The sequence below is a fragment of the Nonomuraea sp. NPDC051191 genome, assembly GCF_044455665.1.
GTDB lineage: Bacteria > Actinomycetota > Actinomycetes > Streptosporangiales > Streptosporangiaceae > Nonomuraea.
Genome location: NZ_JBITEZ010000005.1, coordinates 166664 through 221879 on the forward strand (window position 1 = coordinate 166664; position 55216 = coordinate 221879).

Sequence of the window (55216 nt, forward strand, 5' to 3'; positions counted from 1 at the left end):
CCTTGCGCCGGGCCTCCTGGGCCAGCAGCGCGCCGGCCCGCCGGACGAGGCCCACGTCCCAGGTGGCCGCGAGCGCGGTCGGGCTCGGCAGCGCGATCGACGGGTCGGCGGAGGTCCACTGCTCGCCGCGGACGCCGATCGGGCCGTCGCTCATCACGAGCCGGTCCAGGCCGATCTCGGGGATCGCCGGAAGGGACCACATGCCGGCGCCGGTGAGCAGGCGGATCTTGGTGGGGAGGTCGAGCCGGTCGATCAGTTCGTCGAGTTCCACGGCATCAGTGTTTCCCAGGAAACCGAGTACTCGATAGGTTTGTGACCTTTACGTTACGCAAAGCCTGTCATCGGGCGAAGAACTCCAGCAACTCGGGCACCAGCGCCTCCGGCGTCACGGCGTGGGCCTGATCCTCCAGCACCCGGTGCCGCGCCTCCGGCACGGCCGCCGCGACCGCCCGCGCCGCGGCCGCCATCCACCGGGGGCTGCGCTCGCCGCTCAGGACGAGCAGCGGCTGCGCGATCGCGGCCAGCGCGGCGGCCGGCAGCCGGTTGCCCGGCCCGAGGACGGCGGCCTCGTAGACCAGCGTGCGGGCCACGCCCTTGAGGTGCGCCCACGACGCGTCGGCCCGCATCGCGGCCACGGCCTCGGCCGGCACCTCGGCCGCCTCCACCATGAACCGCTCGACCGCCTCCTCCCACCGGCCGGCGTCGACCAGCGACTCAAGCTGCGCGGCGAAGTCGTCCGGCAGCGGGGGAGCGTCGTCGTCCACGTGGTAGGGCGGCTCCCACACCGCCACCCGGGTGATCCCGAGGCCCCGCGCGGCGGCCTCCAGCACGAGCGCCGCGCCGGACGAGCCCCCGAACACCATGGCCGTCCCGCCCGCCGCGCCGATCACCGCCGCCAGGTCCTCGATCTCCCGCTCGACCGCGTACGGACGGGTGTCGCCGCTGCCGCCCCGGCCCCTGCGGTCGTAGTCGAGGACCCTGAACCAGGGCGACAGGGCGGCGGCCACGCCCGCCAGTGTCGGGTGCGACCGGTCGCCGAACGCGCCGTTGACCAGCACGACCGCCGGCCCGGCGCCGTAGCCGTCGAAGGCGAGGACGGTGCCGTCCGCCGAGGTGACCCGGCCGCTCACGCGGGCTGGACCAGGCACAGCGCCTCCCAGTGGTGCCCGTCGAGGTCGGCGAAGCCGCGCTGGTAGCGGAACCCGGCCTCCTGCGGCACGCCGGCCGGGGTGGCGCCGAGCGCGAGCGCCTTGTCCACCAGTTCGTCCACCTGGGCCGGGTTCTCCATGCCGAGCACCACGATGGCCTCGGTGCTGGTGGCGGCGTCGGCGATCTCCTTGCTGACGTACGTGGCGAACGTCGGCTCGGTGAGCAGCATCACCTGCGTCTGCTCGTTGATCAGGATCGAGGCCATGCCCTCGGCCATGCCGTACATGGTGAAGCCGAGCTCGGTGAAGAACTTCTGCGACCGGTCCAGGTCCTTCACCGGCAGGTTGAGGAAGAGCTGCATGTCGTGGTCCTTAGCGTTCTGAGGTGTTTTGCGACACCCTCAGTCTGCTCACCGCGCCCCCGCGCGTCTTGGATCCCAGCGCCAGGGAAGTTGACGATCAGCGCACGGGATCGGCGCGCCGGAACTCGGCGGGCGGCATCCCGTACGCCCGCTTGAACAGCCTGCTGAAGTGCGCCGAGTCGGGCAGCCCCCACCGGGCCCCGACCTCGCTCACCGGCACGTGGCGGGCGGCGAGCAGGTCGGCGCGACAGCGCTCCAGCCGCCGGTGCCTGATCCAGGCGGCCACCGTCGTGTTCTCGGACTGGAACAGCCGGTGCAGGTGACGCACCGAGACGTGGTGCGCCTCGGCCACCATGGCCGGGTCGAGGTCGGGCCACCCCAGACGCTGGTCGATGAAGGCGCGCACGCGCACCAGCAGCGCGCGGCGGCGGGCGTCCTCGGGCACCGCGTCGGCCCGCTCCGCGCGCTCGGCCAGGGCCGTGGTGACCAGGTCCATCACCACCGTCGCCAGCCTGGCCGCGCTGGCCGGGGTGTAGTCGTCGTAGTCCTGGGTGACCCGGCGCAGCAGCGGCACGGCCAGCGCGCCGGCGCCGTCACGCGCCGAGACGGGCACCGCGGTCAGCCGGGCCATGTCGTCGTACGGCAGCGGCAGCAGCTCGTGCGGGAAGCTGAACACCGCGAGCTGCACGGCCGAGTCGTAGGCCACCTCGTAGGGCCGGGTGAAGTCGTAGACGGCGAACTCGCCCTTGCCCAAACGGATCTCGCGGCCGTCCTGGCGCAACACCGGGTTGCCAGAGACGGCCAGCACGGCCCGGTAGAGCTCGGGGTTGTCACGGTGGATCAGCCGCGCGGTGCGGTGGACGCTGTGCGGCGTGGACGTGCGCACCCGGCCCACGCCCACCGGGCCTAATTGCCCCAGCTCGATCTCGCCCCGCAGCGGCGCGCCGGAGTCGATGCGCAGGTCGAGCGGGCCGAGCGTGTCGCAGACGATGCCGCGCCAGGCGTCGTGGCGGCTGCGCGCGGGCAGATCGCTCGTGCGGATCACGGTCGCCATCGCCTCGCCCCTTCCTCGGCCGCCCTGCCATGCTAGGGACGCGAAAAGCCCCGGGCAAACCGCCCGGGGCTCCGCTCGCGGCGTGGATCAGGTGGTCTGACGGGCCGCGATGGCCTGCTGGTAGAGCCTGCCCGCGCGGTAGGACGAGCGCACCAGCGGGCCGGACAGCACGCCGGCGAACCCGATCGCCTCGGCCTCGGCCTGCAGCTCGACGAACTCCTCCGGCTTGACCCAGCGCTCCACCGGGTGGTGGCGCGGCGTGGGACGCAGGTATTGAGTGATCGTCAGCAGGTCGGTACCGGCGGCGTGCAGGTCGCGCATCGCCTCGACGACCTCTTCGCGGGTCTCGCCCATGCCCAGGATCAGGTTGGACTTGGTGACCAGCCCGGCCTCGCGGGCCGTCGTGATCACCCCGAGCGAGCGCTCGTAGCGGAAGGCCGGGCGGATGCGCTTGAAGATGCGCGGCACCGTCTCCACGTTGTGGGCGAACACCTCGGGCTTGCTGGAGAAGACCTCCTCCAGCTGGTCGCGGTTGCCGTTGAAGTCGGGCACCAGCAGCTCGACGCCGCAGCCGGGCAGCAGGGTGTGGATCTGCCGCGCGGTCTCGGCGTAGAGCCAGGCGCCGCCGTCGGGCAGGTCGTCGCGGGCCACGCCGGTCACGGTCGCGTAGCGCAGGCCCATCTGCTGGACGGACTCGGCGACCCGGCGCGGCTCGTCGCGGTCGTATTCCTTGGGCTTGCCCGTGTCGATCTGGCAGAAGTCGCACCGGCGCGTGCACTGGTCGCCGCCGATGAGGAAGGTCGCCTCGCGATCTTCCCAGCACTCGTAGATGTTGGGACAGCCCGCCTCTTCACAGACCGTGTGCAGGCCCTCCCGGCGCACGAGCGATTTCAGCTCGGTGTATTCGGGGCCCGTCTTCAGCTTGGTCTTGATCCACGGGGGCTTGCGCTCGATAGGGGTCTCGGCGTTACGCACCTCCAGGCGGAGGAGCTTTCTGCCATCAGGAGCAACGGTCACCCGTCCAGCTTACGTCCGCCGCCGAACCGGACCGGTCGAGGGTCAGGTGATCAGGCCGAAGCCACGGATCGCCCTGGTGTAGTGGCGCGTCAGCTCCTTGTCGATCAGCGCGGACCCGGCGGTGCCCAGCAGCTCCGAGTGCGGCGCCGAGGTGAGCACGCCGTCGTCGGTGAGCTGGTGGCGGGTCAGCGCGCCCTGCCGGATCGCCGTGACGCTCTCGCCGCGCAGCGCCGCGGCCTGCATCGGCGCCAGGTAGCCGCCGGCGGCCAGGTCGCGCAGCTCGGCCAGCTCGTGCTCGGACACGACCCGCCGCGCGATCGCCTCCCGCCGCTCCTCGGTACGGGGACGCCCGGCGCGGGCCAGCCCCGTCAGCGCGTACTCCACCAGCAGCACCGGGCCGCCCAGCACCCGCCCGATCAGCCGGCCGATGGCCCCCACCGCCTCGTACGTCGTGCCGGTCTGGTCGATCGGGCCCAGCGAGGACCTGGCGATCGCGGCCTGGGCCTCCTCCCTGACCTTCAGCGGGGCGCTCGACCCGAGCAGCGCGTCGTGCCAGGCGGCCAGCGTGTACAGCGCGCCGTCCACGATCAGCTCCTCGCCGACCGGCGTGCGCGCGTACGCGGTGGCCAGCAGCGCCACCCGTTGCCGCGGGGGCAGGGCCAGCCACAACGGCAGCCCGACGACCAGCACCGGCGTGCGCGGCAGGCCCACATGGTCGTAGACCGTCTCGGTGGCCAGGTCCCGGACCGCGATCTTGCGCGGCCTCTTGACGCGGGCCCGGTCGGCCACGCGGTCGGCCAGGGCGTACAGCTCACCGGCAGCGGCGCGGTCGAGCACCTCGGCGTCGGCCGGCAGCCGGGGAAGGCGCGGTCGCAGCGCCCATCCCACGGCCAGGCTCACGCCGCCGACCAGCCACGCGACGAGGGAGCCGAGATTCGTCAGCACGACCCACGCGCCCAGCGCGAGGAAGGCCAGCGTGAGCAGGTGAACCAGGAGCGCGAGGACGAGAGCGGCAGATCGCTTCACACGGGCGATACTAAGCCGGAAAGATCCACATTCGACCGCTGTTTCGATGCCGATTCGGTCACCTGCGCAGCAGATCCTCCTCGTGCAGGTCGAACGGCTCCCTGCAGAGCGCCTCGGCCAGCCGCTTCTCGGCGATCGGGACGACCTCCTCGACCACGATCCGGCGGCCGGTCTCCGCCGACAGCGAGGAGACCCCCGCGTCGGCCAGCCCGCACGGCGTGATCCGGTTGAACCACCGGGGGTCGTTGGCGCAGTTGAGCGCGAACCCGTGCATGGTCACGCCGCGCGCGACGCGGATGCCGACCGCGCCGAGCTGCCGGTCGGGCAGCCCCAGGGCGGCGTCGCCGGCCGCCCACACCCCCGGACGCCCCGGCACCCGCCGCCCGGTGACGCCGAAGTCGGCGCACACCTGGATCATCGTCTCCTCAAGGGCACAGACGTAACGGGTCACGTCGGTCACGGCGACGATGGGGTAGGCGACGAGCTGACCGGGGCCGTGCCAGGTGACCCGGCCGCCCCGGTCGACGTCGACGACGGGGGTGCCGTCGTCGGGACGGTCGCCGGGCAGGGTGCGCCTGCCCGCGGTGTAGACGGGCGCGTGCTCCAGGATCAGGACGGCGTCGCCCAGCTCACCGGCGACCCGCTTGCCGTGCATCCAGCGCTGCAACGACCAGGCTTGCTCGTAGGGGACGTCCACACCAAGGCGGACGACGGCCAGCGCGTGGGGATCGTCCCCGTGGATGGGGCGCATGAGCCTATTGTGCCGTTCCCTCACCCTGTCAGGGTAATCAGGAGGTCAACAGGCGTGGCTCGATCCTGAACTCCTTGACGCCGTTGGAGCCGTCGTACTCCAGCCGGTACGCGTAGGCGCGCGGGTCGACGGTGACCGCCTGGATGAACTCGGTGCCCACGTAGTGCAGGGCCACGCCCTCGTCGGCGGCGTACCCGCCGGGCAGCTCGCCCGAGGCGACCGACTCCTGCAGCAGCGGGCGGCGCTGCGGCTCGGCGTTGTAGTGGACCCCGCACGAGTACGGCAGCAGCCCGAGCCCGTCGGCCCACGGACGCAGCGCCGGGCCGAAGGAGTCGGTGTTGCCGCCCACGTGCCAGCACAGCGCGCCCGCGCTCTGCCCGGACAGCACCACGCCCGCCCGCCAGGCCTCCTCGAAGACCTCGTCGAGGCCGTGCAGCCGCCACAACGCCATCAGGTTGGCCACGCTGCCGCCGCTGACGTAGATCATGTCCTGTTCGAGCGCCCACGACCGCGCGTCCTCGACGTTGGGCATGGGGAAGACGGTCAGGTGGCTCAGCTCGACGTCCCAGCCGGAGAAGGCGCCGTACATCTTCAGCAGCCAGTCGGAGGAGTCGCCGACCGCGGTGGCGACCAGGCCGAGCTTGGGGCGGTCCTGGCCGGTCAGGTCGAGGCCGTACCGCAGCAAACCGCTCGCCTCGATGAAGTTGTGACGCTCGCTCGGGCGGAACGACCCGCCCCCGATCGCCAGAATGTGCGACTGCCCTGACCTGCTCATGTCGGATCTCCTGCGTGCTGAAGGACGAACGGCACCCTACAGTACGGCGCGCAGCGCCTCGTCGAGACGGGTATGCGTGAAGCCGTAGCCGCTGTCAAGCAGTTTCCGCGGAATCATCCGATGGCTCGGCAGCAGCCCCGCGCGAGCGAATTCGCCCACCCCGATGGACAGCGCGAACGCCGGCACGGGCATGGGGACAGTGCCTTTACGCAGGCATTTACCCAGAGTCCGAGTGAATTCTTCGTTGGTGACCGGAGAAGGCGCCCCAAGATTCACCGGACCCCCGATTTCCCGATTTTTCAGGATATGTAGGGCGGCGGCCACCCAATCGTCCTGCGAGATCCACGACCAGTACTGCCGGCCCGTCCCCAGCGGCGCGCCCAGCCCGATCCGGAAGATCGGCAACATGCGCCCGAGCGCCCCGCCGTGCGGGCTCAGCACCATCGCCGTACGCAGCAGGGCGACCCGGCAGCCGGCCTCGGCGGCCCGCCCGGCCTCCCGCTCCCAGCGCTCGCACAGCTCGGCCAGGAACCCCTTGCCCCTGCCCTGGCTCTCGTCGATCTCGCGGCTGCCGGTGTCGCCGTAGAAGTCGACCCCGGAGGCCGACAGCAGCACCGGGGGCGGGCTGCCGAGCGCGCGCAGGGCGTCGACCAGCAGCCGGGTGCCCTCGACGCGGCTGCGCACCAGCTCCCGCTTGTAGGCGGTGGTCCAGCGCCGGTCGCCGACCGAGGCTCCGGCCAGGTGCACCACGCCCTCGGCCCCTTCGAGCGCGGCCCGGTCGATCACCCCCGCCGACGGGTCCCAGAAGGCCTCTCCCGGCCCCGCCGGCTCCCGCCGGACCAGCCGGACGACCTCCTGCCCCTCGTCCCGCAGCGCCCCGACCAGCGCCGTACCGAGCAGGCCCGACGCGCCGGTCACGATGATCGCCATGGCCCCACAGTACGCCAAAGGCCGGGCGGCCCCCCGCAGGAGCCGCCCGGCCTGTCAGACGCGATGACTACGCGAGCCCGAGCTGGGCCTCGAAGCGGCCCTCCTCCAGGCGACGCTTGATCGTCGTCAGGAAGCGGGCGGCGTCGGCGCCGTCGACCAGGCGGTGGTCGTAGGTGAGCGCCAGGTAGACCATCGACCGCACCGCGATGACCTCGCCCTCGGGCGTGTCGAGCACGACGGGCCGCTTGACGACCGCGCCGGTGCCGAGCATGCCCACCTGCGGCTGGTTGAGGATCGGCGTGTCGAACAGCGCGCCACGGCTGCCGGTGTTGGTCAGCGTGAACGTGCCGCCGGTGATCTCGTCGGGCGTCACCTGGTTGTTGCGGGTGCGCTCGGCCAGGTCGGTGACCTTGCGGGCGATGCCGGCGAGGTTGAGGTCGCCGGCGTTCTTGACGACCGCCGCGAGCAGGCCGCGCTCGGTGTCGACCGCCATGCCCAGGTTCTCCACGTCGAAGTACGTGACCTCGTTGGTCTCGTTGTTGATCGTGGCGTTGAGCTTCGGGTGCTGCTTGAGCGCCTCGACGGTGGCCATCGCGAAGAACGGGGTGAAGGTCAGCTTCACGCCCTCGCGACGGAAGAAGTCGTCCTTCGCCCGCGCCCGGAGCTGGGCGATCTTCGTGACGTCGACCTCGACGACCGACGTGAGCTGCGCCGCGGTCTGCAGCGACTCGACCATGCGCTTGGCGATGGTCTGACGCAGCCGCGTCATCTTCTCGGTACGGCCGCGCAGCGTCGTGTCGACCTCGACCGGCTCCGGCGCGGCGGCGACCGGGGCCTGGGCGGCGGCCGGGGCCGGCGCTGCGGCGGCCGGCTGGGCTGCCGGAGCCGCGGCCAGGGCGGCGGCCTTCTCGCGCTGGGACTTGGCGGCCTCCAGCACGTCCTGCTTGCGGATGCGGCCGCCGACGCCGGTGCCGCTGATCGCGTCGAGGTTGACGCCGTGCTCGTTGGCGAGCTTGCGCACCAGCGGCGTCACGTAGGGGCTGTCGCCCGAGGACGGCAGCGGCGTGGGCTCGGCCGCGACCGGCGCCTGCTGCGGAGCCGGAGCCTGCGGGGCCGGAGCCTGCGGGGCGGGGGCCGGGGCCGGGGCCGGGGCGGCCTGCTGGGGAGCGGGCTGAGCCGGGGCCGGCTGCGGGATGGAGGAGGCCGGGGGAGCCGGGGCGGGCTCGGGCTCGGGCTCCGGCTCGGGAGCGGCCTGCGGGGCGGGGGCGGCGGCGCCCGGCTGGGCGTTCTCGTCGATGATGGCGAGCTCGGCGCCGACCTCGACCGTCTCGTCCTCAGCCACGACGATCTTGGTGAGCACACCCGCGGAAGGCGACGGGATCTCGGTGTCGACCTTGTCGGTCGAGACCTCGAGGAGCGGCTCGTCGGCCTCGACGCGCTCGCCCTCCTTCTTCAGCCAACGGGTTACCGTGCCCTCGGTCACGCTCTCGCCGAGCTGGGGCATCTGTACGGAGACCGGCATCGTTATTCTTCTCTCGCGTTCTGATCTCGAGGGCTGGACTAGTTGTGTACGTGCAACGGCTTGCCGGCCAGGGCCAGCATCGCCTCACCGACTGCCTCGGACTGGGTCGGATGTGCATGGATGAGCTGGGCGACCTCTGCGGGCAGCGCCTCCCAGTTGTAGATCAGCTGGCCTTCCGTGACGAGCTCGCCGATGCGCCGGCCCACCATGTGGACGCCGACGACCGGCCCGTCCTTCTGGGCGATCACCTTCACCGCCCCGGAGGTGCCGAGGATCTGGCTCTTGGGGTTGCCCGCCAGGTCGTAGACCTGCTCGACGATCTCGATGCCGCGCTCGGCGGCCTGCGCCGACGTGATGCCGACCGAGGCGACCTCGGGGTCGGAGTAGGTGATGCGGGGCACGCCCGCGTAGTCGATCGGCGGCGGGTTGAGGCCGGCGATGTGCTCGGCCACCAGGATGCCCTCGGCGAACCCGGCGTGGGCCAGTTGCAGCGTGGGGATCAGGTCGCCGATGGCGTAGACGCCCGGGACGGAGGTCTGGCAGTGCTCGTCGACCACGACCGCGCCGCGCTCGACGGTCACGCCCTGCTCCTCGAAGCCCATGCCGGACGACACCGCGCCGCGGCCGACCGCGACGAGCAGGAGCTCGGCGTCGAGGGTCTTGCCGTTGGCCAGGGTGACGACGACGCCCGTCTCGGTGGTCTTGGCGGAGTCGAAGAAGACGCCCAGCTCGTACTTGATGCCGCGGCGGCGGAAGGCCCGCTCCAGCAGCTTGGAGCTGGACTCCTCCTCGGTCGGCAGCAGGTGCGGCAGCGCCTCGACGATCGTGACCTCGGCGCCGAACGAGCGGTAGACGCTGGCCAGCTCGACGCCGATCACGCCGCCGCCCAGGACGATCACCGACGACGGCACGCGGTCCATCTTCAGGGTGTGCTCGCTGGTGATGATCCGCTCGCCGTCGATCTCCAGGCCGGGCAGCGTGCGGGGGGCCGAGCCGGTGGCCAGCACGAGGTTGGCGCCCTCGTAGACCTCCGAGCCCACCTGCACGCTGCGCGGGCCCACCAGACGGCCCTCGCCCTCGACCACCGTCACGCCCGCGCCCTTGAGCAGGCCCTGGACGCCCTTCCAGGCACGCGTGACGATCTTGTCCTTGAACGCGTGCACGCCCTGGACGTCGATGCCCTCGAAGCTCGCCTTGACGCCGAAGGACGCGCTCTCGCGGGTCTCGTCGGCGACCTCGGCGGAGTGCAGCAGGGCCTTCGTGGGGATGCATCCCCTGTGGAGGCAGGTGCCGCCGATCTTGTCCTTTTCGATGAGGACGACCGACTTGCCCAGCTCGGCCGCCCGGAGCGCGCAGGCGTAACCGCCGCTGCCGCCACCTAGGACGACGATGTCATAGGCCACAGGAAGGCTCCTTGTCGGGGTGTTCGTGATGCCGTCATCTTTTCATTTGTTTCAGATGCTCGCGTGCCGCTCTGCGAGTCCGATGAGGGTGCGGGTGATCGCGCCGGTGCCGCCCTTGGGGGTGTAGCCGTACGGCTCGCCCTTGTTGTAGGCGGGTCCGGCGATGTCGAGGTGCGCCCAGCGAACCCCGTCGGGCACGAACTCCTTGAGGAAGATGCCCGCGGTGAGCATGCCGCCGAAGCGCTCGGGGTGGAGGTTGGCGATGTCGGCGATCGGCGAGTCGAGGCCCTTGCGCAGCTCCTCCGGCAGCGGCATGCCCCAGGCGCCCTCGCCGGCGGCGGTGGCGGCCTCGACGACCAGCTCCCTGACGGCGTCGTCGTTGGCCATGACGCCCGCGGTGCGCCAGCCGAGCGCGACGATCTGGGCGCCGGTCAGCGTGGCGATGTCGACGATCAGGTCGGGGGAGTCCTCGGCGGCGCGCGCGATGCCGTCCATGAGCACCAGACGGCCCTCGGCGTCGGTGTCGAGCACCTCGACCGTCTTGCCGCTGTAGCTGTGGATGACGTCGGAGGGACGCTGGGCGGTGCCGCTCGGCATGTTCTCGGCCAGGCAGAGGTAGCCGACGGCGTTGACCGGCAGGCCGAGCCTGGCGATGCCGATCAGCGCGCCGAGCACGGCGCCCGCGCCGCCCATGTCGGACTTCATCCAGTCCATGGCGGCCGACGGCTTGAGCGACAGGCCGCCGGAGTCGAACGTGATGCCCTTGCCCACGAACGCCAGCGTCTTGGCGGCGTCGGGGTGGCTGTAGGCGACGCGGACCAGGCGCGGCGGGTTGACCGAGCCCTGGCCGACGCCGACCAGGCCGCCGTAGCCGCCGTCCTTGAGCTGCTTCTCGTCGAGCACCTCGACGGTCAGCCCGGCCTTGGCGCCCTCCTGCTCGGCGAGCTCGGCGAACTTGGCCGGCCACAGGTCGGACGGCGGCGTGTTGACCAGGTCGCGGACCAGCGCGACCGACTCGGCCAGCACCCCGGCCCGCTCGGCGACGGACTCGGCCTGCCCGGACAGGACGGTGATCTCGGCGACGGGCGCCTTCTGGCCCTCGCCCGTGCGGTAGCGGTCGAAGCCGTACGCGCCGAGCAGCGCGCCCAGCGCGACGGCCTCGGCCTGGGCGTCGTCGTCGGCGGGCAGGGCCAGCGCGGCGCGCGCGGTGCCGGCCAGCGACCGGACGGCGGCTCCGGCCGCGCGGCGAAGGGACTCGTGGTCGGACGACTCGCCCAGGCCGACGGCGACGAGCACCGGGGCCGTGACGTTGCCGAAGGTGGGCAGCTTGGCGACCTCTCCGGGTTTGCCGGAGAAGCCGAGGGAGCTGAGGGAGGCGGAGAGGTTGCCGCCGAAGGCCGCGTCGAGGGACTCAGCGCCCGTGGCCGGGCGGGGGCCGTTCTGGCCGGGCCGGAAGCCGACGATCAGGGCATCGGTGTCGACAGAGACTGGGTCTGCTGAGTTCAGCCGCACAGTGGTCACGTAAACCGATGCTATCCACGGTTTCTGCGTACTCACAAACAGGGGTTCATCCTACAAATGCTGGTCGCGCGCATTCCGTTTCTTGGTGCTAGTGTCATTAGCATCATGTTGCTCGCGCTCGATCTCAACGACGCACGGCCCCTCCACGAACAGGTGTCCGGCGCCATCCGCCGTGCCATCGGCGAGGGCTCCTACGCGCCCGGTGACCGCCTTCCGCCGGCCCGCGACCTCGCCAGGGTGCTCGGCATCAACCCCAACACCGTGCTGCGCGCGCTGCGCGACCTGCGCGACGAGGGGCTGCTGGAGTTCAGGCGGGGGCGCGGGGTCAGCGTCGCGGGCCGGGCCGACGGGCGCGCGCTGCTCGTGCAGCGGGCCCGCGAGCTGCTGGAGGAGGCCGAGAGGCACGGCTACCGCCGTGAGGACCTCATCACCATCCTGGAGGATCTGCCATGAACCCACGAGTCGCCGCCGCGGCGTGGGGCGCGGCCGTCACCGCCGCCCTGGTCCTTGGCCCGATGGCGCTGCGCGACCGGCTGCCCGAACCGCTGGCCACCCACTGGAACGCGGGAGGCGTCGACAACTCGGCCTCCTTCCAGGCCCACGTGCTGACGGTGGCCGCGGTGTGGACCCTGGTGTGGGTCGCGCTGCTGGCCGTCGCCGCGCGCGGCTGGGCGCTGCGGCACAGGAACGGGCGGGCGCTGTGGTGGGGCGGGCTGTTCGGCGGCGGGGTCCTGGTGCTCGGCACCCAGGCCTTCACCCTGTCGGCCAACCTCGACGTGCCCGACTGGACGGCCGCGAGCCTCTCCGGCTGGCAGGTCCCGCTGGTCGTCGTCGGGTCGCTCGGCGTGGGCGTGCTCGCGGGCTACCTCGGCAGGGGCGCGCCCGACCCCGTCCAGGCCGTGCAGCCGCCCCCGGCGATGCGCCTGCGGCCCGGCCGGCGCACGGTCTGGGTCAGCCGTCTGGTCAACCCGTGGCTGGTCGCGCTGGCGCTCGTGGCCGCGGCGGCCGTCGCGGTGCTCTGCGGGCTGCGCCTGGCCGGCGCGGTCTCGGCCGCGACGCTGGCCTCGGCCCTGCCCGGGGCCGTGATCGCGATGGTCGTCGGGCTGGCGACCGCCGGCCTGACCGTACGGGTCGGCGGCGACGCGCTCGTCATCGGCTTCGGCCCGCTCGGCTTCCCGGCGCGCAGGATCCCGCTGTCGAAGATCGACCGGGCCTGGACGGAGGTCCGCAGGCCGAGCGAGGTCGGCGGCTGGGGCTTCCGCGGCATCCCGGGCATGGCCACCATCATGCTGCGCGGCGGCGAGTGCCTGGTCGTCGGCTACCGCTCCGGCGGCCGGCTGGCGATCAGCATCGACGACGCCGAGAGCGGCGCGTCCCTCATCAACGCCCTCGTCGCGGAGCGTGTCCGGTCATGAGAAAGCAGCTCGCCGTCTTCCTCGTCCTCGCGTTCGGGCTGTCCTGGCTGGTGGCGCTGCCCATCTGGCTCGGCGCCGGTCTCGCCTCGCCCGCGGCCAAGGGGCTGGCCGCCGTCATGATGTTCACCCCCACCGCCGGGGTGCTCGGCGTGTGGGCGCTGTCCCGCGCGCCCTGGCGGCGGTGGGCCGCCGAGACCGGCCTGACGCTGGGGGAGAGCAAGGGCCGCACCGGCCGGTACGTGCTCGCCGCCTGGCTGGGCGTGCCGCTGCTGATCGCCGTCTGCGCCGGGCTCAGTACCGCGGTCGGGCTGTTCCCGCTCGACCTCGACCGGTTCAGCCTCTACCGGGCCACGCTCGAAGCCGCGGGCGTGCGGCCGCCGGCCGACCCGGGCCCGGCCCTCTACCTGCAGATCGCCATCGGCGTGCTGGCGGGCCCGGTGCTCAACGCCATCCCGGCGCTGGGCGAGGAGTGGGGCTGGCGCGGCTGGCTGCTGCCGCGGCTGTCGTCCACGTACGGGGCGATCGGCGGCCTGGCGCTGTCCGGCGCGATCTGGGGGCTGTGGCACGCCCCGCTCACCCTGCTCGGCTACAACTACCCGAGCCTCGGGTCGTGGGCGGCGCTGCAGTTCATCGGCTTCTGCGTGCTGGCCGGGATCGCGGTGGGCTGGCTGCGGCTGCGTACGGGCAGCGTGTGGCCCTGCGTGGTCGCGCACGGCTCGCTGAACGCGGTCCTTCCGGCCGTGCTGCTGCTCGGGGACGCCGCGGCCCCGCCCGACACGGCGGTGTCCGGGCTCACCGGGCTGGTCGGGTGGGTCCCGCTCGCCCTGCTCTGCGTGATCCTCCTCCGCACCCTCCGGACCCGCGCCCCGCAGCCGGTCGCCTGACCCGTACCCCGTCCTCCGTGGCCGCGTGGGCGAGCCGCTGGGTCAGCCCAGGATCGCGCACACCACGAGCGCGGCCGCCGTACCGGTCTCCACCAGCGCGCCGAGCACGTCGCCGGTGACGCCGCCGAGCCGCCGCCGGGCGTGCCGGAGCAGCAGCAGCGCCGCCCCGAGCCCGGCCGCCAGCGCGAACGGCGGCGCCCACGTCCCGGCCGCCAGCCCCAGCCCGGCGCTCACCGCGAGGGCGGCCAGCGTGGCGAGCCACGCCGCCGGAGCGCTCACGGTGCCCGCCACCATCGCCCCGAGCCCGCCCGGACGGGCGGCGGGCACGCTCGCCCGGCAGGCCCAGGCGAGCGCCAGCCGCCCGGCCACGCAGGCGGTCACCAGGGCGGCGTAACCGGCCCCGGTCAGCGCCGCCGCCTGGACGAGCAGCGTCAGGACCAGCGTCATCACCCCGAACGGCCCGATGTCCGACTTTTTCATGATGTCGAGGGCCGCGTCGGCGGGCTTGCCGCTGCCCAGGCCGTCGGCGAGGTCGGCCAGCCCGTCCAGGTGCAGCCCGCGGGTGAGCGCGGCCAGCAGCGCGAGCGCGAGCCCCGCGCCCAGCAGCGGCGGCCCAGGAAGCAGCAGCGCCAGGCCCGCCACCGCGCCGAGCCCCAGCCCGACCGCCGGAGCCGCCACCATGGCCCACCCGGCGACCTCCCGATCGACCCGTTCGACCCGCACGGGAACGGCGCTGAGCGTGCCGATCGCGAGGCGCAGCCCATGGGGCAGCTCAGCAAGCCGCATAACGACCGATCCTAGGGCCGACTAATGTGGCGGGAATGCACGTGCTTGAACTCGAAGGTGTAGCTGTCCGGGTTGTCGGCAAAACGCTGCTCGACGCCATCGACTGGCAGGTGGAGTACGGCGACCACTGGGTGATCCTCGGCCCCAACGGCGCGGGCAAGACCACCCTGCTCTCCCTGGCCGGAGCGGTCCGCCACCCGAGCGAGGGCACGGTCAGCGTGCTCGGCCACCGGCTCGGCCGGATCGACCTGCGGGAGCTGCGCCGCCACATCGGCCTGGTCGCGGCGAGCCAGCGGCTGGTCGACGAGGAACTGATGGAGCAGGAGGGCGCCACCGCCCACACGGTTGTCCTGACCGGCCACACCGGCACCAGCGTCCCGCTGTGGGACAAGTACGGCGACGCCGAGCGCGAACGCGCCGGCCGCCTGCTGGCCGACCTGGGCTGCAAGGACCTGGCCGAGCGGCCGTTCCGGGTGTGCTCGCAAGGGGAGCGGGCCCGGGTCAGGGTGGCCAGGGCGCTCATGGCCGAGCCCGCCGTGCTGCTGCTCGACGAGCCGTTCGCCGGGCTCGACCTGCCGGCGCGCGAGGACCTCATCACCGCGGTCGAGCACCTGGCCGCCACCCGGCCCGTCCTGACCACGGTCACGGTGACCCACCACCTGGAGGAGGTGCCCGCGACCACCACGCACGCGCTGCTCATGCGCGACTCGCGGCTGCTGGCCGCGGGGCCGGTGTCGGAGGTGCTCACGGCCGGCAACCTGTCCGACTGCTTCGGCCGGCCGCTGCAGGTGGACCGCCTCGACGGCCGCTGGTACGCCAGAGCCGTCCGCCCGTAAGGCCCTTCTTCCGGAGGTCGTGGACTCCCGCTCGCGGGGTCAGAGCTCCAGGGGGCGTCCGGCGACCACCAGGGCGACGTACTCGGACTCGGCGGCGAGCCGTTCGTTGAGCCTGCCGAGCGCGTCCCTGAAGGCCCGTCCGGCGGACGTGGCGGGCACCACGCCCATCCCCACCTCGTCCGAGACCGCCACGAGCGGCACCGGCGTGCCCCGCCACGCCGCGACGAGCTCCGCGCAGCGCCGCTCGACCGGCGCGCGGTCGCCGTCCCATGCCCCGTGCTCGTCGAACACCGCCGCCAGCCACGTGCCCAGCCCGTCGATCAGCAAGGGCGTGCTCGCCGCGCCGATGACACCCGCCAGGTCCGTGGTCTCGACCGTGTCCCAGTGCGCGGGCCGCCGTTCCTTGTGCGCCCGCACCCGCGCCGCCCACTCGCCGTCCGCCGCGCCGTCGCCGCCGGTGGCGACGTAGGTGACGTACGGCTCGGCCGCCAGCCGCAGCTCCGCCTCGGCCGACTTGCCCGACCTGGACCCGCCGAGCAGCAACGCCCGGCGCGGCGGCGTCCCGCGTACCGTCCGGCCGCTCTCCAGGACCGTCCCGTCCGGCACGGCCACCGCCCCCCACAGCCGCAGCCGCCTGGCCAGCTCCTCCTCCGACCTGATCCGGTGGTCCAGCCACGCGGCCACCACCGTGGTGCGGTCGTCGGCCAGCCCGGCCCGGCGCAGCTCGCCGAGCCGCTGCGGGCGGTCGAGCAGGTCGAGCACGACGACGTCGTACCGCGCGGGACCGTCGGCGGGGGGCTCGCGGCCCGGCGGCAGGCACAGGACGGCTTCGGCCCCGGCCCCCGCCAGCCCGAGCCCGTCGCCGAACGCGCCGTCGCCGGTGAAGGGGAAACGGGCCACGTCGTCCACGACCAGGTCGAAGGGGCGGCGACCATGGCGGGGGAGCCGGGCGCAGGAGGCGCACGCGCACCCGTCCGCGGGCCATCCCGCCTCACCTGCGGTCCCGGAGAGAAGAAGCTTCACCGCCCAGAGGCTACGCGCCCGGACAAGAACCGCCCGCCAGGCCGCACACGACGACGAGCCGGACGGCCACCCCCAGGACGACCCCGCCGGCCCCGCCGCGACACGGCACGCGCGCGGCCTCGATGGACTTCCGAGCTCGGGAGTAGGGTTCCAGTGCCGTCGGAGGGAAAGCGCCGGCGAACCCGCGGAGAAGGAGCGTATGGCATGACATGGCGGTGGCGTTATGAAGATGCAAATGGTGGTGAGGTGACGGACCGCCCTTTGCCGCGAGAGATTTTTCCGAGTCAGGCCGATGCGGAGTCCTGGCTCGGGGAGAACTGGCGCGACCTGCTCGAATCCGGAGTCGAGCAGGTCGCGCTGCTCGACGAGGACCGCGTCGAATACACCGGGATGTCATTGCGTCCGGAGTGATCCGGGAAAAGGAAGAACCCCTTGAGCGCATCGCGGCTCAAGGGGTTCTCGTCACCTCGGGTCAAGGACGGGTGGCCGGGCTCACCGTCTTGGCCGGGTCGCGCTCCACGACCGTGCCGAGCACGTCGTCGATGCGCTTGAGCACCTCGACCTCCAGCTTGACGCCGGCCGCCTTGACGTTGTCGCGCACCTGCTCGGGGCGGGTGGCGCCGACGATGGCGCTGGAGACGTTCGGGTTCTGCAGCACCCAGGCGACGGCCAGCTGGGCCATGGTCAGGCCGAGGTCGTCGGCGATCGGCTTGAGCTCCTGCACGCGGGTGAGCACGTCGTCGTTCAGGTAACGCGCGATCATGGCGCTGCCGCTCGCGTCGGTCGCCCGCGAGCCCTGCGGCGGCTGCTGGCCGGGCAGGTACTTGCCGGTGAGCACGCCCTGCGCGATCGGCGACCAGACGATCTGGCCGACGCCCTCACGCTCGCTCAGCGGCACGACCTCCGACTCGATGACCCGCCACAACATCGAGTACTGGGGCTGGTTCGACACGATCCGGTCGAAGCCCATCTCGTCGGCGATCTTCAGCGCCCGGCCGATCTGCTCGGCCGTCCACTCGCTGACGCCGACGTAGAGCACCTTGCCCTGCCGTACGAGGTCGTCGAACGTCTTGAGCGTCTCCTCAAGGGGCGTCTCGTTGTCGAAGCGGTGGGCCTGGTACAGGTCGACGTAGTCGGTCTGGAGGCGGCGCAGCGAGGCGTTGATCGACTCGGTGATGTGCTTGCGGGACAGCCCGCGGTCGTTCTTGCCGGGGCCGGTGGGCCAGTAGACCTTGGTGAAGATCTCCAGCGACTCCCTGCGGACGCCCTTGAGCGCCCGGCCGAGCACCTCCTCGGCTTTCGTCCCCGCGTAGACGTCCGCGGTGTCGAAGGTGGTGATGCCCTCGTCGAGCGCCGCCTGCACGCACAGCTTGGCGGCGTCCTCCTCGACCTGGGAGCCGTGGGTGAGCCAGTTGCCGTAGCTGATCTCGCTGACCAGGAGACCGCTGCGGCCGAGGTGTCGGAATTCCATACATTCGACCTTAGAGCGTCACATGAGCCGATTCGTTTCGGGATAGGGTGCGCGACGTGCTCAAGCTCGTCCGCCAGGCTCTCACCGCGGCCGTCCTGATCGCCCTCGCGGTGCGGTTGCGCCGCCGTGCCCGTCTGTCGCGGGCCGAGCCGCCGCCGTCCGTCCCCGCGCCCGTACGGCGGGCCCGAGGTGCGGGAACGGTCCTGTCGTGGCTGGTCATCGCGGTCGTCGTGGCCCTGACGCTGGGGTTCGCCCTGATGGGTACGTCGGTGCAGCGCGGCGCCCCGGCCCTCGTGCGCGCCGTCACCGAGCAGCAGGAGCCGTTCCCGGTCCACACCGGGAACGCGACGCCCGTGGAGCCTCCGGCCGACCCTGTGGCGACCGGCGAGCCGACTCCGGCCGCGTCCGCCGCCCAGGCCCCCAACTGCGCGCCCCGGCGCCGCCCGATCGACCCCCGCAGGGTCGCGCCCGACGTCAAGCGGGCCGTGGACGGCCAGTGGCGGCGCATCGAACGCTGGCTCAGGCGCAACGCCCCCCGCACCTACCGCACGCTCGGCGGCCCGGTCAGGGCGCGCACGATCGCCGTGGCCGAGTCGCAGATGGGCGTGGACTTCCCGGACGCCCTGCGCGCCTCCCTGCTGCGTCACAACGGCGCGCGCGGGGCCGGCGTGCTGGGCTTCCGCCCCGGGGCGCGCCAGCAGCTCACCGTCCGCGGCATCAGGGACGCCTGGCGCGAGATGTGCGCCCGCCGGCCGGCCGGCACCTGGGACGGCCTGCTGATCCCGTTCCTGTCCTACACCGCCTCCGACGGCGTCACGGCGTACGCCACCGAGTACGCCACCGTCAGCTCCGCCGACGGGACGGTGTCCGGGGCCACGAGCAGGCGGCTGCGGTCGTCGTACACGCTGCTGCGGACCGTCGCCGACGCCCTCGAACGCGGCGGGACGATCGACGGCCGCCGCCCGGTCGTCACCCGCGGCCACCTGCGCTGGAAACCGGCACGCTGAAGGCGGGCCGGAAGGCGGGGCCGGAAAGTGGTGAGGGGGAAGCACGAGTGCCCACCACCGGACGGTGATGGGCACGCGGGCGTCGCCGATAGGCCATTTTCCCGAAAAATCGGGAAAACAGGGCTACTTCTTGGGCGGTGCGGGCTTGCCGCCCGGAAGCACCGTGGGCGGCGGGAACCGCAGCTTGCGGATCTGCAAAGCCCGCATCGCCGCGTAGAAGCCGACGCCCTTGACGCTCTCGTTGGGAAGCTTGGCCGCGACCTCCTTCTTCACCTTCCACGCCACGTAGACGGAGGTGAACAGGACGCCGACCATCATGATCGGCCAGCCGACCGCGATCACGATGTTGAGCACCTTCGCGCGGACCTCGATCGGCCACGGCACCCAGGTCGCCAGCAGGATCAGTAGCGAGAACGGCAGGAAGTACTGGCTCGGCAGGCGCCGCGAGTCGACCCAGTCGCGCGCGAACTTGCGCGCCGGACCCTTGTCGCGAACGGGAAGAAAACGCTCGTCACCTGCGAGCATGCCCTTGCGGGCCCGGTCGCGCTCGGCGGCCTGCTTGGTCCGCATCTGCCGATAGGCCTCCTTGCGGTCCTTCGGCGCGGAGACCGGCTGGCGTCGTCTGCCCTCGGCATCCCGGCGCTTGGGTGTGGGACGACCTTTACCCTGGGGCTTAGGATCGTCAACGGGGACGGGGGTGTCGTCCACGGAGGTTTGGGATCGGCGTCGCAACACACGTCAACCCTACCTGGACTGCAACTTAGTGACGCCCCCGTGCGTTATGCGTAGGGTAATCCCAAGGCGGCTGCGCTGCATTGGGTGAACACCAGCACGACCTAGAAGGGGACGGCCGACGCGCATGAGCGTGATGAAGAGACTTTCGATGATCTTCAAGTCCAAGGCCAACAAGGCCCTGGACAAGATGGAGGATCCGCGCGAGACGCTTGACTACTCCTATCAGCGGCAGCTCGAGTTGCTGCAGAAGGTGCGTCGAGGGGTGGCCGACGTGGCCACCTCGCGCAAGCGGGTAGAACTGCAGATCAACGGCCTGGAGGCCCAGGCCAGGCGCTACGAGGACCAGGGCCGCAAGGCGCTGTCCGTCGGGCGCGAGGACCTCGCGCGTGAGGCCCTGCAGCGGCGGTCCAATCTGCAGGGGCAGATGGCCGACCTCAAGGTCCAGCACGACAACCTGCAGGCCGAGGAGGAGAAGCTGACCACGGCTTCCCAGCGGCTGCAGGCCAAGGTCGACTCCTTCCGCACGAAGAAGGAGACGATCAAGGCGACCTACACCGCCGCCGAGGCCCAGACGCGCATCAACGAGGCGTTCTCCGGCATCTCGGAGGAGATGGGCGACGTCGGCCTGGCGATCCAGCGCGCCGAGGACAAGACGGCGCAGATGCAGGCCCGCGCGGGCGCGATCGACGAGCTGCTGGCCAGCGGCGCGCTCGACGACTTCAGCGGCACCCGCGGCGACGACATCCAGGCCGAGCTCGACCGCATGGGCGGCGGCATGGACGTCGAGCTGGAGCTGGCCCGGATGAAGTCCGAGCTGGGCCAGGGCCCGGCGCCCAAGAGCGCCATCGAGCAGGGGCAGCCCCAGCAGCAGGCCCAGCCGCAGCAGGGTCACACCCAGCAGCTGCGTCAGCCCGGGGAGAACGCATGATCGTCAGAATCATGGGCGAGGGCCAGGTCGAGATCTCGCCGGACGACATCACGGTGCTCAACGAGCTCGACAGCGAGCTTGAGGCCGCCATCGAGACCGGTGACGAGAAGGCCTTCCGCGTCAAGCTGCACGCGTTGCTCGACAAGGTGCGCCATGTGGGCAAGGCGCTTCCCGACGACAGCCTTGAGCCGTCAGAGCTGATCCTTCCCCCCGCGGACGCCTCGATCGAGGAGGTCCGGGAGATGCTGGGCGACCAAGGCCTCATTCCGGGCTGATCCCCGTGAGCACGCGGTTCGCGTCCGACAGCGGCCTGACCCGCCGCATGGTCGTGACGATGTTCCTGCTGGGGCTGCTGTACGTGGTGTTCGTCGGGGTGCTGATCGCCCTCGGCGTGCGCGCCCTGACCGTGCTGGTGCTCGCCGGGGGGCTGCTGCTGGTGCAGTACTTCCTGTCCGACCGCATCGCCCTGTTCGCGATGCACGGACGGGAGGTCTCCCCACAGGAGGCCCCCGAGCTCCACGGCCTGATCGACCGGCTGTGCGCGCTGGCCGACATGCCCAAGCCACGGGTGGCGATCGCCGACTCCGACGTCCCCAACGCCTTCGCCACCGGCCGCAACCAGAAGCGGGCCGTCGTCTGCGTGACGACGGGCATCCTGCGCCGCTTGGAGCCGCAGGAGCTCGAAGGCGTCCTGGCCCACGAGCTGTCGCACGTCGCCCACCGCGACGTCGCCGTCATGACGATCGCCTCGTTCCTGGGCATCGTCGCGGGGCTCATGACGAGGTTCGCCCTGTACGCCGGCTTCGGCGGGCGGCGGGACAACGGCCAGGGCGGCATACCGGTCGGGCTGATCATCATGCTCGTCTCGATCGTCGTGTACGCCGTCAGCTTCCTGCTCACCAGAGCCCTGTCGCGCTATCGCGAGCTGGCCGCCGACCGGGCCGGAGCCCTGCTCACGCAGCGTCCATCGGCCCTGGCCAGCGCGTTGACCAAGGTCACCGGCGACATGGCGCGCATCCCGACGACCGACCTGCGCGAGGCGGCGCCGTTCAACGCCTTCTACTTCGCCCCGGCTCTGGCCAGGGGGGAGACGCTGGCGAACCTGTTCTCGACGCACCCGCCGCTGGAACGCCGGCTGGAACTCCTCGCGTCCATCTCCAAGCAGCTCGGAAGGGGCTGAGGCCGCATGGGCTGGCTCGACTCGCTGCTGGGCCGGTCCAAGCCGGTCAAGCCCAACCTCGACGCGCTGTTCGCGCTGCCGTCCGCGGCCGTGACGCTCCAGGCCGCGACCGGTCTCGTCCCCACCGGTCTCGGCTCGGTGTCGTTCAGGGCCGCGGAGGGCGGCGCGTTCGCCACGCTGGAGAGCGACGTCAAGGCGCTGCTCGGCGGGCGCGTCGAGGAGTCCGACGACGGCTACGGCTACACCTGGCTGCTGGTCCGCCGCACGCCGGACGCCGTCGGCGACCTGGTCACCGAGCTGCACGCGGTCAACTCCTCGCTGGAGTCGGCCGGGTTCGGGCCCTCGTTGCTGTGCTCGCTGGTGTCGTTCGCCGATCCCGGCGGGAAGCGGCTGGCGGTCGTGTACCTGTACAAGCGCGGCACGTTCTACCCGTTCGCGCCGCTGCCCGGGAACAGGCGTGACAACGCCCTCGAACTGCAGGTCCGAGGGGCTCTGGAGGGCGAGCTGCCACTGGAGGCCGACCTCAGCCGATGGTTCCCGGTATGGGGTGCTCCGGGCCTTTGACCACGGCTGGTGATGTAATCATCACGTGGAGCGAAGGTTGTTCATCGCCGCGGCATCGGCGCTCATCGTGGCGGCCGTGCTGTACAGCGCGTGGATCACCGGCCAGTTCACCACGCCCGCCGTGGACAGGACCGACGGTTACGTCAGCGAGCTGGCCGCCCGCGACCAGCCCTGGACGCGCCTGTTCCGGGTCAGCGACGTGCTGTCCGGGCTGGCCTGCCTGGCGGCCGTGGCGACGCTGCCGAGGGTGGCGCGCGAGTGGGCGGGCTGGCTCGCGCTGGCCGCGTTCGGGCTGCTGACGGTCGTCTCCGGCCTGATCCCGCTCGACTGCGCCGTGCTCAGCGACCCCACCTGCGTCGGCGACGGGATCGCCCACCGGCTCCACATGGTGGCCGGCGCGCTGGCCATGACGGCCGTGCTGACCGCCATGGCGCTGCTGTCGGCGCGCTGGCGCTCATGGGTGTCGTGGCTGTTCACCGGCCTGAGCGCGGGAGCCACCGGGCTCATGCTGGTCGCCCTGGCCGCCGGGCGGCTCGCCGGCGTCGCGCACCGGATCCAGCTCACGATGATCGCCGTCTGGGTGGTGTACGTGGCGCTCAGGCTGCTCGTCCACGACGGCGAGGAGGCCCACTGCGGCCCCCCGCACGTCGTCGACCAGGGCGCGGGCCCCGGCGTGCTCATCACGGCGGGCCTCGGCGGCGCCTGGTTCCACTGGGACGCCGTGGCCGCCGGGCTGGCCGCCTGCCACCGGGTCGTGCGCTTCGACCGGCCGGGGCTCGGGCTCAGCCCGCCGGCGACCGACCGGCCCACCCTGTACGCCGAGGTGGCCCGGCTGGCCGCGCTGGCCCCCTCGCACCCGTCCCAGGTCACCCTGGTGGCGCACGGCCTGTCCTGCTGGCACGCCGAGGCCTTCGCCCGGCTGCACCCGTTGTGCGTGGCCAAGCTCGTCCTGGTGGACCCGAGCCCGCCGCCCGGACGCCGGCCGCTCGCGCTCGCCGCCGTCCTGGGCGCGTGGCTGCCCGCGCTGGGCGGCACGTGGGGCGCGAACGTGCTGGCCCGGCTGGCCGGACCGCCGGCGCACCGCCTGGTCACGGGCACGGGCGACCCGTTCGGCGTGTACCGCATGGGCAAGGTGCCCGCGGCGGTGGCGGGGGAGTGGCTGGCCCGCCGCGACATGGCCGCCGACCTCCGCAGCATCAGGGCCGGTCACCCTTTTCCCGACATCCCGGTCACCGTACTCGGCGCCGGCGCCCGGGACGCCCGCCAGGAGCGCCTGGCGGGCTACCTCGACGCCAAGCTCGTCCTGCTGCCCGGCTCGGGGCGCCGGATCGAGCTGGACGATCCTGGGTCGATCGTGGACGCCGTGTGACACGGCCGTAGGCGGGGGCAGGACACGCCCGTAGGATCGAGGCGAACCCAGTCGAGGGGGGCAGGCGTGGACATCTCCGTCGTCGGTGAGGGCAGCGTGCATGCCGCGCCCGACGTCCTGCGGTTGCTGGCGGGCGTCGAGGTGCGCAGGTCGTCGGCGTCCGAGGCGTTCACGGCGGTCAGGGCCGCCGCGGCCCGGCTGGCCGACGCGCTGGCCGGGGCCGGGATCGCGGCCCACGACGTGCGCACGGTCGAGCTCTCACTCGGCCCCGAGTACGAGGTCTACCCGAAGGTCTCCGCCTACCGGGCGGCCCAGGGCGTCGAGGTGGTCGTCAGGGACCTGTCGCGGGCCGACGCCGTCATCGACACGGTCGCCGGCGTGGGCGAGGAGGCCCGGCTCAACGGCGTGACCTTCGAGCTGTCCGACCCGGCGGCCGTCCTCGGCGAGGCCAGGACCGGCGCCTTCAGGGACGCCGCGGCCAAGGCCGCCCAGTACGCCGAGCTGGCCGGACGCCCGCTCGGGCCGGTCGTGTCGATCTCCGAGGAGGTCCGGGGAGGCGGCCCCCAGCCGCTGTTCGCGATGGCCGCGGCGGCCGACGCCGGCTCCTCGGTCAGCCCGGGCCGCCAGACCCTGACGGTGAACGTCCGCGTCGGCTACGACTTCGCCTGACGGCGGCATGAGCACGCCGGCCCGCGGCGAGGGCGGGCGCTCCTCGCCACGGGCCGGGTCCCTCCCCGCGAGGGGAGGGCGTTACGGGAGGGCCAGCATGCGGTCCAGGGCGACCCTGGCCCAGTGGGCGGTGTCCTCGTCCACCGTGATCCGGTTGACGACGTCGCCCAGGACGAGCGACTCCAGGGCCCACACCAGGTGCGGCAGGTCGATCCGGTTCATGGTGGAGCAGTAGCAGACCGTGCGGTCCAGGAACGAGACGTTCTTGTCGGGGAACATGGTGGCCAGCCGCTTGACCAGGTTCAGCTCGGTGCCGATGGCCCAGCTCGAACCGGCGGGAGCGGCCTGGAGGGTCTTGATGATGTGCTCGGTCGAGCCCACGTGGTCGGCCTTGAGCACCACCTCGTGCCGGCACTCGGGGTGGACGAGCACGTTCACGCCGGGGATGCGCGCGCGCACGTCGTCGACGGACTCGGCCGTGAAGCGGCCGTGCACCGAGCAGTGGCCCTTCCACAGGATCATCCGCGCCCGGTCGAGCTGCTCGCGGGTCAGCCCGCCGCCGGGGCGGTGGGGGTTCCAGACCACGCAGTCCTCCAGCGACATGCCCATCTCCAGGACCGCCGTGTTGCGCCCGAGGTGCTGGTCGGGCAGGAACAGGACCTTGCGGCCCTGCTCGAACGCCCAGTCGAGGGCCCTCTTGGCGTTGGAGGAGGTGCACACCACGCCGCCGTTGCGCCCGCAGAACGCCTTGATGTCGGCGCTGGAGTTCATGTACGTGACGGGGACCACCTCGCCGGCCAGACCGGCGTCCTCAAGCGCCTCCCAGCACTCCTCCACCTGGTCGAACGTGGCCATGTCGGCCATGGAGCACCCGGCGGCGAGGTCGGGCAGCACCACTTTCTGGGCGTCGCCGGTCAGGATGTCGGCGGACTCGGCCATGAAGTGCACGCCGCAGAAGACGATGAACTCCGCCTCGGGCCGCGCGGCGGCCTGCTGGGCGAGCTTGAAGGAGTCGCCCGTCACGTCGGCGAACTGGATGACCTCGTCGCGCTGGTAGTGGTGGCCCAGCACGAACAGGCGGTCGCCCAGCGCCTCCTTGGCCTTGCGGGCGCGCTCGACCAGGTCAGGGTCGGACGCGGGCGGCAGCTCGCCGGGACACTCGACGCCCTTCTCGCTGTGCGGATCGGCGCCCTGCCCGAGGACGAAGAGCGGCAGACCGGTCTGGGTGGCCATCGCCATACCCCCTTATCGTCGATTTGACGATACTCACTATGACACACGGACGAATGTGGTTATTCCGGGGGTAGGGGACCCGGGAATGTGTGGCATGGGCGAGGTGTTGGTAGCGTCATCAGTAGGACGTCGGAATCAGACAGCCGGGTTAGGGAGTCAGCAGATGACGGTTGAGAGCAGCGAGACCACGACGCAGGGCCTGATCCTGACTGACGCGGCCGCCGCGAAGGTCAAGAGCCTGCTGGAGCAGCAGGGCGAGGAGGGTCTGCAGCTGAGGGTCGCCGTGCAGCCGGGTGGTTGCTCCGGCCTGCGCTACCAGCTTTTCTTCGACGACCGTTCCATGGACGGTGACGTGGTGACGGACTTCGGCGGCGTCAGTGTGGTCACCGACCGCATGAGCGCCCCGTACCTGCTGGGCGCCAGCATCGACTTCGTCGACACGATCGAGAAGCAGGGCTTCACCATCGACAACCCCAACGCCACCGGCTCCTGTGCCTGTGGCGACTCGTTCAACTAAGGGGTCACGGCTTCGGTCCGTGGGGTCCCGCCCGCCTTTGTGCGAGCGGGACCTTCGCGTATTCTCGGGGGGCTCATTGGCCTGCTGACAACGAGGAAGAAGAATCCCGTGCGCATCGCCGTAACCGGCTCCATCGCGACTGACCACCTGATGACGTTCCCAGGAAGCTTCGGCGACCAGCTCATCGCCGAGCAACTCGACCGGGTGTCGCTCTCGTTCCTGGTCGACGACCTTCAGATCCGTCGTGGCGGTTGCGCGGCCAACATCGCCTTCGGCATGGGCTGCCTCGGCCTCAAGCCGATCCTGGTGGGCGCCGTCGGCAACGACTTCGCCGACTACCGCTCCTGGCTGGAGCGCCACGGCGTCGACTGCGAGTCCGTGCACATCTCCGAGACGCAGCACACCGCGCGTTTCCTGTGCACCACCGACGAGCACCACAACCAGATCGCCTCCTTCTACACCGGGGCGATGGCCGAGGCGCGGCTGATCGAGCTGCAGCCGGTCGCCACCCGGCTCGGCGGGCTCGACCTGGTGCTGATCAGCCCCAACGACCCCGACGCGATGCTGCGGCACACCGACGAGTGCCGCCAGCGCGGCATCCCCTTCGCCGCCGACATCTCCCAGCAGCTCGCCCGCATGGCGGACGAGCAGATCAGGCAGCTCGTCGACGGCGCCGCGTACCTGTTCTCCAACGACTACGAGAAGGGGCTCATCGAGCAGAAGACCGGCTGGTCCGACGAGGAGATCCTCGACCGGGTCGGCGTCCGGATCACCACGCTCGGCCCCAAGGGCGCGGTCATCGACCGCAAGGGCGAGCCCTCCATCCAGGTCGCCCCGGCCCCCGAGCGGGGCAAGGCCGACCCCACGGGCGTCGGCGACGCCTTCCGCGCCGGCTTCCTGTCCGGCCTGGCCTGGGGCCTGCCGCTGGAGCGCTGCGGCCAGATCGGCAACCTCACGGCCACGCACGTGCTGGAGCGCGTCGGCGGCCAGGAGTACGAGCTGGGGCAGAAGGTCTTCCTGGAGCGCTTCTCGGCCGCCTACGGCGCCGAGGCCGCGGCCGAGATCGCCGACCACGTGCGCTGCTACCACCCCTGACAGCCGTACGCCCCGCCCGCCGTACGGCGTGGCGGGGCGATCCCGCGCCGACGTCAGCGGCTGGCGTACACCCGGTGCACGAACTCGGCGAGCTGGTCGTCGGGCAGGCAGCGGGCGAGGTCGGCCTCGCTGATCATGCCGACGATGCGGTCGCCCTCCAGCACGGGCAGCCGCTTGATCTGGTTCTCCTCCATGCGCGTCAGCGCCTCCTGCACGGTGGCGTCCGCCGGGACCCAGACCAGGCCGGTCGCCAGCTCGCCCGCCGTCACCTGCGCCGGGTCGTGACCGGCCGCGACGCACTTGATCACGATGTCGCGGTCGGTGATGATGCCCGTCACCCGGTCGTCGGGCCCGCACACGGGCAGCGCGCCCACGTTGCTGTGGCGCATCATCTGCGCCGCCCGGTCGAGCGTCTCGTGCGCGGCGATGCACTCCGCGCCCGTGCTCATCACGTCGCGGGCGGTCTCGTTCGCCTTGGCCATGTCTCCCCCGAATGGTCGAAGTGCCCTCAGGGGAGGGCCCTACCCACAAACCATCAGTAGTTGCGCATCACGTGGATGGCCCAGCCGCCCTCGGGCAGCTCGTACGAGGCCACATGGCGGTGGGACTTCAGCCGGCACCACGCCGGCACGTCGGTGTAGGCCGCCGGATCGTCGGCCAGCACCGCCACCACGGCGTTGAGCGGCACGTGGTTGATCTGCTCGGCGAGCATGATGATCGGGATCGGGCACTTCTTCCCGAGCGCGTCGATCGTCAATGACGGCTGAGTTACCTCGGTCATGCGACTCCTGCGTCGTGCCGGATGCGGCGTACCAGCTCGGGCAGCACGGCCAGGAACCGGTCGACCTCGGCGGCGGACGTGCCCCTGGGCAGCGACACCCGGACGTTCCCGTGCGTCAGCACGCCCATCGCTTCGAGGACGTGCGATGGACGAAGCGTACTAGCGGTGCACGAGCTTCCGGACGATACGGCGAATCCGGCCTTGTCCAGCTCGGTGAGCAACGCCTCGCCGTCGACATAGAGGCAGGAGAAGGTCACGATGTGGGGCGCCCGGCCGACCGGGTCGCCGATCACCTCGACGTCCGGCACGATCTTCGGGACGGTCTCCCTGATCCTGGCGACGAGCGTGGACAGCCGCGCCTGCTCCTGGGCCGCCTCGGCGCTCATCGCCCGCAGCGCCGCCGCCGCGGCCACGATGCCCGGCACGTTCTCGAACCCCGGCACCCGCCGCCGCTCCCGCTCGTCCTCGGGCAGGAACGAGCGGAAACGGGTGCCCTTGCGCACCGCCAGCACGCCCACCCCGGCCGGACCGCCCCACTTGTGGGCGCTCGCGGTCAGCACCGACCAGCCGGGCGGGATCGGCATGCGGCCCGCGGTCTGGGCCGCGTCGACCAGCAGCGGCACCCCGTGGGCCCGGCACGCGGCGGCGGCCTCGGCGACCGGCTGCACCGTGCCGACCTCGTGGTTGGCCGTCTGCAGGCAGGCCAGCGCGGTGCCGGGAGCCGCGACCGCGCGCGCGAACGCGTCGAGGTCGACCCGGCCTTCGAGATTCACGCCCACGGTCTCGACCGTGCCGCCGTCGCGTTCGTGCACGCCGGCCGCGTGCAGCACGCTGGAGTGCTCGACCGCACCCGTGACCAGATGACGCCCGACCCTGCGCCTGCCGTGTAGGGTGCCGAGCACGCCGAGATGCGCGGCCTGCGTGCCGGACGAGGTGAACGACACCTCGTCGGGGCGCGCGCCGAGCGCCTCGGCCACCTCCGTGCGGGCCTGCTCCAGCAGCAGGTGAGCGCGGCGGGCCTGGGTGTACAGTCTCGCGGGGTCGGCCCAGCCGACGTCGATCGCCGCCAGCAGCGCCTCGCGTGCCTGAGGGTGCAGCGGCTCGCTCGAGGCCGCGTCGAAATACGCCACGAGACACATCGTCCCACTTGCGGCGCCATCGAGGGGTCGCGCGGTAGGGCGGGACACCTGCACGCTAATGTGTCTGCAATCAGCTGTGCATTTGGAAATACGAGCACCCAAGGGAAAGACTCTTGGGCTTCATCTGTGGGGTAGGCGATCCGTGAGTCCGACTCGCCGTACGACGCGGCGTTCGTTGGCCCGGCGCAGGGTGCCGCGCGCCGCCGCTTTGGCGTTGCTGCTGGCCACTGCTACGGCGTGTGCTAATGACGTTCCCAAGTTCGACTGGTCCAACGGCCTGCTGCCCGAGGGCGTGACCGAGCAGGCCAAGGTCGTTCAGCATCTGTGGAACGGGGCCTGGATCGCCGCACTCGCCACGGGCGTCGTCGTCATCGTCCTGATCGTCTGGGCCGCGATCTTCCACCGCAAGCGCAAGGGGAAGGCCGAGCTGCCGCCCCAGGTGCGCTACAACCTGCCGATCGAGATCCTCTACACGGTGGTCCCGCTCGTCATGGTGTCGGTGTTCTTCTTCTTCACCGCCCGCGACAGCAAGGTCCTCACGGACGTCGCAGGCGACGCGCCCGTCAAGGTCAAGGTCGAGGCGTACCAGTGGAGCTGGCGCTTCACCACGACCTACAACGGCAAGACGTTGCAGCCCGTGCCCGGCATGCCGGTGAGCGACTACCGCAACGGCCCCGAGCTGATCCTGCCGACCAACACCAAGGTCGAGTTCGACCTGTCGACCGATGACGTGATCCACTCGTTCTGGGTGCCCGAGTTCCTGTTCAAGCGGGACATCATCCCCGGCATCCCGGAGGGCAACCCCGGGCGCAAGTTCGAGATCAAGACCCTCGGCGACGACCGCGCGGGCATCTACGCCGGCCGGTGCGCCGAGCTGTGCGGTGTCGACCACAGCCGGATGTTGTTCAAGGTGAAGCTCGTCAAGCAGGCTGAGTTCGACAAGTACATCGCGACCCAGGCTGGAAGTGCCCAGTGACCGCCATCCAAGAACCGCTTCGCGCACCGGTCCGGCCCGTCACCAAGGGCCAGATCATCGCCAAGTGGCTGTCCTCGACTGATCACAAGATCATCGGACACCTGTACCTGATCACGTCGTTCGCCTTCTTCCTGATCGGCGGCGTCATGGCGCTGATCATGAGGGCCGAGCTGGCGCAGCCGGGGCTGCAGATCACCAGCAACGAGCAGTTCAACCAGCTGTTCACCATGCACGGCACGATCATGCTGCTGATGTTCGCGACGCCGCTGTTCGCCGGCTTCGCCAACGAGCTGATGCCGCTCCAGATCGGCGCCCCCGACGTGGCCTTCCCGCGTCTGAACATGGTCAGCTACTGGCTCTACCTGTTCGGCAGCATCATCGCCGTGTCCGGCTTCCTCACGCCGGGCGGCGCGGCCTCCTTCGGCTGGTTCGCCTACACGCCGCTGTCGAACGCGATCCACTCGCCCGGCATCGGCGGCGACCTGTGGATCATGGGCCTGGCCCTGTCGGGCCTCGGCACGATCCTCGGCTCGGTGAACTTCATCACCACGATCATCTGCATGCGCGCCCCCGGCATGACCATGTTCCGCATGCCGATCTTCACCTGGAACGTCCTGCTGACCAGCATGCTCGTGCTGATGGCCTTCCCCGTGCTGGCCGCCGCGCTGCTGGCCCTGGAGGCCGACCGGAAGCTGGGCACGCACATCTTCGACCCGGCCAACGGCGGGCCTATCCTGTGGCAGCACCTGTTCTGGTTCTTCGGCCATCCCGAGGTGTACATCATCGCGCTGCCGTTCTTCGGCATCGTGACCGAGGTCCTGCCGGTCTTCAGCCGTAAGCCGATCTTCGGCTACATCGGCCTGGTCGGCGCCACCATCGCGATCGCCGGTCTGTCCATCACGGTCTGGGCGCACCACATGTTCCCGACCGGGCAGGTCCTGCTGCCGTTCTTCTCGTTCATGACGTTCCTCATCGCGGTGCCGACGGGCGTGAAGTTCTTCAACTGGATCGGCACGATGTGGCGGGGTCACCTGTCGTTCGAGTCGCCGATGTTGTTCTCGGTCGGCTTCCTGATCACGTTCCTGCTCGGCGGCCTGACCGGCGTCATCCTGGCCTCGCCGCCGCTCGACTTCCAGATCAGCGACACCTACTTCGTCGTCGCCCACTTCCACTACGTGGTTTTCGGCACGGTCGTGTTCGCCATGTTCGCCGGCTTCTACTTCTGGTGGCCCAAGTTCACCGGCAAGATGCTCGACGACAAGCTGGGCAAGGTGCACTTCTGGTTGCTGTTCATCGGCTTCCACACCACCTTCCTCGTCCAGCACTGGCTGGGCATGATCGGTTTCCCGCGGCGTTACGCCGACTACAGCGCGGCCGACGGCTTCACCGACCTGAACATGATCTCGTCGGTCGGCGCGTTCATCCTGGGCGCCTCGACGCTGCCGTTCTTCTACAACGTCTGGAAGACCTGGCGTTCGGCGCCCAAGGTCACCGTCGACGACCCCTGGGGCTACGGCGGCTCGCTCGAATGGGCGACCTCCTGCCCGCCGCCGCGGCACAACTTCACCTCGCTGCCGCGGATCCGGTCCGAGCGCCCGGCGTTCGACCTGCACTACCCGCACATGTCCGCCAAGTCCGCCCAGGAGGTGGAGGCCTGATGAAGGTCCAGGGTTGGCTGTTCCTGCTGTGCGGCCTGTTCTTCGCCGGTGTCGACGTCGGCTACTGGTTCTGGACGAAGGCCGCGACCGGTCACGGTGAGCCCGTCGGCACCACCGCCATGGCGATCTCGGTCGGCTTCGCCTTCATGGTGGGCTACTACCTGATGTTCACCGCGCGGCGCATCGGTGCCCAGCCGGAGGACGACAAGCAGGCCGACATCAGCGACGGCGCGGGCGAGATCGGCTTCTTCAGCCCGAGCAGCTGGTGGCCGCTGTTCCTGTGCCTGGCGGCGGCCTTCGCCTTCGCCGGGTTCGTGATCGGGTTCTGGATGTTCCTGATCGGCGTGTTCCTGATCATCATGGCCATGATCGGGTTCGTGTTCCAGTACTACCGGGGCAACTTCTCGCACTGAGAAACCCCTAGCACCTCGAAGCGGGCGTCTCTCCCATAGGGGAGGACGCCCGCTTTTTCGTGTTCTTTACCAGGTGGCGGATGTCGTGAATAGATCACTCAGGGTAATAAGGGAGGAGAAGGTTGGATCTTGGGCGAGGGGGGCACTCGTGAGGCGCTTGGCGAACGGATCGGCAGGCTTGTTGGCCTTGGCCCTGCTCACGGCGTGCTCGCTGAGCGGCGAGGCCAACGAGACGAAGGAACTGGCCGCCGTCGCGCGGCAGCCGGCGGTGGCGATCACGCCGCAGGACAAGGCCGTGAACGTGGCCACCGACCAGGCCGTGGTGGTCTCCGCCCACGGCGGCACGATCAAGAGCGTCCGGGTGGACGGCGGCAAGGCCGGGCGGCTCAAGGGCGTCCTGAGCGGCGATGGCACCCGCTGGCGCAGCACGGCCACCGCCCGGCCCAGCGCCGGCTACACGGTCACCGTCGTCAGCGTGGACGCCTCGGGCAAGCAGAGCGAGACCTCCAGCACGTTCACCACGGTCAAGGGCGACAAGACGTTCGACATCCAGACGGTCACCCCCAACAGGGACGACACCGGGCTGACGGTCGGCATCGGCATGCCCGTCATGATCGCCTTCGACAAGCCCGTGAGCGACCGGGTGGCCGTCGAGCGCAACCTCACCATCCGCAGCTCCAAGCCGGTGGAGGGGGCCTGGCACTGGTTCGACGACAGCCACGTGGACTTCCGGCCGGAGGACTACTGGCCGGCGTACACGAAGGTCCGCCTGGAGGCGAAGCTGGCCGGGGTGCGCGGCGGCCCGGGCCTGTACGGCAAGCGCGACGTCACCCTCGACTTCAAGATCGGCCGTGCCCAGATCACCAAGGGCACCACCGACGAGCACGTGCTGACGGTCCGTCGCGACGGCAAGCGCATCCGCACCATGCCGATGAGCGCCGGACAGGGCGGCCAGTGGAAGTACTACACCACCTCGGGCGTGCACCTGGCGATGTCGAGGGAGCCGGTGACCGTCATGACCTCGCCCGGCATCGGCCCGGGCCAGTCCGGCTACTACCAGCTCACCGTCTACAACACCGTGCGCATCTCCAACAGCGGCGAGTACGTGCACAGCGCGCCCTGGTCGGTCGGCTCGCAGGGCAACTCCAACGTCAGCCACGGCTGCGTGAACGTCAGCCCGGAGGACGCGGCCTGGTTCATCAAGAACACCCTGATCGGGGACCCGATCATCATCACGGGGTCGCCGCGGAAGCTGGAGCCCACCAACGGGTGGGGACACTGGCAGGAGAACTGGAAGGAATGGCTCAAGTGGAGCACGCTCAAGGACGGCCCGAGCATCACCTTCTGACCGGGTGACCGCCGCACGGCCCTGAGCAGGCCGTGAAGGCGCTGCCAGGGCTTTCGTGCCACGGTACCGCCAGAAGACGTGAGCGCGCCTCAGGGGCGCGCTCACGGTCACGACGGGCGGTAGGAGCTGCTGACCTCGACCCAGCGGCGCAGCGTGTCGGAGGCCAGGCCGGAGTCGACGGCCTGCCTGGCGCGCTCGTAGCCCTTGAGCATCGCCGAGTCGAGGTCGTCGCCGGCGCCGTCGTGGGCGACCAGTGCGGCGGCGGCGTTGAGCAGGACGGCGTCGCGCACCGGCCCCTGCTTGCCGCCCAGCAGGTCGTGCACGGCCTGGGCGTTGAACTGCACGTCGCCACCGCGCAGCGCGCCCGCGTCGGCCCTGGGGATGCCCAGCACCGCGGGGTCGAACCTGGCCTCGGTGGCCGTGCCGTCGCGGACCACCCACACCGTGGAGGTGCCGGTGATGGTCAGCTCGTCGAGCCCGTCGTCGCCGCGGAACACCAGCGCCGACACGCCGCGCTCGGCGAAGACCCCGGCGATGACGGGCAGCATCCGGGCGTCGTAGACGCCGATGGCCTGGGCGCTGGGCCGGGCCGGGTTGGTCAGCGGGCCCAGGAAGTTGAAGACCGTCGGGACGCCGATCTCCTTGCGCGCCGGCCCGGCGAAGCGCAGCGCCGGGTGGTAGACGGGGGCGAAGCAGAAGGCGATGCCCGCCTCGCGCGCCACCCGCGCGGTCTGCTCCGGCGTCAGGTCGAGCCTGATGCCCATGTGCTCCAGGACGTCGGCGGCGCCGCACAGGGAGGACGCCGACCGGTTGCCGTGCTTGACGACCCGGGCGCCGGCCGCGGCGGCCACGATGGCGGCCATCGTGGAGACGTTGACGGTGTGGGCGCGGTCGCCGCCCGTGCCCACGACGTCGAGGACGGGCCCCTCGACCGTCAGCGGGGTGGAGAACTCCAGCATCGTCCGGGCCAGGCCCACCACCTCGGCCACCGTCTCGCCCTTGGCGCGCAGGGCCAGCGCGAAGCCCGCGATCTGGGCGGAGGTGGCATTGCCTGAGAAGATCTCCCGCATCGCCCAGGCCGCTTCGTCGGCCGTCAGATGCTCGCCGGAAAGGAGCGCGGAGAACAGGGCGGGCCAGGTCGTCCGGGAGTCCATGAGCACCTACTTCGCGTTGAGTCGGGTGGCGGAACGGCGGCGCATCAGGTCGGCCACGGTGTCGGCCAGGACCATGGGCTCGATGGGCTGCGGCACGACGGCGTCGGCCTTGGACCAGTCGGCCAGCCAGCGGTCGTCGCGCCTGGCGATGATCAGGCAGACGGGCGGGCAGTCGTAGACCTCGTCCTTGGCCTGACGGGAGACGCCCATGCCGCCGGCGGGCTGGGTCTCGCCGTCGAGGACCGCCACGTCGATCTCGCCGGAGCCGAGCCACTGGTGGACCTTGGGCTCGGTGGCGCACTCGATGATCTCGACGAGGGGCACATCGGCCGCCGGCCGCCGGCCGATCGCCTGGCGGACCTCGGCCCGGGTGGTGGCGTCGTCGCTGTAGACGAGGACCCTCATCGTGTCGTCGGTGCTCCCAGAGGACGTCACTTTCGCGCTCACTATCGCTCGAAGCTGTATGGTCACCTGGATCGTACCGTTGCGTCGGGATGCAATCCCAGGCCACCGGGTCTGACAGGCGTTTTGTCCCAATTATCCCAGGTTGATGGCCGGTTTGTTCCTCCTAACGGGGGGTCGTTGGCCGGACCGAACACCGGAGCCGCAATAATGCTGCCCGTGGCGACAGCATCCGCAATAACTTCGACGACGACAGCACAGTCGTACCGACGGCCGAACCTGGTCAGTGTCGGGACGATCGTCTGGCTGTCCTCTGAGCTCATGTTCTTCGCGGCGCTGTTCGCGATGTACTTCACCATCCGGTCGGTGAGCGAGGGGAAGGGCATCGAGTGGGGCCCTGCCTTCCTTCCTGCAGGCATTGAGGCAGAAGGCGCTCACCTGAACATCCCGTTCGCGACGGTCAACACGATCATCCTGGTCCTGTCGAGTGTGACGTGCCAGCTTGGCGTGTGGGCCGCGGAGAAGGGGCAGGTCGGCAAGCTCCGCTTCTGGTACTTCGTCAGCTTCCTGATGGGCGCGGTCTTCGTCGCCGGTCAGCTGTACGAGTACGGCGAGCTGGCGTCAGAGGGCGCGACCCTGTCCGCTAACGCCTACACCTCGGTGTTCTACCTGACGACGGGCTTCCACGGCCTGCACGTGACCGGTGGCCTGATCGCGTTCCTGTTCATGCTGGGACGCACGTACGCCGCGAAGCGCTTTACGCATGAGCAGGCCACCAGCGCGATCGTCGTGTCCTACTACTGGCACTTCGTAGACGTCGTCTGGATCGGTCTTTTCGCGACCATCTACATCATTCGTTAAGGAACGGGATCTCTGTGACTAGGATCACCGCTTGGCGGCGGCATCCCCTCGCGAGATACGCCGTCCTGATTTTGGCGTTGGCGCTGGTCGGGATGGTATACGCCGCCTTTGTCCAGGCGGGCAAGCCTGCGGACGCGGCGCTGGCGGCAGGCAAGGTCGACGACGTGGCCGAGGGCAAGAGCCTGTTCGTGGCCCACTGCTCAAGCTGCCACGGCATGAACGCGGAGGGCACCAACACCGCCCCCACGCTCGTCGGCGTCGGCGCCGCGGCGGTCGACTTCCAGATGAGCACCGGCCGCATGCCCGCCGCCAACCCCGGCCCGCAGGCGCCCCGCAAGCGTCCGGCGCCGTGGGTCAACGAGGAGTCGACCCGGCAGATCGCCGCCTACGTGCAGTCGCTGGGTGGCGGCCCGCAGGTGCCGGGCAAGGAGCAGGTCGACCCGAAGCTCGGCGACGCCGGCAAGGGCGGCGAGCTGTTCCGGGCCAACTGCATCCAGTGCCACAACTGGGCGGGCGCCGGCGGTGCCCTGACGCAGGGCAAGTACGCGCCCAACCTGAACGAGTCGTCGCCGACGCAGATCTACGAGGCGATGGTCACCGGCCCGCAGGCGATGCCGGTCTTCAACGACTCGACGATCACGCCTGAAGAGAAGCGCAGCATGATCGCGTACATCACCCAGGTCCGTGAGCAGAAGGACCCCGGAGGGTTCGGCCTCGGGCGCATCGGCCCGGTCACCGAAGGTCTCGTAGCGTTCGTGGCGGGCATCGCCGCGCTCGCCCTCGCCGCCATCTGGATCACCGCGAAGAAGCGACAGAAGTCATGACAGACAACGAGCACGAGATCGAGCAGCCGGACGAACGCGTGCCCAAGCGCGTCATCGGCACTCCCGCGGCCGGCACGTCGATGCTGGGCGCCGCTGAGACCGAAGAGGTCGCGGACCGCGACGTCCCGGGCGTGACGCTGCAGGACGAGACCAAGGCCGGCAAGGCCGAGAAGATCGTGGCGCTCTGCTTCGCGATCACGTTCCTGGCCGGGATCGCCTTCCTCATCTCCTACGTGGTGTTCCAGGTGGGCAGCCCGGAGGCGACGGGCGTCTCCAACCTCGCCCTCGGCGGCACGCTGACCCTCGCCGTCCTCGGCCTCGCGGTCGGCATCGTGGTCTGGGTCCGCCAGATCATGCCGAAGTACGCGCTGGTCCAGGAGCGCCACTCGATGGCCTCGGACGAGGACGACCGCGAGGTCGTCTCCGAGACGTTCCTGCAGGGCGCCAACGAGAGCGGGTTCGTCAAGCGCAAGCTGATGCGCCGCACGCTGCTGCTGGCCGCCGCGCCGCTCGGCCTGGTGCCGCTGGTGCTGCTGCGCGACCTCGACAACTCCAAGATGCCCGCGGCGAAGTTCAACAAGCTGCTGCGCCACACCGTCTGGGGTGAGAAGACCAAGGAGGGCAAGCCGCTGCGCCTGGTCGTCGAGGGCACCGGCCAGCCGATCCGCGCGGCCGACTTCAACTCGCCCGGCGGCATCCTGTCCGTGGTGCCCGAGGGCTACCAGCACGACCTCAACGCGCTCGCCAAGGCCACGCTGATCCTGATCAAGTTCCGTCCGGAGGAGCTCAAGAGCGGCGTCAGGCAGAACTGGACGCACGACGGCATCGTCGCCTACTCCAAGATCTGCACGCACGTCGGCTGCCCGGCGGCGCTCTACGAGCAGACCACCCACCACATCCTGTGCCCGTGCCACCAGTCGACGTTCGACGCGGCCGACGGCGCGAAGGTCATCTTCGGTCCGGCCGCCAGGCCGCTGCCCCAGCTGCCCATCACGGTCGACGGCGAGGGCTATCTGATCGCCAAGGGTGACTTCGACGTACCCGTCGGTCCCAGCTACTGGGAACGCGGCGACGCCGAGGCCGAGGCCAGGGAGAAGGGAGGCCAGGCATGAGCGACATGAACGCCGTACCGAAGGCCATCGCCGGGCCGTCGAACTTCCTCGACGAGCGTCTGGGCGGGGCCAACTTCCTCAAGCGCAACCTGCGCAAGATCTTCCCCGACCACTGGTCGTTCCTGCTGGGTGAGATCGCGCTCTACTCGTTCATCATCCTGCTGCTGACCGGTACGTTCCTGACGCTGTGGTTCAAGCCGAGCATGGGCGAGGTCGCCTATGACGGCTCGTACGCGCCGCTCAAGGGCGTCATGATGTCGGAGGCCTACGCGTCGTCGCTGGAGATCAGCTTCGACGTCCGGGGTGGTCTGCTGATGAGGCAGATGCACCACTGGGCGGCCCTCCTCTTCGTGGCCGGCATGACGGTCCACATGCTCCGGGTGTTCTTCACCGGCGCCTACCGCAAGCCGCGCGAGCTCAACTGGATCATCGGCGTGCTGCTGCTGACCCTGGCGCTGGCCGAGGGCCTGACCGGCTACTCCCTCCCCGACGACCTGCTCTCCGGCGCCGGTCTGCGGATCACCGAGGGTGTGGCGATCTCGCTGCCGCTGGTGGGCACGTACATCACGTTCTTCCTGTTCGGCGGGGAGTATCCGGGCGGCGACGTCGTATCCCGGTTCTACTCGCTGCACATCCTGCTCATCCCGGGCATCCTGCTGGCGCTGGTCTCGGCTCACATGGTGCTTATGTGGGTGCAGAAGCACACGCAGATGCCGGGCAAGGGGCGTACCAACAAGAACGTGGTGGGCGCGCCGTTCTACCCGGCCTTCATGGCCAAGGCGGGCGCCTACTTCCTGTTCACGCTCGCCGTGGTGTCGGGTCTCGCGACGTTCGCGCAGATCAACCCGATCTGGCTGTTCGGGCCGTACACACCGGCGGACGTGTCCGCCGGTTCGCAGCCCGACTGGTACATGGGCTTCCTCGAAGGCTCGCTGCGGCTCATGCCGCCGTGGGAGTGGAACCTGTTCGGCACGGCCCACGCGGGCACCCTGCCGCTGAGCGTGATCATCCCGGCGCTGGTGCCGATGGGCATCATCATGACCGGTCTCGCGCTCTACCCGTTCATCGAACGGTGGGTGACCGGCGACCACCGCGAGCACCACGTCGCCGACCGTCCGCGCAACAACCCCCACCGCACCTCGATCGGCATCTCGGCGATGACGTTCTACGGTGTGCTGTGGCTGCTCGGCGCCAACGACGAGATCTCGGCCAACTTCCACGTCAGCCTCAACTGGACGACGTACATCGGCCGGGTGCTGGTCTTCGTCGCGCCGGCGCTGGCCTACCTGATCACCTACCGCATGTGCCTCGGCCTGCAGCGCAGCGACGCCGCGGTCATCGGGCACGGTGTGGAGTCGGGTGTCATCAAGCGGCTGCCGCACGGCGAGTTCATCGAGGTGCACACGCCGCCGTCCGACGACATCGAGGCCCACCTGCGGGGCAAGGAGGCGGTGCCGGCCCTGCCCGTGGACGAGGACGCCTCCGGCATCCCGCCCAAGGGCATGCGCGGCCCGCTCGGCAGGCTTCGCGGCAAGATGTCCCAGGCGTACGGCGGGGAGAAGATCCCGCTCGACGACGGGCACCACGAGGAGCACGGCGAGCACGCCGCCATCGGTTCCGGCGACGACCGGAGCCTCACCCACTAGGGGTGTACGTGCATGATCGGCCCGGACGGGATGACCCGTCCGGGCCGTTTCGCGTTCCGGGCCGGCCGCGGGGAGGACGGGCAGGTTCCTGCTCCCGGCCCGCGGCCTGAGGGGGTGGGCCGGAGGCGTCACGGGGCGGCGGCCGTCCGTTCGGGCCGGGAAACGCCTCGGGCCCGGCCGGGGGACGGCCGGGCCCGGGAACGGACGCGAGGGTGGCGGGGGAGCGGGGTCAGTCGGTCTCGGTGAAGCCGATCGAGAAGGCGGCGTCGAGGTCGTGCTTGGAGTAGGTGCGGAAGGCGATGTGGGTCTCGGTGTGCTCGACGCCGTCGACCTTGTTGACCCGCCCGGGGATGACCTCGGCCACCTCCTCGTAACGGGCGACCCTGACCATGGCGAGCAGATCCCATTCGCCGGTGATGGAGTAGACCTCGCTGACCCCGTCGATCTCGGCGATCGTCTGGGCGACCTCCGGGATCCGGTCTACCTCGGCCTTGATGTGGACAATTGCCGTGACCATGCATTAACTGTATCCGGTCATCGCAAAGGCCGTCCCTCGCGGTCGCGACGCTGATCAAGGCCGCGATAGGCCAGATCGATGCGGGCCTTGTGGCGGGCCGCGCCCCGGGCGGGCATCGACCACACGCCGTCGACCTCGACCAGCCGCACGCCCGGCGACTCCAGCCAGCGGAGAATGCACTCGGTCTCCTCGGCGCTGGCCGCGTGGACCGGGCCGGGGCCCGGGATGACGGCCTCCGCCATCGCCTTGAGCGAGGCGACGAAGGGCGTGGGATGGGCGCCCTTCGGCATCACGCCCGCCGCGGCCAGGCGGCCGTAGCGGACCACGTGGATGTCCCAGCCGCCGTCGAAGGCCGGGCTGGCGGCCACCAGCTCGGGGAGGCGGGTGACGGCGGTCAGGCGCTGCATGCGGGCCGCCGCCCGGACGAACGCGGCCAGCCGGTCGCGGTCGACGGAGGCCTCCTCGTAGCGCTGCTCGACCGACAGGCGCTCCATGCGGGCCGACACGGCCGTGAAGACGAGCGAGGCGTCGGAGGTCATGGCCCGGCGCGCGCTCTCGACGTGCACGGAGTATTCCTCGGGGCTCTCGTTGCCCGCGCAGGGCGCGCCGCAGCGGCCCATCTCGTGCAGGACGCAGGCGGCCCGGCGGGTGCGCAGGCTGATCGGCTGGGTGCACTGGCGCAGCGGCACGGCCTCGTGCAGGGCGATGCGGGCCTCGTCGGCCAGGCGGGTGCTGCTGAACGGGCCGAGGTAGGTGGCGTCGTCGTCCTTCAGCTCGCGCACGATCGACAGGCGGGGGAAGGGGCCGGCGGTGAGCTTGAGCCAGACCATCTTCTCCGGGAAGCGCGAGCGGCGGTTGTAGCGCGGCTTGGCGCCGCCGATCAGCCGCAGCTCTCTGACCTCGGCTTCCAGCGCGGTCGCGCAGACGACGTGGCGCACGCGCTCGGCGATGCCGATCATCTCGCGGATGCGCGGGCGGGTCTCGGCGGCCGTGAAGTAGGAGCGCACGCGGTTGCGCAGGTTGGTGCTCTTGCCGATGTAGAGCACCTCGCCGCGTTCGTCCTCGAAGAAGTAGACGCCCGGCGCGTGCGGGACGGACTCGGCCAGGTGGCGCTTGCGCTGCTGCTCGGGCGTGGGGGCGCGGACGAACGACTTCAGCTCTTCGAGCGTGTGGACCTGGAAGGAGCCGGCCCGCTCGATCAGCCCGTGGAGCACGTCGACGGTGGCCCTGGCGTCCTGGAGGGCGCGGTGGCACGGCTCGGTGGGGCTGCGGAAGAACCGGGCGAGGGTGGACAGCTTGGCGTTGGGCGTCTCGTCGCGGGTCAGCACCCGCCGGGCCAGGTCGACGGTGTCGACGACCGGGTTGGCCGGCGGGGGATAGCCGTGGGCGGCGCAGGCGGCCTTGACGAAGCGGGTGTCGAAGCTCGCGTTGTGGGCCACCAGCGTGGAGCCCCTGATGAACTCCAGGAAGCTCGGCAGCACCGCCTCGATGCGCGGGGCGGCCATCACCATGGCGTCGGTGATGCCGGTCAGCACCGAGATGAACGGCGGGATCGGCCCGCCGGGGTCGACCAGGGTGGAGAACTCGCCCAGCACCTCACCCGCCCGCACCTTGACCGCGCCGATCTCGGTGATCGAGTCTTCGGCCGGCGAGCCGCCGGTGGTCTCCAGGTCGAACACGACGAACGTGACGTCGCTGAGGGGGGTGCCTAGCTCGTCGAGGGTGCCTTGTACCGCGTCCACGTTCCAAGACCATAGAGAGGGGGTCCGACAGTTACTCCGGCGGACCACGCCGGAAGGCGTGTCGGAGCGCGCCGGAGTGGCAGGTGGGGACGCGGTGAGGGGTGGGCGGGAAGGGCGAAGGAGGCGAACGGGAAATGTGCTCGAATAACCATCTTTCTTGATCCTTAGTTACCCTTCCCTTTATGTCCGCGGGAAGACTTGCCGGCCGCTACGCCCTGCTGCGCCCACTCGGCGCCGGCGGCATGGGGAAGGTGTGGCTGGCCAAGGACGAGATGCTCGACCGCGAGGTCGCGGTCAAGGAGCTCACGCTGCCCGAGGGCATCCCGCCCAAGGAGCGCGCCCACGCGGTCACCAGGGCCGTCCGCGAGGCGCAGGCCACCGCCCGGCTGCGCCATCCCGGCATCGTGGCGCTGCACGACGTCATCGTCGAGCACGAGCGGCCGTGGCTGGTCATGGAGCTGCTGCGGGGCCGTACGCTGGCCGAGACCGTCCGCGAGTTCGGGCCCATGCCTCCCGAGTACGCCGCCCGCGTCGGCGCCGACGTCCTGGAGGCGTTGCTGGCCGCCCACGCCCAGGGGTTGCAGCACCGCGACGTGAAGCCGGGCAACGTGTACCTGACCGACAGCGGCAGGGTGGTGCTGACCGACTTCGGCATCGCCCGGCAGGAGGGGCAGGCCACGCTCACCGAGCAGGGGCTGATGATCGGCTCGCCCGGGTTCATCGCGCCCGAGCGGCTGGAGGGCGAGCCCGGCGGCCCGGCCAGCGACCTGTGGTCGCTCGGCGCGACCCTGTTCGCCGCGGTGACCGGCGGCAACGCCTACCAGGGCTCGGTCGCCGAGCGGGTCAGGGCGACCGTGACGCAGCCGGTGCCGGTCGCGCCGGGTCCGCTCGGGCCGCTGCTGGCCGCCATGATGGCGCGTCACCCGGGCGCCCGTCCCGATGCGCGCAACGTCGTGCACGCGCTCAGGCAGGTGGCCGCGGGCGGTCAGCCGCCGGTCCCGGCGGCCGGTGAGCAGGCGACCGCTCCCCGCCGGGTCGGCCGGCGTGGCCGGCCGCTGCTGGTGTGGAGCGCGGCCGGGGCCGTGCTCGTCGTCGCCGCCGCGGCCACCGGCTTCTTCCTGCTGCGCGACGACGTCGGCGGCGGGACGCCGACCGCGTTCACCGTGCCGTTGGACGTGTGCACCCTGCTGACCCCGCAGGACGTCGGCGGCCTGCTGCGCACCCAGAGCCCGCCCAAGGCTCAGCCGGACGGCGATGAGGTGGGCCCGGAGTGCGGCTGGCCGGTCGCGGGCACCGGGGTGGGCCTGCAGGTGCAGAAGGACTCCGACACCGTCGATCCGTGGTCGATGACCGCCGACACCGCCCGCACCCTGTTCCAGAACCAGAAGCGCTACTGGGCCAAGTACGACCAGGTCGACTGGACCTGGCCCGAGATCGGCGTCAAGACCGACATGCGCTCCACGCGCACCCCCGTCCACGATCTGAAGGGGCTGGGCGAGGAGGCGTTCGCGTTCGAGCTGAAGGGCAGGACGGGCCGCGTCCACTCCGCCCACGTCTACTACCGGATCGCCAACCTGGTGGTGGCCGTCGAGTACGCCACCCTGGGCGACAAGCCGACCGACGAGGACGTCCGGCAGGCGGCGATCAAGGCGGCCAGGGCGAGCGAGCAGGCGTTGCGCCGTGCGAGGTGACCACTACCTGCTGGCCGGCCGGTACCGGCTGGTCGAGCAGCTCGGGCAGGGCGGCGCGGGCACGGTGTGGCGGGCGCTGGACGAGACGCTCGACCGCGAGGTCGCCGTCAAGCAGGTGCGGGTGCCGCCGGGGCTCAGCCCCCACCAGCGGGCCGAGTTCGCCGGCCGCGCCATCCACGAGGCCAGGTCGGCCGGACGCCTGCGCGACCCGGCCATCGTGCTCGTGCACGACGTGGTGCTCGACGGCGACCAGCCGTGGATCATCATGGACCTGGTCACCGGCCGGTCCCTGGACAAGGTGATCAAGGAGAACGGCCCGCTGCCGCCGCCGTACGCGGCCCGCATCGGGCTCCAGGTGCTGTCGGCGCTGGAGGTCGCGCACACCCACGGCATCCTCCACCATGACGTCAAGCCGGCCAACATCCTGCTCGACGCCGACGGCTCGGCCATGCTGACCGACTTCGGCATCGCCGTCCCCATGGACGGCCAGGGCGACGGGGGTGTCGGCAGCGGCTCGCCCGGTTACATGGCTCCCGAGCGGCTCAACGAGCAGGCGCCGGGCCCGGCGTCCGACCTGTGGTCGCTGGGCGCGAGCCTGTACACCGCCGTGGAGGGGCGGGCGCCGTTCGAGCGGCAGTTTCCCGCGGCGGTCGCGGCGGCGGTGCTGCTGCACGAGCCGCCCTTCCCCGCGCGGGCGGGCCGCGAGTTCGGCGGGCTGCTCATGGCGATGCTGGCCAAGGAGCCCGCCGCCCGTCCCACGGCGGCCCAGGTCCGGGAGGTGCTCAGCGGCGCGCCGGTGCGCTCGGGTCCGATCCCCGTGCGCCGGCGGCGGTGGCTGCTGCCGGTGGCGGTCGCGTCCGGCGTCGCGGTGCTGGGCGCGGGCGGCTGGTACGCCGTCGGCGCGGCGCAACCCGAGACCGGCCGCTACGCCGCCGCCCCCGACCCCTGCCGCCTGCTCAGCGACGCCCAGGCCGCCGAGCTGATGCGGGGCGCGGCCCGGCGCAGCGCCACGCGGGACGGCGAGTGCCAGTGGGTCGCCGGCCTGGAGGAGCGGCAGGGCCGGCGGATCACCGTCCGCACCTGGATCGAGAGGCCCGACGGCGGCCTCGGCGGGCCTCAGGTGGCGTTGCGCCGGTTCACCAGCGAGAAGGGCACCAGGAGCGCGGCCGAGGGCACCCGGGCGCGGGTGGCCGTCGGCGAGGTCGGCGACGTCGCGGGGGTGGGGGAGGCGGCGTTCGTGCAGCACCGGTTCGAGCTGTTGATGTCCTCCAGCGCGGTCGGCCGGTTCGACAGCACCGTGCTCTTCCGTTCCAGCAACCTGCTCGGCGAGGTGGTCTGGCACCGCGACGAGGTGTCGGTCAAGGCGCCGGTCGACAAGGAGACGGCGCTGCGGGTCGCCCGGCTTGTCTCCGGGGCGCTGCCGCGATGACCGTCCAGCGCACCGCACGGGCGTTATCACCATGTGTCCCCGCAAGTCAGGGCAAGCTCAGGAGTGCCAGTGAATCCCGGTAGCGAGTACGAGCCGCCGACCACCCCTCATCCGGTGCCGGGCCGGCGGTTCGAGCCGCCGTCCGGGCCGCCGCAGGGTTCGCAGCAGGGTTCGCAGTGGGGTTCGCAGTGGGGGCCGCCGCAGGAGCCGCAGTGGGCGCCGCCGGCGCTGCCGCCCACCGGGCCGATGGGGAGGCCGCCCGGCCCGCCCACTGGTCCGCCCGGACGCCGGCCGGCGTGGTTGACGCCCGTGCTCGCCGCGGCCCTCGTGGTGGTCGTGGCCGCGGGCGGCGTGGGGGCCTACCTCCTGATCTCCGACAGGGGCTCCGGGGGGACGGCGGCCGGGCCGTCGTCGTCCTCCTCGTCCTCGTCGGCGGCGCACTCCGCGGTCCCGGCCGCCGCCGCGACGGGCCCGGACGTGTGCTCGATGCTGCCCCAGGACGAGGCGGAACGGCTGGCGCCCGGCGCGACGGTGGCCAAGTCGTCCAGGGACTCCGACTACACGGTCACCTTCGCCTGCAACTGGCAGAACCAGCGCATCTCGTTCGGCGAGTTCTGGCGCAGCAGGGAGATCGACGTCAAGATCGACCAGCACAAGGGCGAGGGGGCCAAGACCGGCCGCTCGATGGCCCAGAGCTCGTACGAGATGGACTACCGGGGCGCCAAGTACGGCGCCACCGCCAAGCCCTCGCTCGACCCCGACGAGAAGGAGTACGTCTCCCCGGTCAAGGACGTGACCGGCGTGGGCGAGGGCGCCTTCGCCCAGTACACCTGGCGGCGCGACGGCAAGCTGTTGTGGTACTCCTTCGGCAAGGCCCACGCCCAGGTCGGGGACATGACGATCGAGGTCAAGTTCCAGGCCGGGCAGCAGCGCAAGGACGCGCGGATCCTGTCCAACGAGAGCACCAGGTCCATCACGGAGGACAACGCGATCCGCGAGGTCAGCGGCCTGATCGGGTACTTCGCCAAGGGGGTGGCCGCCTGGCAGGCGCAGCACCCCGGCGTGCTGGCCAAGCCCGACCAGGCCCAGGTCACCCAGAGCCCGACCGCCCGCCCGACGCCGTCGCCCACGGTCCTGGCCGCCTTCCCACCCGCCTGCCAGGCCGTCACGGAGGCCGCCACCCGCCTGGTGCCGAAGCCGACGACGAGGGCGCGCGCCACCGAGTCGGGCAACGACGACGAGACCGAGTGCCGCTGGCTCAACCTCGACCTGCCGGGCACGGCCGGGAACGTCAAGATCCGCAGCATGCTGATCAGCACCCACCGCTTCACCAACCGGGCGGGCGCGATCGACCCGAGCGCGGCCAAGGCGTACTACGCCGGCGAGCGCGGCGGCGACAAGAACACCGAGAAGTCGACCATCGGCGGCATCACCTGGGGCGAGGTGCGCGACCTCGAAGGGCTCGGCGAGCAGGCGTACAGCCAGTTCGTGCAGACCAGGCAGGGCGACGTGTCGGCCTCCAGCGGCACGGTGATCGCCCGTACCGGCGCGCTGGTGGTCAGGGTCGACTACTCCGGCGCCGAACGGCCCGAGAGCGAGCCGGCGAACTCGCCCAAGGTCAAGCTCATGCCGCAGAAGGAAGCGCAGGAGGGGGCGCTCACCCTGGCCCGGGCGTACCTGGCCGAACTGGTCAAGCAGCCGGTCGGAAGCTGAGCCCGCGCGCGGCGCGACGCCGCCGGTCCTCGCGTGCCGCGCGGGGACCGGCTCTCTGACAGGAGATCCGCGTCAACAGTTAACAGGGCTGCAACTCGGTTGCAAGCGGGACAAATAGCGTTGTTGATCAGCAAGCCGCCGGGCCGCGCGATCACGCTTGTCCGCTACAGGGGCATGGGCAGCCGTGGTGGATCACGCGGCCTGCCGCTCGCCACCCGGCTCGCGGATCAGGAACGGCTCCAGCAGGCCCGGCACCGCGTGTGCCGCCAGGTCGAGCCCGGCGCCGCGGCCCACGTCCAGGATCTCGTAGTGGCCACCGCCCGCGGCCGTGCAGGCCGAGACGGTCAGCAGGCCCGAGCGCCGCTGGAAGAACGACTGGCGGAACGTCCAGCCGGTGATGCCGGCCCGGTCCAGCGCCACCGTACGGCGGACGAGCGCGCCGCGGCGCGTGACCAGGTGCCGCCGGCCCAGCGCGTGCCCGAGACCGCGACGGCTCTCGGCGGCCAGCCACAACCCCGCCGGGAGCGCCAGGACGGGCGCCGCCCAGAGCCACCCGCGCGGCCACGACGCGGGCAGCAGCCACCAGGCGAGCCCGGCGCACGCCGCCAGCACGACCGTCGTCGCCAGCGCCCGCACCACCCGCCGCCGCCCGGCCGCCGCCGGGTGCGGGACGAGCGGCCCGCCCATGACGGAGCCGGTGGGCGGGCCTGTGAGGGCGGCGGCGATGCGGGTCGCCTCGGCGCGGGGGAGCGGGGGCGTGAGCGCGGCCACGTCCTCGGTCTCGTCGTCCTTCTTGGCCAGCCCGGTCGTGACGGCCTTGACGCGGGCGCCGCCGCCCAGCCGCAGCAGCAGCGGTTCGCTGATCTCGACGCCGCGCAGCCGCCGTTCCTCCAGGGTCAGCGAGCGCGTGGTCAGCAGCCCCCGGCGCAGCCTGAGCCGGCCGGGCTCGCGGTCCAGGCGGTAGCGGCCCCAGGACTCGGCGTACAGCAGGAACGCGCCGAGCGCGCCGACGGCCGCGTTGAGCGCCAGGAGCAGCGGGACCGCGAGCCAGGGCTGCGTGCTCACCCAGTCCCACAGGCCGGTCGCCGCCCGGTCGGAGAAGTCCTTGAGCCCGACGGCGCCGAGCGCCTTGTAGGCCGCGCCCAGGACCACCGCGGCGCCGGTGAACGTCCAGATCGACAGGGGCGCGTACCGGATCCAGGACCAGCGCAGCTCGGCCAGGGGGCCGTCCGCGGGCGCGGGCGCGTCCTGGCGCAGCAGCGTACGGCGCAGCATCTCGGCCGAGTGCCGGTCCAGGGCGTCCAGCGCCAGCTCGGAGCCCTCGGCCGCGTGCTCGCCGGTGCCCACCTTGACCACGGTCAGGCCGAACGCCCGGCGTACCGGGTCGGCCCGCAGGTCCACGCTGCGCACCCGGTCCAGCGGGATCGAGCGGTGCTGCCGGACGGTCACGCCCGAGCGCAGTTCGAGCCGGTCGGCGGTGAGCCGCCAGGACGTCGTACGCAGCCGGGCCTCCTCGTAGGCCACCGCCCCGGCCACGATCAGCACGGCGGCCCCCGCGCACGCGGCGACGACGCCGCCCAGGCCCCAGTCCTGGCCCACCAGGAACCGCGCCAGCCCGGCCGCCGCGCCCGCGACCAGTGCGAGCGACCTGGCCGCCGCGTTCCACAGGCTCCGGCGCGACAGCCGCTGCCAGCCGGTCACGTCGCGTCCCCGGGCGTCGCCTGGGTGCGCGCGGTGAGCACTTCGGCCAGCTCCGCGGCGAGCGCGTGGTCCAGCGCCGTGATCTTGACCGCCCCGGCGGAGGAGGCGGTGGTCACCGTGACGTCGGCCAGCCCGAACAGCCGCTGCACCGGCCCCCGCTCGGTGTCGACCCGCTGGATCCTGGACATCGGCGCCACCTTCCACGTGTGCGTCAGCCACCCCTGGCGGACGTAGACCGCCTCGTCGGTGACCTCCCACCGCTGCACCTGGTAGGCCGCCCGCGGCTCGACGAGCGCCACCAGCAGGCACGCCACCGCGAACGCCCCCGCCGCCGCCCCCAGCCCCGGCGTACGGGGCGTGAACGCCACGTACGCGCCCACGGCCGCGGCCGCCACCGGGACCATGAGGACGAGCCACTGCACCGTCCACCACGCCACCGCCCTGCGGTCGGGCCGGTGCCGCGGCGGACGCAACACGGTCCCGCTCATCGTCCCTCCTCCGTCCGGCCCGACGCCCTGGCCACAGAGCCGGCCACCGCGAGCAGCGCGAACCCGAGCACCCCGATCACGACGGCCGCGAAGATCTCGTAACCGTCGAGGAACGGCAGCACGTTGACCACGAGCAGGCCGTGCGCCCATCCCCACCAGCCGAACAGGGTGTTGAGCAGGCCGCCGATCCCCTGCAGGACCAGCAGCCAGCCGAAGACCTCCACCACCGCTTTCATGCCTCCACCCTCGCCGCCGGGGCGGCCCGCCCGCCTCGGCCATCGGTCTGCGGCGACATCGACTTTGGTCGCTGTCGGGCGGTCCTCGGCAGGGCATAACCTCGACGAATGTGAGAGAGCTGCGGGGGGAGGGCGATCCGGCCCTGGAATACCGGTGGGCGTTGCCGTCCACGCTGCTCGGCGACGGCCGCGGGCGGCGGGTGCGGCGCTCGACCCTCGACTGGGTCTCCGACATCGCGCTGTTCCTGCTGGCCTGCGGCCTGACGTTCATCAGCCTGGAGGAGATCCGGAACGAGCCCGAGCCGCTGCTGGCCGTCGAGCAGATCGTGGGGGCGCTGGCGTGCGCGGGGGTGTGGCTGCGGCGGCGCTGGCCGGTGGCGTTCGCGCTGGTGACGACCCTGCTGTCGTCCTATCTGGAGCTGGTCGGCGGGGCCTCGCTGGTGGCGCTGTTCACCGTGGCGGTGCACCGGCCGTTCAAGGTGTCCGGGCCGGTCGCGCTGCTGTCGCTGGTCACTCTGGCCCCGTACGTGCTGCTGCGGCCCCAGGAGGACCTGACGCCGCTGTGGGGGGCGGCGTTCGGGGTGACGATCGTGGTGGCCGTGTACGGCTGGGGCATCGTCATCCGGGCCAGGCGGCAGCTCGTCTGGTCGCTGCGGCAGCGGGCCGAGACCGCCGCCGAGGACGCCAAACGGCTCGAACGCGAGCGCATCGCCCGCGAGATGCACGACGTGCTGGCCCACCGCATCTCGATGCTCAGCCTGCACGCCGGGGCGCTGGAGTTCCGGCCGGACGCGCCCGCCGAGGAGGTCGCCAGGGCGGCGGGCGCGATCAGGAGCAACGCCCACCTGGCGCTCCAGGACCTGCGCGAGGTGATCGGCGTGCTGCGCCACACCCCGCCCGGCGCCGCCGACCCGGTGCCCGACCGGCCGCAGCCGACGCTGGCCGACCTGCCCGCGCTGGTCGAGGAGTGCCGCCAGGCGGGCATGGACGTACGCTTCGACCTGGGCGCCGCGGACGGCGTCCCCGAGGGGCTGGGCCGCAACGTCTACCGCATCGTGCAGGAGGCGCTCACCAACGCGCGCAAGCACGCGGGCGGCGCGCCGGTGGCGGTGGCCGTGGCGGGGGAGCGGGGCGAGGGCGTCTCGACGGAGGTGCGCAACCCGGTGTGGACGCGGCACGGGCCGCGCATGCCGGGCGCGGGCGCCGGACTCATCGGGCTGACCGAACGGGCCGAGCTGGCAGGCGGACGGCTGGAGCACGGCGTGACGGACGGCGAGTTCCGCGTCCACGCCTGGCTGCCGTGGCCGCACGAGAAGGACGGGGACCGGGGTTGAACGACGGAGGGCTGATGGACGCGCCGATCAAGGTGCTGATCGTGGACGACGACGCGATGGTGCGGGCCGGGCTGTCGATGATCCTCGGCGGGGCCGCCGACATCGAGATCGTGGGCGAGGCGGCCGACGGGGCCGAGGTGCCACCGCGGGTGGCCGAGCACCGGCCGCACGTCGTCCTGATGGACATCCGCATGCCGGGCGTCGACGGGCTCACCGCGACCGAGGCGCTGCGCCGCACCGCCTCGCCGCCCGAGGTCGTGGTGCTGACCACGTTCCACGCCGACGCCCAGGTCGTGCGGGCGCTGCGCGCGGGGGCGGCCGGGTTCCTGCTGAAGGACATCCCGCCCGGCGATCTGGTCGACGCCATCAGGAGGGTGGCCGCGGGCGAGCCGATCCTGTCGCCGGCGGTGACGCGGCAGCTCATCGCGCACGTGTCCGACGGGGGCGGGCGCGACCGTACCGAGCGGGCGCGGGGGCTGCTCGGGCGGCTGAGCGAGCGGGAGCGCGAGGTGGCGCTGGCGGTGGGGCAGGGCAGGTCGAACGCCGAGATCGGGCGCGAGCTGTTCATGAGCGTGCCCACGGTCAAGGCGCACGTCTCGCGCATCCTGACCAAGCTCGACCTGAACAACCGGGTGCAGGTCGCGCTGCTGGTCTACGACGCTAGCGGGTGAGCAGCTCCTCGATGGCGGCCCGGTGGAGCACCAGGTCGTCGGGGTCGTCCGGCATGGGCTGCTCGCCGAAGTGGATCCGGCGCTGCCACACCCTGGCCATGATGATGCCGTGGCGGAGGGCGGCGTACATTTCGTAGAAGTCGAGGTCTCGGGGCTCGTAGCCAGTTATTTCGCAATATTTCTGGCATACGTCGGCGCGGTGCATGAAGTCCGGCATGCCGGGCAGGCCCATCGTGACCGACAGGTCCTGGAAGAAGCGGTGCAGGAAGATCATCCAGGAGACGTCCAGCTCGCGCGGGCCCACGGCGGCCATCTCCCAGTCGAGCACCGCCACCGGCGTGAAGTCCCGGTACATGATGTTGCCGATCCTGGCGTCTCCCCAGGTCAGGACGTCGGGGCCGGGGTCGTCCGGCCAGTGTGAGGCCAGCCAGTCGAAGGCCCGCTCCAGCACGGGGATCGGCCGCTCGCCGTGCGCCCACCGGTAGTAGGCACGTTGGGCCTCGACGTGGGCGCGCAGGCCGTCCCTGCCGCCGGGGGCGAGCGGGCCGAGCACCGCGACGTCCTCGCCCGTGCACGGCGTCTCGTGCAGCGCGGCCATGAGCCCGACGCTCGCGTCCTGCAACCGGCGCCGGTCGCCGGGGGAGGCGTCGTGCAGCCAGCCCCCGAACGTGTACGGCATGACATCGGGCGGCACGTCCCCCTCGGCCTGCTCCATGACGAAGAACGGCGTCCCGAGCGGCGCCGGGTCGGGCTCGAACCAGAGCGGCCTGGGCGCTGGGATTCCAGCTTTCTCCCTGGCCAGTCGCATGATCTCGAACTGGGCGCGCAGATCGTAGGAGGGGAACACCGGAACGGCTTCCTTCGCAGGTGCGAGCCTGGCCACGCACCGCCGGGTCTCCTCGCCCCACGTGGCGGTGAAGAACAGCGTCTCGCTCGACATGCCGTTGCCGGAAGGGCGCGAGAGCTCCGAGACCGCGGCGTCCCCGCCGACCCGGCCGCGCAGCCAGCCGGACGCGCGCTCGCGCAGTTCCTCCAGGTCACGCGTGGACGTGCGCATCTGTTCCGTCACCGCTCACCTCCACGCCGCACGGCTGCCCCGGCTCAGTCGTATACCCCCTACCAAGCGCTTGTCTAGGTTCAAGGGACCGTTACGGTCAGGTACGCAAGAGCCGTACCCTTGTCTGAAAGGGCATGTCACGAAGGGACAAGTGGGATGAGTTCAGCGGGTGAAGGCCTGTCTCGCCCGCTTCCCGAGCAGGTGCGCCTCAACGTCGTCGACCTGGCGGCGCAGGTTCTCGGCACCATGCCCGCGGTCTCCGTGCCGCCGCCGCTGCGCGGCATCGCCAAGTTCGACCCGCGCAAACGCGCCAAGCTGGGCAGCGCGCCGATCGCCGCGCAACTGGAGAACGACAAGAAGTTCCGCGAACTGGTCGCCGAGTCCGTCGCCGCCGGATGGCCCGAGCTGGTCGCCGCCCTGGCCGAGGGGAGCGTGCCGCCCGCCGCCGACCCCGTGCTGGTGGCGGCCGCAGCCTATCTCACCAGGCCGCCCGGCTGGGCGGAGATGATCGAAACCGCCCGCGCCGACCTGGAGCAGTCCGCCGTGGCGGCCGAGGGCTCCGAGCGCGAGGAGGCGGTGACCCGGCTGCGCGAGCAGCTCGCCGCGCAGAAGACCGCCGCCAAGGAGGAGGCCGACCGGCTGCGTGAGCAGATCAAGGCGGCCCGCGCCGAGAACTCCGACCTGCGGCGCAAGCTCCACGACGCCCGCGAGCGGGCCAAGGCCGCCGGCCGCAGGGCCGAGGAGATGGAGCAGGCCGCCGACGACGCCCGGCACGCCGCCTCCACCGCCGGCAACGCGGGCGAGGCCGAGCTGCGCCGCCTGCGCGAGCGGCTGGCCGACGTGGAGAGGCAGCTCGAAGCCTCCCGCCGGGCCGCCCGCGAGGGCCGCAGCATCGAGGACGCCCGCATCAGGGTGCTGCTCGACGCGCTCCAGGACGCCTCGGCCGGGCTGCGCAGGGAGCTGGCGCTGCCCACCACGATCAGCAAGCCCGCCGACTCGGTCGCGGCCAGCACCGGCGAGCGTCCCGGGGTGCGCGGCGTGCCGGCGCGGGCTCTGGCCGACGACGACCCGCAGCTCCTCGACCAGCTCCTGGCGCTGCCGCAGGTCCATCTGATCATCGACGGCTACAACGTCACCAAGACCGGCTACGGCACGTTCACCCTCGCCGACCAGCGCAACCGGCTGATGACCGGCCTCGGCGGCCTGGTCGCGCAGACCCGCGTCGAGGTGACGGTGGTCTTCGACGGTGCAGAGCTCAACGCGCCCGTGCAGGTGGTGGCGCCGCGCGGGGTGCGGGTGCTGTTCAGCGCGCCGGGGGAGATCGCCGACGACCTCATCCGCCGGCTCGTCCGCGCCGAGCCGCCCGGCCGGGCCATCGCCGTCGTCTCCTCCGACCGGGAGGTGGCCGAGTCCGTCCGCCGGATGGGCGCCAGACCCGTTCCGTCGGGTCTGCTGCTGCGCCGGTTGGGCCGCGCATAAGTTACGAATTAGCACTATTGGCGAGACCCCACTCGCCACTTCTGTACTATTTCGCCCCAGGTGTAATCCCTGGGAGGCGACGCTGTGAGGTTTGGCCGGGTCACGTTGGCGGCGGGTCTCGCGATCGGGCTGATGACGGTCCCGATGGGTGCGGCGCTCGCTGATCCCAAGCCCACTCTCAAGCAGGCCAAGGCCAAGCTGGAGAAGCTGAACGACAAGGCCGACAAGGTCGTCGACCGGTACAACACGGCGACCGAGGAGTACAAGAAGGCCAAGAACGCCTACACCAAGCTGAACGACCGCTACAAGCAGAAGCTGCAGACGGTCGCCGACCTGCGGGCCGACATCATCAGGGCGGCGGTGGACTCGTACAAGCTGGGCGGGGACGTCGCGTCCCTGCCGGGCTTGATGGGCGCGGACGACCCCGAGAACCTGCTGGCCGGGATGGCCATGGCCGGGCAGCTCTCGCGCGAGCGGCTGGAGAAGCTGGCCGCCTTCGACCGCGAGAACAAGGGGCTCAAGGTCGAGCGCGACAACGCCGAGACCGCCCTGGCGGACGCCGACAAGGAGCGGGACGCGGTCCAGAAGGAGCGCGCCGAGGTCCTGAAGCTGGTCGGCGAGCAGAAGAAGCTCCTGGACAAGCTGGGGGCCTACAACCCGGGCAACCCCAACAGCACCGGCATCAAGTACACCGGTCCCGCCTCGGGCAACGCGGCCGCCGTTCTGCGCTTCGCCTTCGCCCAGGTCGGCAAGCCGTACATCTTCGGGGGCACGGGCCCGCGCGGCTACGACTGCTCAGGGCTGACCCAGGCCGCGTGGCGCGCGGCCGGCGTCTCGTTGCCGCGTACGACGTGGCAGCAGTGGGCCTGGGGCTCCGGACGCAAGGTGGACATCAAGGACCTCCAGCCCGGGGACCTCATCTTCAGCGAGGGGCTGGGGCACGTCAGCATCTACGCGGGCGGGGGCAAGATCGTCCACGCGCCGCAGACGGGTGACGTCGTGAAGGTCGTCCGGCTCTCGGACTACCGCCGCCCGCTGGTCGGAGCCATCCGCCCCTGACCTCCGGTCCACCGGAACTCCTCCCGACACTCGCCCTCGGCCGCCCGTCTCGCAGGCCGCAGGGACCACCGGCGTGCCCGCTCGGCCCGCCGGTGGGACGAAGGGGACAAAAGGTGTCAAAGGGCCCTGACAAGCGCCTGCGTCAGGAAGTGTGAGAAGGGTCACATTTAGGTAACGGAGCCTGTGGCTCCAGCAGGGGTTTCGTCCCTTACTCGTGCCTTTATTTGATCTTTACAACCTGACTCCCCCTTTGCACTTTCTTGACCCCTCGGCGTAGTTTCTGGCGTCGCGGTCGGCAAGCCATGCGAGCCGCGAATCGACATCGGAACCCCCGATGCGGACCACATAAAAATCCGTCGGTCGCCATCGATATCCCCATTCAGGCATATCAATCGAGTGGCGACCTGCCGAGTCCGTGCAGCCAGGAGGCACGGAGCCGGGGACCCAAAGATCCCGTCATCCCCCGGGATCAGGGGTGAATCGGCGCGTTCAGCGCCGTAGGGCGACTTCCAGGCCCGAATCCGTCAGCTAACCCGGTAGGCGTTCGTGGAAGACACAAGGAGA

At 71.5% G+C, this 55216-nt stretch carries 57 protein-coding genes and 1 riboswitch (1 of these 58 only partly in view); of the genes, 29 read left to right on the top strand and 28 right to left on the bottom strand.

What is annotated here, in order from left to right; translation table 11 throughout:
- The 12 genes from ACIA8R_RS15625 to ACIA8R_RS15680 all read right to left on the bottom strand — a co-directional run.
- Positions 1-271, bottom strand: the 5' portion of a protein-coding gene (locus ACIA8R_RS15625) for a glycoside hydrolase family 3 protein (protein WP_397038874.1). Its footprint begins 2072 nt before the window's first position; the window shows 271 of its 2343 coding nt (coding positions 1-271); it begins with the start codon at positions 269-271; its stop codon lies beyond the left edge, outside the window.
- A 67-nt stretch (positions 272-338) separates the two neighbouring features.
- Complete coding sequence (locus ACIA8R_RS15630; protein ID WP_397038876.1) at positions 339-1148, bottom strand: alpha/beta fold hydrolase; 810 nt, start codon at positions 1146-1148, stop codon at positions 339-341.
- Positions 1127-1510 (bottom strand): VOC family protein, encoded by a 384-nt coding sequence (locus ACIA8R_RS15635; RefSeq protein ID WP_357700714.1) that lies wholly within the window; start codon positions 1508-1510, stop codon positions 1127-1129. The genes ACIA8R_RS15630 and ACIA8R_RS15635 overlap by 22 nt, the downstream gene beginning before the upstream one ends.
- 97 nt (positions 1511-1607) lie before the next feature.
- Positions 1608-2564, bottom strand: coding sequence for a helix-turn-helix domain-containing protein (locus tag ACIA8R_RS15640; protein WP_364091422.1), 957 nt, complete (start codon positions 2562-2564; stop codon positions 1608-1610).
- 87 nt (positions 2565-2651) lie between these two features.
- Entirely contained in the window at positions 2652-3581 is a 930-nt protein-coding gene (gene lipA, locus ACIA8R_RS15645; protein WP_357700710.1) for a lipoyl synthase, read from the bottom strand.
- A gap of 42 nt (positions 3582-3623) precedes the next feature.
- On the bottom strand, positions 3624-4607 hold the full coding sequence (locus ACIA8R_RS15650) for a M48 family metallopeptidase (protein WP_397038879.1): 984 nt from the start codon (positions 4605-4607) through the stop codon (positions 3624-3626).
- Between the two features lie 58 nt (positions 4608-4665).
- Positions 4666-5358, bottom strand: a complete 693-nt coding sequence (gene lipB / locus ACIA8R_RS15655) for a lipoyl(octanoyl) transferase LipB (protein ID WP_397038881.1) — start codon at positions 5356-5358, stop codon at positions 4666-4668.
- A 37-nt stretch (positions 5359-5395) separates the two neighbouring features.
- Positions 5396-6133 carry a peptidase E gene (locus ACIA8R_RS15660; RefSeq protein WP_364091415.1) on the bottom strand — a complete coding sequence of 246 codons (738 nt, stop codon included), beginning with the start codon at positions 6131-6133 and terminating at the stop codon, positions 5396-5398.
- A 36-nt stretch (positions 6134-6169) separates the two neighbouring features.
- Entirely contained in the window at positions 6170-7063 is an 894-nt protein-coding gene (locus ACIA8R_RS15665; RefSeq protein WP_364091413.1) for a TIGR01777 family oxidoreductase, read from the bottom strand.
- A 67-nt stretch (positions 7064-7130) separates the two neighbouring features.
- A complete protein-coding gene (gene sucB, locus ACIA8R_RS15670; RefSeq protein ID WP_397038884.1) occupies positions 7131-8585 on the bottom strand; it encodes a 2-oxoglutarate dehydrogenase, E2 component, dihydrolipoamide succinyltransferase in 1455 nt (484 codons plus the stop codon).
- A gap of 38 nt (positions 8586-8623) precedes the next feature.
- Entirely contained in the window at positions 8624-9988 is a 1365-nt protein-coding gene (lpdA, locus tag ACIA8R_RS15675; protein ID WP_357700698.1) for a dihydrolipoyl dehydrogenase, read from the bottom strand.
- Between the two features lie 51 nt (positions 9989-10039).
- Complete coding sequence (locus tag ACIA8R_RS15680; protein WP_357700697.1) at positions 10040-11509, bottom strand: leucyl aminopeptidase; 1470 nt, start codon at positions 11507-11509, stop codon at positions 10040-10042.
- Between the two features lie 105 nt (positions 11510-11614).
- On the opposite strand from ACIA8R_RS15680, the gene ACIA8R_RS15685 reads away from it, so the two are divergent.
- Genes ACIA8R_RS15685 through ACIA8R_RS15695 form a run of 3 tightly spaced genes read left to right on the top strand, consistent with a single transcriptional unit; the run spans position 11615 to position 13808 of the window.
- Entirely contained in the window at positions 11615-11962 is a 348-nt protein-coding gene (locus ACIA8R_RS15685) for a GntR family transcriptional regulator (protein ID WP_357700696.1), read from the top strand.
- A complete protein-coding gene (locus tag ACIA8R_RS15690) occupies positions 11959-12924 on the top strand; it encodes a hypothetical protein (RefSeq protein WP_397038887.1) in 966 nt (321 codons plus the stop codon). The genes ACIA8R_RS15685 and ACIA8R_RS15690 overlap by 4 nt, the downstream gene beginning before the upstream one ends.
- Positions 12921-13808, top strand: coding sequence for a CPBP family intramembrane glutamic endopeptidase (locus ACIA8R_RS15695; RefSeq protein WP_364091407.1), 888 nt, complete (start codon positions 12921-12923; stop codon positions 13806-13808). Before ACIA8R_RS15690 ends, ACIA8R_RS15695 begins: the two co-directional genes overlap by 4 nt.
- A gap of 42 nt (positions 13809-13850) precedes the next feature.
- On the opposite strand, the gene ACIA8R_RS15700 is transcribed toward ACIA8R_RS15695, so the two are convergent.
- Positions 13851-14594, bottom strand: coding sequence for an adenosylcobinamide-GDP ribazoletransferase (locus ACIA8R_RS15700; protein WP_397038889.1), 744 nt, complete (start codon positions 14592-14594; stop codon positions 13851-13853).
- Positions 14595-14629: 35 nt separating this feature from the next.
- On the opposite strand from ACIA8R_RS15700, the gene ACIA8R_RS15705 reads away from it, so the two are divergent.
- Positions 14630-15430, top strand: coding sequence for an ATP-binding cassette domain-containing protein (locus ACIA8R_RS15705; protein WP_357700688.1), 801 nt, complete (start codon positions 14630-14632; stop codon positions 15428-15430).
- Between the two features lie 39 nt (positions 15431-15469).
- On the opposite strand, the gene ACIA8R_RS15710 is transcribed toward ACIA8R_RS15705, so the two are convergent.
- Entirely contained in the window at positions 15470-16453 is a 984-nt protein-coding gene (locus tag ACIA8R_RS15710; protein WP_364091403.1) for a bifunctional adenosylcobinamide kinase/adenosylcobinamide-phosphate guanylyltransferase, read from the bottom strand.
- A 204-nt stretch (positions 16454-16657) separates the two neighbouring features.
- Between ACIA8R_RS15710 and ACIA8R_RS15715 the strand changes: the two genes are divergently transcribed.
- Positions 16658-16864: a hypothetical protein gene (locus ACIA8R_RS15715; protein WP_357700684.1), complete on the top strand. Its 207-nt coding sequence runs from the start codon at positions 16658-16660 to the stop codon at positions 16862-16864.
- 61 nt (positions 16865-16925) lie between these two features.
- Here ACIA8R_RS15715 and ACIA8R_RS15720 read toward each other — a convergent pair whose 3' ends face one another.
- Positions 16926-17924, bottom strand: a complete 999-nt coding sequence (locus tag ACIA8R_RS15720) for an aldo/keto reductase family protein (RefSeq protein ID WP_364091400.1) — start codon at positions 17922-17924, stop codon at positions 16926-16928.
- Between the two features lie 56 nt (positions 17925-17980).
- On the opposite strand from ACIA8R_RS15720, the gene ACIA8R_RS15725 reads away from it, so the two are divergent.
- Positions 17981-18931, top strand: a complete 951-nt coding sequence (locus ACIA8R_RS15725; RefSeq protein WP_397038892.1) for a hypothetical protein — start codon at positions 17981-17983, stop codon at positions 18929-18931.
- A gap of 123 nt (positions 18932-19054) precedes the next feature.
- Here ACIA8R_RS15725 and ACIA8R_RS15730 read toward each other — a convergent pair whose 3' ends face one another.
- Positions 19055-19666, bottom strand: a complete 612-nt coding sequence (locus ACIA8R_RS15730; RefSeq protein WP_397038894.1) for a DUF3043 domain-containing protein — start codon at positions 19664-19666, stop codon at positions 19055-19057.
- A gap of 124 nt (positions 19667-19790) precedes the next feature.
- Here ACIA8R_RS15730 and ACIA8R_RS15735 point away from each other — a divergent pair, with 124 nt between their 5' ends.
- The 6 genes from ACIA8R_RS15735 (at position 19791) to ACIA8R_RS15760 (ending at position 24376) form a co-directional block, all read left to right on the top strand.
- Positions 19791-20594 (top strand): PspA/IM30 family protein, encoded by an 804-nt coding sequence (locus tag ACIA8R_RS15735; protein ID WP_357700676.1) that lies wholly within the window; start codon positions 19791-19793, stop codon positions 20592-20594.
- Positions 20591-20869: a hypothetical protein gene (locus ACIA8R_RS15740; RefSeq protein WP_357700674.1), complete on the top strand. Its 279-nt coding sequence runs from the start codon at positions 20591-20593 to the stop codon at positions 20867-20869. Before ACIA8R_RS15735 ends, ACIA8R_RS15740 begins: the two co-directional genes overlap by 4 nt.
- 5 nt (positions 20870-20874) lie before the next feature.
- Positions 20875-21774, top strand: a complete 900-nt coding sequence (gene htpX / locus ACIA8R_RS15745; RefSeq protein WP_397038896.1) for a zinc metalloprotease HtpX — start codon at positions 20875-20877, stop codon at positions 21772-21774.
- 6 nt (positions 21775-21780) lie between these two features.
- On the top strand, positions 21781-22338 hold the full coding sequence (locus ACIA8R_RS15750) for a hypothetical protein (RefSeq protein ID WP_357700670.1): 558 nt from the start codon (positions 21781-21783) through the stop codon (positions 22336-22338).
- Positions 22339-22363: 25 nt separating this feature from the next.
- A complete protein-coding gene (locus ACIA8R_RS15755) occupies positions 22364-23707 on the top strand; it encodes an alpha/beta fold hydrolase (protein WP_357700668.1) in 1344 nt (447 codons plus the stop codon).
- A gap of 66 nt (positions 23708-23773) precedes the next feature.
- The gene (locus tag ACIA8R_RS15760) at positions 23774-24376 is read left to right on the top strand and encodes an SIMPL domain-containing protein (RefSeq protein WP_397038898.1); all 603 of its coding nucleotides are present in this window, start codon (positions 23774-23776) and stop codon (positions 24374-24376) included.
- An 81-nt stretch (positions 24377-24457) separates the two neighbouring features.
- Here the strand turns inward: ACIA8R_RS15760 and nadA are convergent, their stop codons facing one another.
- On the bottom strand, positions 24458-25615 hold the full coding sequence (gene nadA, locus ACIA8R_RS15765) for a quinolinate synthase NadA (RefSeq protein WP_364091391.1): 1158 nt from the start codon (positions 25613-25615) through the stop codon (positions 24458-24460).
- Between the two features lie 157 nt (positions 25616-25772).
- On the opposite strand from nadA, the gene erpA reads away from it, so the two are divergent.
- Positions 25773-26126, top strand: a complete 354-nt coding sequence (gene erpA, locus ACIA8R_RS15770) for an iron-sulfur cluster insertion protein ErpA (protein WP_125630793.1) — start codon at positions 25773-25775, stop codon at positions 26124-26126.
- A 108-nt stretch (positions 26127-26234) separates the two neighbouring features.
- Entirely contained in the window at positions 26235-27221 is a 987-nt protein-coding gene (locus ACIA8R_RS15775) for a carbohydrate kinase family protein (RefSeq protein WP_357700662.1), read from the top strand.
- Between the two features lie 53 nt (positions 27222-27274).
- Here the strand turns inward: ACIA8R_RS15775 and ACIA8R_RS15780 are convergent, their stop codons facing one another.
- The 3 genes from ACIA8R_RS15780 to ACIA8R_RS15790 are packed head-to-tail and all read right to left on the bottom strand — an operon-like array spanning position 27275 to position 29141.
- Entirely contained in the window at positions 27275-27703 is a 429-nt protein-coding gene (locus tag ACIA8R_RS15780) for a CBS domain-containing protein (RefSeq protein ID WP_364091388.1), read from the bottom strand.
- A gap of 53 nt (positions 27704-27756) precedes the next feature.
- Positions 27757-28002, bottom strand: a complete 246-nt coding sequence (locus tag ACIA8R_RS15785; RefSeq protein ID WP_352353344.1) for a sulfurtransferase TusA family protein — start codon at positions 28000-28002, stop codon at positions 27757-27759.
- Positions 27999-29141 carry an aminotransferase class V-fold PLP-dependent enzyme gene (locus ACIA8R_RS15790; RefSeq protein ID WP_364091386.1) on the bottom strand — a complete coding sequence of 381 codons (1143 nt, stop codon included), beginning with the start codon at positions 29139-29141 and terminating at the stop codon, positions 27999-28001. The genes ACIA8R_RS15785 and ACIA8R_RS15790 overlap by 4 nt, the downstream gene beginning before the upstream one ends.
- Positions 29142-29283: 142 nt before the next feature.
- On the opposite strand from ACIA8R_RS15790, the gene ACIA8R_RS15795 reads away from it, so the two are divergent.
- From ACIA8R_RS15795 to ACIA8R_RS15810, 4 genes are all read left to right on the top strand, one after another.
- Positions 29284-30117: a cytochrome c oxidase subunit II gene (locus ACIA8R_RS15795; protein WP_364091384.1), complete on the top strand. Its 834-nt coding sequence runs from the start codon at positions 29284-29286 to the stop codon at positions 30115-30117.
- Entirely contained in the window at positions 30114-31775 is a 1662-nt protein-coding gene (gene ctaD / locus ACIA8R_RS15800; RefSeq protein ID WP_364091382.1) for a cytochrome c oxidase subunit I, read from the top strand. The genes ACIA8R_RS15795 and ctaD overlap by 4 nt, the downstream gene beginning before the upstream one ends.
- A complete protein-coding gene (locus ACIA8R_RS15805; RefSeq protein WP_352353336.1) occupies positions 31775-32188 on the top strand; it encodes a cytochrome c oxidase subunit 4 in 414 nt (137 codons plus the stop codon). Before ctaD ends, ACIA8R_RS15805 begins: the two co-directional genes overlap by 1 nt.
- Positions 32189-32366: 178 nt before the next feature.
- Complete coding sequence (locus ACIA8R_RS15810) at positions 32367-33536, top strand: Ig-like domain-containing protein (protein WP_357700651.1); 1170 nt, start codon at positions 32367-32369, stop codon at positions 33534-33536.
- Positions 33537-33643: 107 nt separating this feature from the next.
- Here ACIA8R_RS15810 and trpD read toward each other — a convergent pair whose 3' ends face one another.
- Together trpD and ACIA8R_RS15820 are read right to left on the bottom strand one after the other, a co-directional pair.
- Positions 33644-34690, bottom strand: coding sequence for an anthranilate phosphoribosyltransferase (gene trpD / locus ACIA8R_RS15815; RefSeq protein WP_357700648.1), 1047 nt, complete (start codon positions 34688-34690; stop codon positions 33644-33646).
- Positions 34691-34696: 6 nt separating this feature from the next.
- Positions 34697-35095, bottom strand: a complete 399-nt coding sequence (locus ACIA8R_RS15820) for a hypothetical protein (RefSeq protein ID WP_364091499.1) — start codon at positions 35093-35095, stop codon at positions 34697-34699.
- A gap of 207 nt (positions 35096-35302) precedes the next feature.
- On the opposite strand from ACIA8R_RS15820, the gene ACIA8R_RS15825 reads away from it, so the two are divergent.
- From ACIA8R_RS15825 to ACIA8R_RS15840, 4 genes are read left to right on the top strand one after another with little or no spacing between them, the layout of a single operon-like run.
- On the top strand, positions 35303-35953 hold the full coding sequence (locus ACIA8R_RS15825) for a heme-copper oxidase subunit III (RefSeq protein ID WP_357700646.1): 651 nt from the start codon (positions 35303-35305) through the stop codon (positions 35951-35953).
- Between the two features lie 14 nt (positions 35954-35967).
- Positions 35968-36777, top strand: coding sequence for a c-type cytochrome (locus ACIA8R_RS15830; protein WP_357700645.1), 810 nt, complete (start codon positions 35968-35970; stop codon positions 36775-36777).
- Complete coding sequence (locus ACIA8R_RS15835; protein WP_364091378.1) at positions 36774-37889, top strand: Rieske 2Fe-2S domain-containing protein; 1116 nt, start codon at positions 36774-36776, stop codon at positions 37887-37889. The genes ACIA8R_RS15830 and ACIA8R_RS15835 overlap by 4 nt, the downstream gene beginning before the upstream one ends.
- Positions 37886-39535: a ubiquinol-cytochrome c reductase cytochrome b subunit gene (locus ACIA8R_RS15840; RefSeq protein ID WP_364091376.1), complete on the top strand. Its 1650-nt coding sequence runs from the start codon at positions 37886-37888 to the stop codon at positions 39533-39535. The genes ACIA8R_RS15835 and ACIA8R_RS15840 overlap by 4 nt, the downstream gene beginning before the upstream one ends.
- Before the next feature lie 229 nt (positions 39536-39764).
- Here ACIA8R_RS15840 and ACIA8R_RS15845 read toward each other — a convergent pair whose 3' ends face one another.
- Together ACIA8R_RS15845 and ACIA8R_RS15850 are read right to left on the bottom strand one after the other, a co-directional pair.
- Entirely contained in the window at positions 39765-40052 is a 288-nt protein-coding gene (locus ACIA8R_RS15845; RefSeq protein WP_357700639.1) for an Lrp/AsnC ligand binding domain-containing protein, read from the bottom strand.
- A 17-nt stretch (positions 40053-40069) separates the two neighbouring features.
- Positions 40070-41794, bottom strand: coding sequence for a DEDD exonuclease domain-containing protein (locus tag ACIA8R_RS15850; protein ID WP_357700637.1), 1725 nt, complete (start codon positions 41792-41794; stop codon positions 40070-40072).
- Positions 41795-41976: 182 nt separating this feature from the next.
- Between ACIA8R_RS15850 and ACIA8R_RS15855 the strand changes: the two genes are divergently transcribed.
- The 3 genes from ACIA8R_RS15855 to ACIA8R_RS15865 all read left to right on the top strand — a co-directional run bounded on the left by ACIA8R_RS15855 (position 41977) and on the right by ACIA8R_RS15865 (position 46627).
- Positions 41977-43485, top strand: a complete 1509-nt coding sequence (locus ACIA8R_RS15855; protein ID WP_364091373.1) for a serine/threonine-protein kinase — start codon at positions 41977-41979, stop codon at positions 43483-43485.
- Complete coding sequence (locus ACIA8R_RS15860) at positions 43475-44914, top strand: serine/threonine-protein kinase (protein ID WP_397038903.1); 1440 nt, start codon at positions 43475-43477, stop codon at positions 44912-44914. The genes ACIA8R_RS15855 and ACIA8R_RS15860 overlap by 11 nt, the downstream gene beginning before the upstream one ends.
- Before the next feature lie 69 nt (positions 44915-44983).
- Positions 44984-46627 carry a hypothetical protein gene (locus ACIA8R_RS15865; RefSeq protein ID WP_397038905.1) on the top strand — a complete coding sequence of 548 codons (1644 nt, stop codon included), beginning with the start codon at positions 44984-44986 and terminating at the stop codon, positions 46625-46627.
- Between the two features lie 192 nt (positions 46628-46819).
- On the opposite strand, the gene ACIA8R_RS15870 is transcribed toward ACIA8R_RS15865, so the two are convergent.
- From ACIA8R_RS15870 to ACIA8R_RS15880, 3 genes are read right to left on the bottom strand one after another with little or no spacing between them, the layout of a single operon-like run.
- Entirely contained in the window at positions 46820-48328 is a 1509-nt protein-coding gene (locus tag ACIA8R_RS15870; protein ID WP_397038907.1) for a PH domain-containing protein, read from the bottom strand.
- The gene (locus ACIA8R_RS15875) at positions 48325-48816 is read right to left on the bottom strand and encodes a PH domain-containing protein (protein WP_397038909.1); all 492 of its coding nucleotides are present in this window, start codon (positions 48814-48816) and stop codon (positions 48325-48327) included. Before ACIA8R_RS15875 ends, ACIA8R_RS15870 begins: the two co-directional genes overlap by 4 nt.
- The gene (locus ACIA8R_RS15880; RefSeq protein ID WP_397038911.1) at positions 48813-49052 is read right to left on the bottom strand and encodes a hypothetical protein; all 240 of its coding nucleotides are present in this window, start codon (positions 49050-49052) and stop codon (positions 48813-48815) included. The genes ACIA8R_RS15875 and ACIA8R_RS15880 overlap by 4 nt, the downstream gene beginning before the upstream one ends.
- Positions 49053-49162: 110 nt before the next feature.
- On the opposite strand from ACIA8R_RS15880, the gene ACIA8R_RS15885 reads away from it, so the two are divergent.
- Complete coding sequence (locus tag ACIA8R_RS15885) at positions 49163-50386, top strand: sensor histidine kinase (RefSeq protein WP_397038912.1); 1224 nt, start codon at positions 49163-49165, stop codon at positions 50384-50386.
- A 14-nt stretch (positions 50387-50400) separates the two neighbouring features.
- Positions 50401-51057 carry a response regulator transcription factor gene (locus tag ACIA8R_RS15890; RefSeq protein WP_364091361.1) on the top strand — a complete coding sequence of 219 codons (657 nt, stop codon included), beginning with the start codon at positions 50401-50403 and terminating at the stop codon, positions 51055-51057.
- Here the strand turns inward: ACIA8R_RS15890 and ACIA8R_RS15895 are convergent.
- Positions 51047-52126 (bottom strand): phosphotransferase family protein, encoded by a 1080-nt coding sequence (locus ACIA8R_RS15895; RefSeq protein WP_397038915.1) that lies wholly within the window; start codon positions 52124-52126, stop codon positions 51047-51049. The genes ACIA8R_RS15890 and ACIA8R_RS15895 overlap by 11 nt on opposite strands.
- A 144-nt stretch (positions 52127-52270) precedes the next feature.
- Between ACIA8R_RS15895 and ACIA8R_RS15900 the strand changes: the two genes are divergently transcribed.
- Both ACIA8R_RS15900 and ACIA8R_RS15905 read left to right on the top strand, forming a co-directional pair.
- On the top strand, positions 52271-53593 hold the full coding sequence (locus tag ACIA8R_RS15900) for an NYN domain-containing protein (protein ID WP_364091357.1): 1323 nt from the start codon (positions 52271-52273) through the stop codon (positions 53591-53593).
- Between the two features lie 132 nt (positions 53594-53725).
- Positions 53726-54652: an NlpC/P60 family protein gene (locus ACIA8R_RS15905; RefSeq protein ID WP_364091355.1), complete on the top strand. Its 927-nt coding sequence runs from the start codon at positions 53726-53728 to the stop codon at positions 54650-54652.
- 395 nt (positions 54653-55047) lie between these two features.
- A riboswitch (cyclic di-AMP (ydaO/yuaA leader) is annotated at positions 55048-55210 on the top strand.
- The last annotated feature ends 6 nt before the right edge of the window (positions 55211-55216 follow it).

What these genes read in the sequence shown, in the direction of transcription:
- ACIA8R_RS15635 (WP_357700714.1), bottom strand. Translation starts at nt 1,510, where the DNA reads ATGCAGCTCTTCCTCAACCTGCCGGTGAAGGACCTGGACCGGTCGCAG.
- ACIA8R_RS15640 (WP_364091422.1), bottom strand. Translation starts at nt 2,564, where the DNA reads ATGGCGACCGTGATCCGCACGAGCGATCTGCCCGCGCGCAGCCGCCAC.
- lipB (WP_397038881.1), bottom strand. Translation starts at nt 5,358, where the DNA reads ATGCGCCCCATCCACGGGGACGATCCCCACGCGCTGGCCGTCGTCCGC.
- ACIA8R_RS15660 (WP_364091415.1), bottom strand. Translation starts at nt 6,133, where the DNA reads ATGAGCAGGTCAGGGCAGTCGCACATTCTGGCGATCGGGGGCGGGTCG.
- ACIA8R_RS15665 (WP_364091413.1), bottom strand. Translation starts at nt 7,063, where the DNA reads ATGGCGATCATCGTGACCGGCGCGTCGGGCCTGCTCGGTACGGCGCTG.
- sucB (WP_397038884.1), bottom strand. Translation starts at nt 8,585, where the DNA reads ATGCCGGTCTCCGTACAGATGCCCCAGCTCGGCGAGAGCGTGACCGAG.
- ACIA8R_RS15685 (WP_357700696.1), top strand. Translation starts at nt 11,615, where the DNA reads ATGTTGCTCGCGCTCGATCTCAACGACGCACGGCCCCTCCACGAACAG.
- ACIA8R_RS15690 (WP_397038887.1), top strand. Translation starts at nt 11,959, where the DNA reads ATGAACCCACGAGTCGCCGCCGCGGCGTGGGGCGCGGCCGTCACCGCC.
- ACIA8R_RS15695 (WP_364091407.1), top strand. Translation starts at nt 12,921, where the DNA reads ATGAGAAAGCAGCTCGCCGTCTTCCTCGTCCTCGCGTTCGGGCTGTCC.
- ACIA8R_RS15700 (WP_397038889.1), bottom strand. Translation starts at nt 14,594, where the DNA reads ATGCGGCTTGCTGAGCTGCCCCATGGGCTGCGCCTCGCGATCGGCACG.
- ACIA8R_RS15705 (WP_357700688.1), top strand. Translation starts at nt 14,630, where the DNA reads ATGCACGTGCTTGAACTCGAAGGTGTAGCTGTCCGGGTTGTCGGCAAA.
- ACIA8R_RS15715 (WP_357700684.1), top strand. Translation starts at nt 16,658, where the DNA reads ATGACATGGCGGTGGCGTTATGAAGATGCAAATGGTGGTGAGGTGACG.
- ACIA8R_RS15720 (WP_364091400.1), bottom strand. Translation starts at nt 17,924, where the DNA reads ATGGAATTCCGACACCTCGGCCGCAGCGGTCTCCTGGTCAGCGAGATC.
- ACIA8R_RS15735 (WP_357700676.1), top strand. Translation starts at nt 19,791, where the DNA reads ATGAGCGTGATGAAGAGACTTTCGATGATCTTCAAGTCCAAGGCCAAC.
- ACIA8R_RS15740 (WP_357700674.1), top strand. Translation starts at nt 20,591, where the DNA reads ATGATCGTCAGAATCATGGGCGAGGGCCAGGTCGAGATCTCGCCGGAC.
- ACIA8R_RS15750 (WP_357700670.1), top strand. Translation starts at nt 21,781, where the DNA reads ATGGGCTGGCTCGACTCGCTGCTGGGCCGGTCCAAGCCGGTCAAGCCC.
- nadA (WP_364091391.1), bottom strand. Translation starts at nt 25,615, where the DNA reads ATGGCGATGGCCACCCAGACCGGTCTGCCGCTCTTCGTCCTCGGGCAG.
- erpA (WP_125630793.1), top strand. Translation starts at nt 25,773, where the DNA reads ATGACGGTTGAGAGCAGCGAGACCACGACGCAGGGCCTGATCCTGACT.
- ACIA8R_RS15780 (WP_364091388.1), bottom strand. Translation starts at nt 27,703, where the DNA reads ATGGCCAAGGCGAACGAGACCGCCCGCGACGTGATGAGCACGGGCGCG.
- ACIA8R_RS15785 (WP_352353344.1), bottom strand. Translation starts at nt 28,002, where the DNA reads ATGACCGAGGTAACTCAGCCGTCATTGACGATCGACGCGCTCGGGAAG.
- ACIA8R_RS15790 (WP_364091386.1), bottom strand. Translation starts at nt 29,141, where the DNA reads ATGTGTCTCGTGGCGTATTTCGACGCGGCCTCGAGCGAGCCGCTGCAC.
- ACIA8R_RS15805 (WP_352353336.1), top strand. Translation starts at nt 31,775, where the DNA reads ATGAAGGTCCAGGGTTGGCTGTTCCTGCTGTGCGGCCTGTTCTTCGCC.
- trpD (WP_357700648.1), bottom strand. Translation starts at nt 34,690, where the DNA reads ATGGACTCCCGGACGACCTGGCCCGCCCTGTTCTCCGCGCTCCTTTCC.
- ACIA8R_RS15820 (WP_364091499.1), bottom strand. Translation starts at nt 35,095, where the DNA reads ATGAGGGTCCTCGTCTACAGCGACGACGCCACCACCCGGGCCGAGGTC.
- ACIA8R_RS15825 (WP_357700646.1), top strand. Translation starts at nt 35,303, where the DNA reads ATGCTGCCCGTGGCGACAGCATCCGCAATAACTTCGACGACGACAGCA.
- ACIA8R_RS15835 (WP_364091378.1), top strand. Translation starts at nt 36,774, where the DNA reads ATGACAGACAACGAGCACGAGATCGAGCAGCCGGACGAACGCGTGCCC.
- ACIA8R_RS15840 (WP_364091376.1), top strand. Translation starts at nt 37,886, where the DNA reads ATGAGCGACATGAACGCCGTACCGAAGGCCATCGCCGGGCCGTCGAAC.
- ACIA8R_RS15845 (WP_357700639.1), bottom strand. Translation starts at nt 40,052, where the DNA reads ATGGTCACGGCAATTGTCCACATCAAGGCCGAGGTAGACCGGATCCCG.
- ACIA8R_RS15855 (WP_364091373.1), top strand. Translation starts at nt 41,977, where the DNA reads ATGTCCGCGGGAAGACTTGCCGGCCGCTACGCCCTGCTGCGCCCACTC.
- ACIA8R_RS15875 (WP_397038909.1), bottom strand. Translation starts at nt 48,816, where the DNA reads ATGAGCGGGACCGTGTTGCGTCCGCCGCGGCACCGGCCCGACCGCAGG.
- ACIA8R_RS15880 (WP_397038911.1), bottom strand. Translation starts at nt 49,052, where the DNA reads ATGAAAGCGGTGGTGGAGGTCTTCGGCTGGCTGCTGGTCCTGCAGGGG.
- ACIA8R_RS15890 (WP_364091361.1), top strand. Translation starts at nt 50,401, where the DNA reads ATGGACGCGCCGATCAAGGTGCTGATCGTGGACGACGACGCGATGGTG.
- ACIA8R_RS15900 (WP_364091357.1), top strand. Translation starts at nt 52,271, where the DNA reads ATGAGTTCAGCGGGTGAAGGCCTGTCTCGCCCGCTTCCCGAGCAGGTG.
- ACIA8R_RS15905 (WP_364091355.1), top strand. Translation starts at nt 53,726, where the DNA reads ATGACGGTCCCGATGGGTGCGGCGCTCGCTGATCCCAAGCCCACTCTC.